The organism is Emticicia sp. CRIBPO, assembly GCF_009905725.1.
Taxonomy (GTDB): domain Bacteria; phylum Bacteroidota; class Bacteroidia; order Cytophagales; family Spirosomataceae; genus Leadbetterella.
The window spans coordinates 57,672-115,274 of the sequence record NZ_JAAAKV010000015.1; the positions used below are offsets into that span (position 1 = coordinate 57,672).

Annotated in this window: 54 protein-coding genes (1 of these 54 cut by a window edge); 30 read left to right on the plus strand and 24 right to left on the minus strand. The window is 42.9% G+C overall.

What is annotated here, in order from left to right; all coding sequences use genetic code 11:
- From GVN16_RS23890 to GVN16_RS23910, 5 genes are all read right to left on the minus strand, one after another.
- Positions 1-921: the beginning of a sialate O-acetylesterase gene (locus GVN16_RS23890; protein ID WP_166566487.1), read on the minus strand. 2,418 nt of this gene lie to the left of the window's left edge; only the first 921 of its 3,339 coding nucleotides appear in the window; the start codon lies at positions 919-921; its stop codon lies beyond the left edge, outside the window.
- Between the two features lie 458 nt (positions 922-1,379).
- Entirely contained in the window at positions 1,380-1,949 is a 570-nt protein-coding gene (locus GVN16_RS23895; protein ID WP_166566488.1) for a Crp/Fnr family transcriptional regulator, read from the minus strand.
- Between the two features lie 315 nt (positions 1,950-2,264).
- Complete coding sequence (locus tag GVN16_RS23900) at positions 2,265-3,287, minus strand: HAMP domain-containing sensor histidine kinase (RefSeq protein WP_166566489.1); 1,023 nt, start codon at positions 3,285-3,287, stop codon at positions 2,265-2,267.
- Between the two features lie 15 nt (positions 3,288-3,302).
- Positions 3,303-3,980, minus strand: a complete 678-nt coding sequence (locus tag GVN16_RS23905; protein WP_166566490.1) for a response regulator transcription factor — start codon at positions 3,978-3,980, stop codon at positions 3,303-3,305.
- Between the two features lie 104 nt (positions 3,981-4,084).
- Positions 4,085-5,104, minus strand: coding sequence for a rod shape-determining protein (locus GVN16_RS23910; protein ID WP_166566491.1), 1,020 nt, complete (start codon positions 5,102-5,104; stop codon positions 4,085-4,087).
- 386 nt (positions 5,105-5,490) lie between these two features.
- On the opposite strand from GVN16_RS23910, the gene GVN16_RS23915 reads away from it, so the two are divergent.
- Entirely contained in the window at positions 5,491-6,444 is a 954-nt protein-coding gene (locus tag GVN16_RS23915) for a threonine/serine dehydratase (protein ID WP_166566492.1), read from the plus strand.
- 48 nt (positions 6,445-6,492) lie between these two features.
- Here the strand turns inward: GVN16_RS23915 and GVN16_RS23920 are convergent, their stop codons facing one another.
- Together GVN16_RS23920 and murB are read right to left on the minus strand one after the other, a co-directional pair.
- The gene (locus GVN16_RS23920) at positions 6,493-7,440 is read right to left on the minus strand and encodes a sugar phosphate isomerase/epimerase (RefSeq protein ID WP_166566493.1); all 948 of its coding nucleotides are present in this window, start codon (positions 7,438-7,440) and stop codon (positions 6,493-6,495) included.
- A 195-nt stretch (positions 7,441-7,635) separates the two neighbouring features.
- Positions 7,636-8,655, minus strand: a complete 1,020-nt coding sequence (gene murB / locus GVN16_RS23925; protein ID WP_166566494.1) for a UDP-N-acetylmuramate dehydrogenase — start codon at positions 8,653-8,655, stop codon at positions 7,636-7,638.
- A gap of 253 nt (positions 8,656-8,908) precedes the next feature.
- Here murB and GVN16_RS23930 point away from each other — a divergent pair, with 253 nt between their 5' ends.
- Positions 8,909-9,364 (plus strand): META domain-containing protein, encoded by a 456-nt coding sequence (locus GVN16_RS23930; RefSeq protein WP_166566495.1) that lies wholly within the window; start codon positions 8,909-8,911, stop codon positions 9,362-9,364.
- Here the strand turns inward: GVN16_RS23930 and GVN16_RS23935 are convergent, their stop codons facing one another.
- On the minus strand, positions 9,365-9,901 hold the full coding sequence (locus GVN16_RS23935) for an NADPH-dependent FMN reductase (protein ID WP_166566496.1): 537 nt from the start codon (positions 9,899-9,901) through the stop codon (positions 9,365-9,367).
- A gap of 244 nt (positions 9,902-10,145) precedes the next feature.
- Between GVN16_RS23935 and fbaA the strand changes: the two genes are divergently transcribed.
- The gene (gene fbaA / locus GVN16_RS23940; RefSeq protein ID WP_166566497.1) at positions 10,146-11,222 is read left to right on the plus strand and encodes a class II fructose-bisphosphate aldolase; all 1,077 of its coding nucleotides are present in this window, start codon (positions 10,146-10,148) and stop codon (positions 11,220-11,222) included.
- 202 nt (positions 11,223-11,424) lie between these two features.
- Here fbaA and GVN16_RS23945 read toward each other — a convergent pair whose 3' ends face one another.
- Positions 11,425-12,375 (minus strand): hypothetical protein, encoded by a 951-nt coding sequence (locus tag GVN16_RS23945; RefSeq protein ID WP_166566498.1) that lies wholly within the window; start codon positions 12,373-12,375, stop codon positions 11,425-11,427.
- A gap of 127 nt (positions 12,376-12,502) precedes the next feature.
- On the opposite strand from GVN16_RS23945, the gene GVN16_RS23950 reads away from it, so the two are divergent.
- Entirely contained in the window at positions 12,503-13,729 is a 1,227-nt protein-coding gene (locus GVN16_RS23950; protein ID WP_166566499.1) for an MFS transporter, read from the plus strand.
- A gap of 5 nt (positions 13,730-13,734) precedes the next feature.
- Positions 13,735-14,757, plus strand: coding sequence for a hypothetical protein (locus tag GVN16_RS23955; protein WP_166566500.1), 1,023 nt, complete (start codon positions 13,735-13,737; stop codon positions 14,755-14,757).
- A 1-nt stretch (position 14,758) separates the two neighbouring features.
- Here the strand turns inward: GVN16_RS23955 and GVN16_RS23960 are convergent, their stop codons facing one another.
- The 3 genes from GVN16_RS23960 to GVN16_RS23970 are packed head-to-tail and all read right to left on the minus strand — an operon-like array spanning position 14,759 to position 17,282.
- Complete coding sequence (locus tag GVN16_RS23960) at positions 14,759-15,550, minus strand: 5'-methylthioadenosine/adenosylhomocysteine nucleosidase (protein WP_166566501.1); 792 nt, start codon at positions 15,548-15,550, stop codon at positions 14,759-14,761.
- A gap of 51 nt (positions 15,551-15,601) precedes the next feature.
- Positions 15,602-16,906: an NCS2 family permease gene (locus tag GVN16_RS23965; RefSeq protein ID WP_166566502.1), complete on the minus strand. Its 1,305-nt coding sequence runs from the start codon at positions 16,904-16,906 to the stop codon at positions 15,602-15,604.
- A gap of 4 nt (positions 16,907-16,910) precedes the next feature.
- Positions 16,911-17,282, minus strand: a complete 372-nt coding sequence (locus GVN16_RS23970) for a DUF423 domain-containing protein (protein WP_166566503.1) — start codon at positions 17,280-17,282, stop codon at positions 16,911-16,913.
- A gap of 240 nt (positions 17,283-17,522) precedes the next feature.
- On the opposite strand from GVN16_RS23970, the gene GVN16_RS23975 reads away from it, so the two are divergent.
- From GVN16_RS23975 to argE, 7 genes are all read left to right on the plus strand, one after another.
- Positions 17,523-18,062, plus strand: a complete 540-nt coding sequence (locus GVN16_RS23975; RefSeq protein WP_166566504.1) for an SPOR domain-containing protein — start codon at positions 17,523-17,525, stop codon at positions 18,060-18,062.
- A 24-nt stretch (positions 18,063-18,086) separates the two neighbouring features.
- The gene (gene gmd, locus GVN16_RS23980) at positions 18,087-19,184 is read left to right on the plus strand and encodes a GDP-mannose 4,6-dehydratase (RefSeq protein ID WP_166566505.1); all 1,098 of its coding nucleotides are present in this window, start codon (positions 18,087-18,089) and stop codon (positions 19,182-19,184) included.
- An 87-nt stretch (positions 19,185-19,271) separates the two neighbouring features.
- A complete protein-coding gene (locus GVN16_RS23985) occupies positions 19,272-19,727 on the plus strand; it encodes a GNAT family N-acetyltransferase (protein WP_166566506.1) in 456 nt (151 codons plus the stop codon).
- Positions 19,728-19,731: 4 nt separating this feature from the next.
- Positions 19,732-20,307, plus strand: coding sequence for a peptide deformylase (def, locus tag GVN16_RS23990; RefSeq protein ID WP_166566507.1), 576 nt, complete (start codon positions 19,732-19,734; stop codon positions 20,305-20,307).
- Between the two features lie 9 nt (positions 20,308-20,316).
- Positions 20,317-21,087: an amidohydrolase gene (locus tag GVN16_RS23995; protein WP_166566508.1), complete on the plus strand. Its 771-nt coding sequence runs from the start codon at positions 20,317-20,319 to the stop codon at positions 21,085-21,087.
- 137 nt (positions 21,088-21,224) lie between these two features.
- Positions 21,225-21,641, plus strand: coding sequence for a hypothetical protein (locus GVN16_RS24000; protein ID WP_166566509.1), 417 nt, complete (start codon positions 21,225-21,227; stop codon positions 21,639-21,641).
- 120 nt (positions 21,642-21,761) lie between these two features.
- The gene (gene argE / locus GVN16_RS24005) at positions 21,762-22,916 is read left to right on the plus strand and encodes an acetylornithine deacetylase (protein ID WP_166566510.1); all 1,155 of its coding nucleotides are present in this window, start codon (positions 21,762-21,764) and stop codon (positions 22,914-22,916) included.
- A gap of 3 nt (positions 22,917-22,919) precedes the next feature.
- Here argE and GVN16_RS24010 read toward each other — a convergent pair whose 3' ends face one another.
- Positions 22,920-23,294 carry a VanZ family protein gene (locus GVN16_RS24010; RefSeq protein WP_166566511.1) on the minus strand — a complete coding sequence of 125 codons (375 nt, stop codon included), beginning with the start codon at positions 23,292-23,294 and terminating at the stop codon, positions 22,920-22,922.
- A gap of 162 nt (positions 23,295-23,456) precedes the next feature.
- Here GVN16_RS24010 and GVN16_RS24015 point away from each other — a divergent pair, with 162 nt between their 5' ends.
- From GVN16_RS24015 to GVN16_RS24025, 3 genes are all read left to right on the plus strand, one after another.
- Positions 23,457-23,915, plus strand: a complete 459-nt coding sequence (locus GVN16_RS24015) for a DUF3299 domain-containing protein (RefSeq protein ID WP_166566512.1) — start codon at positions 23,457-23,459, stop codon at positions 23,913-23,915.
- Positions 23,916-24,187: 272 nt separating this feature from the next.
- Complete coding sequence (locus GVN16_RS24020; protein WP_166566513.1) at positions 24,188-25,858, plus strand: glutamine--tRNA ligase/YqeY domain fusion protein; 1,671 nt, start codon at positions 24,188-24,190, stop codon at positions 25,856-25,858.
- A gap of 167 nt (positions 25,859-26,025) precedes the next feature.
- Positions 26,026-26,745 (plus strand): TIGR00730 family Rossman fold protein, encoded by a 720-nt coding sequence (locus GVN16_RS24025; RefSeq protein WP_166566514.1) that lies wholly within the window; start codon positions 26,026-26,028, stop codon positions 26,743-26,745.
- Between the two features lie 5 nt (positions 26,746-26,750).
- Here GVN16_RS24025 and GVN16_RS24030 read toward each other — a convergent pair whose 3' ends face one another.
- The 5 genes from GVN16_RS24030 to GVN16_RS24050 form a co-directional block, all read right to left on the minus strand.
- Positions 26,751-27,191, minus strand: coding sequence for a DUF6265 family protein (locus GVN16_RS24030; RefSeq protein ID WP_229244338.1), 441 nt, complete (start codon positions 27,189-27,191; stop codon positions 26,751-26,753).
- A 273-nt stretch (positions 27,192-27,464) separates the two neighbouring features.
- Positions 27,465-28,232: a YgcG family protein gene (locus GVN16_RS24035; RefSeq protein WP_166566516.1), complete on the minus strand. Its 768-nt coding sequence runs from the start codon at positions 28,230-28,232 to the stop codon at positions 27,465-27,467.
- A 26-nt stretch (positions 28,233-28,258) separates the two neighbouring features.
- Positions 28,259-28,684, minus strand: a complete 426-nt coding sequence (locus GVN16_RS24040) for a TPM domain-containing protein (protein WP_166566517.1) — start codon at positions 28,682-28,684, stop codon at positions 28,259-28,261.
- 35 nt (positions 28,685-28,719) lie between these two features.
- On the minus strand, positions 28,720-29,313 hold the full coding sequence (locus GVN16_RS24045) for a LemA family protein (RefSeq protein WP_166566518.1): 594 nt from the start codon (positions 29,311-29,313) through the stop codon (positions 28,720-28,722).
- A gap of 115 nt (positions 29,314-29,428) precedes the next feature.
- Complete coding sequence (locus GVN16_RS24050; protein WP_166566519.1) at positions 29,429-30,844, minus strand: DASH family cryptochrome; 1,416 nt, start codon at positions 30,842-30,844, stop codon at positions 29,429-29,431.
- Positions 30,845-31,046: 202 nt separating this feature from the next.
- On the opposite strand from GVN16_RS24050, the gene GVN16_RS24055 reads away from it, so the two are divergent.
- From GVN16_RS24055 to GVN16_RS24070, 4 genes are all read left to right on the plus strand, one after another.
- Entirely contained in the window at positions 31,047-31,766 is a 720-nt protein-coding gene (locus GVN16_RS24055) for a DUF3291 domain-containing protein (protein WP_166566520.1), read from the plus strand.
- Positions 31,767-31,935: 169 nt separating this feature from the next.
- Positions 31,936-35,256, plus strand: a complete 3,321-nt coding sequence (locus GVN16_RS24060) for a carboxypeptidase regulatory-like domain-containing protein (RefSeq protein ID WP_166566521.1) — start codon at positions 31,936-31,938, stop codon at positions 35,254-35,256.
- A gap of 130 nt (positions 35,257-35,386) precedes the next feature.
- Positions 35,387-36,859: a serine protease gene (locus GVN16_RS24065; protein ID WP_166566522.1), complete on the plus strand. Its 1,473-nt coding sequence runs from the start codon at positions 35,387-35,389 to the stop codon at positions 36,857-36,859.
- 113 nt (positions 36,860-36,972) lie between these two features.
- Positions 36,973-37,761, plus strand: coding sequence for an SDR family oxidoreductase (locus GVN16_RS24070; protein ID WP_166566523.1), 789 nt, complete (start codon positions 36,973-36,975; stop codon positions 37,759-37,761).
- Positions 37,762-37,791: 30 nt separating this feature from the next.
- On the opposite strand, the gene GVN16_RS24075 is transcribed toward GVN16_RS24070, so the two are convergent.
- Both GVN16_RS24075 and GVN16_RS24080 read right to left on the minus strand, forming a co-directional pair.
- Entirely contained in the window at positions 37,792-38,937 is a 1,146-nt protein-coding gene (locus tag GVN16_RS24075; protein WP_166566524.1) for a hypothetical protein, read from the minus strand.
- A gap of 99 nt (positions 38,938-39,036) precedes the next feature.
- Complete coding sequence (locus GVN16_RS24080) at positions 39,037-40,272, minus strand: nucleoside recognition domain-containing protein (protein WP_166566525.1); 1,236 nt, start codon at positions 40,270-40,272, stop codon at positions 39,037-39,039.
- 85 nt (positions 40,273-40,357) lie between these two features.
- On the opposite strand from GVN16_RS24080, the gene GVN16_RS24085 reads away from it, so the two are divergent.
- Positions 40,358-41,137, plus strand: a complete 780-nt coding sequence (locus tag GVN16_RS24085; protein ID WP_166566526.1) for a M15 family metallopeptidase — start codon at positions 40,358-40,360, stop codon at positions 41,135-41,137.
- 64 nt (positions 41,138-41,201) lie between these two features.
- On the opposite strand, the gene GVN16_RS24090 is transcribed toward GVN16_RS24085, so the two are convergent.
- Complete coding sequence (locus GVN16_RS24090) at positions 41,202-41,552, minus strand: LytTR family DNA-binding domain-containing protein (RefSeq protein ID WP_166566527.1); 351 nt, start codon at positions 41,550-41,552, stop codon at positions 41,202-41,204.
- A gap of 277 nt (positions 41,553-41,829) precedes the next feature.
- Here GVN16_RS24090 and pheS point away from each other — a divergent pair, with 277 nt between their 5' ends.
- On the plus strand, positions 41,830-42,864 hold the full coding sequence (gene pheS / locus GVN16_RS24095; protein ID WP_166566528.1) for a phenylalanine--tRNA ligase subunit alpha: 1,035 nt from the start codon (positions 41,830-41,832) through the stop codon (positions 42,862-42,864).
- 105 nt (positions 42,865-42,969) lie between these two features.
- Positions 42,970-45,303 (plus strand): sialate O-acetylesterase, encoded by a 2,334-nt coding sequence (locus GVN16_RS24100; RefSeq protein WP_166566529.1) that lies wholly within the window; start codon positions 42,970-42,972, stop codon positions 45,301-45,303.
- Here GVN16_RS24100 and GVN16_RS24105 read toward each other — a convergent pair.
- Both GVN16_RS24105 and GVN16_RS24110 read right to left on the minus strand, forming a co-directional pair.
- Positions 45,282-45,812: an RNA methyltransferase gene (locus GVN16_RS24105; protein WP_166566530.1), complete on the minus strand. Its 531-nt coding sequence runs from the start codon at positions 45,810-45,812 to the stop codon at positions 45,282-45,284. The two genes, GVN16_RS24100 and GVN16_RS24105, sit on opposite strands and share 22 nt — an antisense overlap.
- Positions 45,813-45,821: 9 nt before the next feature.
- Positions 45,822-46,703 (minus strand): family 16 glycosylhydrolase, encoded by an 882-nt coding sequence (locus GVN16_RS24110; RefSeq protein ID WP_166566531.1) that lies wholly within the window; start codon positions 46,701-46,703, stop codon positions 45,822-45,824.
- Positions 46,704-46,807: 104 nt separating this feature from the next.
- Here GVN16_RS24110 and GVN16_RS24115 point away from each other — a divergent pair, with 104 nt between their 5' ends.
- A complete protein-coding gene (locus GVN16_RS24115) occupies positions 46,808-47,665 on the plus strand; it encodes a hydroxypyruvate isomerase family protein (protein ID WP_229244339.1) in 858 nt (285 codons plus the stop codon).
- Here the strand turns inward: GVN16_RS24115 and GVN16_RS24120 are convergent, their stop codons facing one another.
- Positions 47,666-49,057, minus strand: coding sequence for a YfcC family protein (locus GVN16_RS24120; RefSeq protein ID WP_166566533.1), 1,392 nt, complete (start codon positions 49,055-49,057; stop codon positions 47,666-47,668).
- A gap of 147 nt (positions 49,058-49,204) precedes the next feature.
- Here GVN16_RS24120 and GVN16_RS24125 point away from each other — a divergent pair, with 147 nt between their 5' ends.
- The 7 genes from GVN16_RS24125 to GVN16_RS24155 all read left to right on the plus strand — a co-directional run.
- Positions 49,205-51,292: a TonB-dependent receptor gene (locus GVN16_RS24125; RefSeq protein ID WP_166566534.1), complete on the plus strand. Its 2,088-nt coding sequence runs from the start codon at positions 49,205-49,207 to the stop codon at positions 51,290-51,292.
- A gap of 79 nt (positions 51,293-51,371) precedes the next feature.
- Positions 51,372-52,091 carry a pirin family protein gene (locus GVN16_RS24130; RefSeq protein ID WP_205748974.1) on the plus strand — a complete coding sequence of 240 codons (720 nt, stop codon included), beginning with the start codon at positions 51,372-51,374 and terminating at the stop codon, positions 52,089-52,091.
- 19 nt (positions 52,092-52,110) lie between these two features.
- Positions 52,111-52,962, plus strand: a complete 852-nt coding sequence (locus tag GVN16_RS24135) for a pirin family protein (protein ID WP_166566535.1) — start codon at positions 52,111-52,113, stop codon at positions 52,960-52,962.
- 192 nt (positions 52,963-53,154) lie between these two features.
- Positions 53,155-54,597 (plus strand): Asp-tRNA(Asn)/Glu-tRNA(Gln) amidotransferase subunit GatB, encoded by a 1,443-nt coding sequence (gatB, locus tag GVN16_RS24140; RefSeq protein ID WP_166566536.1) that lies wholly within the window; start codon positions 53,155-53,157, stop codon positions 54,595-54,597.
- Between the two features lie 31 nt (positions 54,598-54,628).
- Positions 54,629-55,795 (plus strand): TlpA disulfide reductase family protein, encoded by a 1,167-nt coding sequence (locus tag GVN16_RS24145; protein WP_166566537.1) that lies wholly within the window; start codon positions 54,629-54,631, stop codon positions 55,793-55,795.
- Positions 55,796-55,922: 127 nt separating this feature from the next.
- On the plus strand, positions 55,923-56,723 hold the full coding sequence (gene proC, locus GVN16_RS24150) for a pyrroline-5-carboxylate reductase (RefSeq protein ID WP_166566538.1): 801 nt from the start codon (positions 55,923-55,925) through the stop codon (positions 56,721-56,723).
- Between the two features lie 132 nt (positions 56,724-56,855).
- Positions 56,856-57,603: beta-L-arabinofuranosidase domain-containing protein (locus GVN16_RS24155; RefSeq protein WP_205748975.1), on the plus strand; the 748-nt coding region annotated here is incomplete at its 3' end.

Sequence of the window (57,603 nt, forward strand, 5' to 3'; positions counted from 1 at the left end):
TGTAAGCCATCTCAGGTACGCGGCATATGTATTAGCATTCATACCTCCCTGGGCATCCTTTTCTCCTTGATGCCAGAGAACTCCTCTTAGCCCCACTTGTTTTCTGACTTTAGTAAGAACATTTTTTAAATTATTGTATGGAAATCCATTTGGATAACCTCCAAATGTCTGACTATCTCTACTGCTCCACCACGCCTCTACACTTGTTCCACTAAAAGCGGTTTGGTAAAATGCCACAGGTACTTGCTGGTTTATGGCTAAATCTTCACCTAATTTTCCCCAATAATAAGCAAACGCAAAGTCACTTGTCCCTGAACCAGAAGTTCCCGGATCGTTGCCGTTATCAAATCCTTCCAACTGACTTGTACCGGAAATTAAATTTGTGCTTTTTTCATTTTTAAATTTAACAAATGTGGAGTTATATGACAATGCCTGATTCCCATTTTTAGCATACCCTGCTGCATTCGACTGTCCTGCTATAGCAAGTACCTCACCAACTCCAAAATTGATTTCTGGGCTTTCAGTTGCACCATTAAACTGGGCTTTGACTCTATAATAGTTTCCTTTAACGGTTGCATTAAACAACACCTGGCAGGTACCTGATCCTGAAGTTATCGTATAACTTTTCCAGGAGTTATCGGTATTGCCGGTTTCCGGGTTAACATAGTCTCCCCATTGACTTGTAGAGATATTAAATTTCTGGAATTTAAGAGCTACTGAAGTAATATTCGACGAATGCTTCAGTACAAATTTAATTGTGGTGGTGTTGCTGTTACTTCTCTGGAAGATCATATCATTTTTTGGCCACTCTATAGCCTGACAAAAAGTCTTCCCTCCTGCCAGGGTCAGGAATAAGGGCATAAATAGTAAAAGTTTTACATGTAAATTGATTTTAAAGCGTCTGCTTGTAGATGTTTTCATAAGAATATGGTTTGAATTTTGATTCACTAAAAAAATGGATGTTTGCTGCTGTCATGTAGCGGAGGTGCGTTGGGCATAATGGTAAAATTTAATGTGGGGATCTGTTTCCTGAAAAAACAGCTCCGATTTAGTTTATATATGAAATTTTAAGGTTGTACCATATCCCAAAACCCATTTCTAAGTTACCTTTTAAAAATCAAAAAGCGATTCCCTGACGCTTCAGGACAAAAAGTATAATGTCTTATCGGAGCACAAAAGCCTTCCTGTACCCGGTAAAACGGGCTTTGAAACAGCTTGCCCAGGGCCTGTTAAGAAAAGTAAATCCATAAGCTGTAAAGAATTATCGGGTTGCATTAAACGACCCTGATCTTATTTTTTTTCTGAGTGTAAAATTATTACATATCAGGCTATATGACTGGCCAATTTTGTACAAAAAAATGTCCAAAATTGGACAATTTTCAAGACTTCTTCTTAGCCCTGATCAGATTAAGACACGACCTGGACAGACCGAGGTATGAGGCCAGGTGCTGTGTCTTTGTCCTGGAAGCAATACCCGGGAATCGTTTTTGGAAACGATTGTACCGCTCGGCAGCGGATAGCCTGAGTGAACGAACACGCTCATCGTGAAGCAGAAGATAATTTTCCGATATTTTTAGTGAGATATAGGCCATTTCCGGGAATTTCCGATAACATTCTTCCAATTGGGCATGAGAAAGGCTGAAAACCGTCGAATCTTCCAGTAACTGGATGGTTTCAAAAGAAGGTTTCTGTTGGATAAAACTGTAAGTAGAACAAATAAAATTTTCCTCCGCGACTATCCAGGATGTGATTTCTTCATTTTTCTCAAAATAAAAACACCTCACCAGACCTTCCTGTATATAAAAAATCCTGTCCGAAATCTGCCCTTCCGAAAGCAGGATTGAGCCTTTATGCAATTTCTGTACACTTGTGATTTCCCTGATGTAACCCTCCACTTCGGGTTTAAGCGGTAAGATTCTTTCTAAAGCTCCGATAAATTCAGTCAGCATAACTTTAAGCGAATTTAGACATTATAAAAGTAGATTCAGAAAATCAGGAGCCTATCTTTTAAACTATCAGATTCAGTAGGTATGTATGGATATGTTTCAAAGATGTGTCCGGTTTTCGATTCGAAATTATGGAAAAAATCGGCAAGAAAGAAGAAAGTGACGAAAAATACACGGGGTAATGTTTCAATAAACGAAAAGAGCTCCATCAGAGCAGATTTTTACGCCTCCGGATATGTTTCCGGTGCCAGTAATCAAACGAAAAAAATGGAGAGATCGGATTTCGGGTTAAAATAAAAACTAACCGTTAGAGGAATTTTAATAAGTAGCAATAGGGATTTTGATGATAAAATTGGTCTCTTCGTTTTCTACCGAAACCACTTCAATAAGGCCCTTGTGGTGCTTGACGATCCTGTGGACCAGAGGGAGTCCGATACCGTACCCTTTAAATGCTGCTGTGTTTTCGGCTCTGAAAAAAGGATCAAAAAGGTGCGGGATATCCTTTTCTTTGATACCAAATCCCCTGTTTTTGATAGAGATACAAACATACTTGTTTTCTACACCGCACATGACCATCACCTGGCCGTCATAAGAAAACTTACATCCGTTTTCGATGATGTTTACAAAGGCTGTCCTGAGCAAATGAGCGTTACCGATGATGGTCAGCTGCTCTTCTGTAAACATATCGCCCTGGTAATCAATGATGATTTTGCATCCTTTCTGGCTTTCAATCAGAAATTCACGGGCGTCAAAAAGCAGCTCATCCACTCTGACGGTTGCAGGGATCAGATCTTTTGACTGGTCTCCTACTTTGGCCAGTTCAAGTAAAGTATCAGATAAATGCCCGAGTTCTATGAGGTCCTCAAGCACCGATTTGATTATTTCTTCGTATTCAGCCGGTTTTCTCTCCTTGATAATGACCAGCTCAAGCTGGGAAACCATTTTCATGAGCGGGTTTTTCAACTCATGCGAAAAATTGGAAATAAAGGTTTGCTGAAGCTGAAAGGCCCCTTCTATCCTGTCAAGGAGTTTGTTGAATGACTCAGCCAGTTCTCCCAGTTCGTCTTCCCTGGTAAAAGTAAGCCTTTTCTCCAGGTTTTTAGGATAGATAGACTCCACGTCTTCTGTGATGCGGCCGATGGGACTCAGAAAATAAGTCATCAGCAGATTTCCGGAAATAAAGATGAGGGCAACCGTTAATATATACCCGGTAATGCCCCAGAACAGCAGGTCCGAATTGAGATGTTGTTGAAACAATATAGCAAGAACAATCAGGATGATCAGCAGACCTCCGGCCAGTATGCCCGTAAAAGAAAAATTGATTCTGTCTTTTAATTTCATCTGAAAACCGGGTATTTAATTGATTTTCATGACATAACCCATCCCGTAAATGGTATAAATGAGTTTTTGAGGATAATCCTTATCAATTTTTCTTCTCAGCAAATTCATAAAAACCTCCACCACGTTGGTAGTCACGTCCGAGTCCATGTTCCAGACTTTGTCCAGCAGTTCTTCTTTTGACATTACCCTTCCCTGATTTTTCATCAGGCATTCCAGCAAACCAAACTCTCTTGCGGTTAGAATGATCTGCTTTCCTCCCCGGATGACGGTTTTAGAATCAAGATTAAGCTCAAGATCTTCAAACTGCATTTTTTTGTAAGAAATCTGCACTCCGTTGGTTCTCCTGGTCACGACTTTGATTCTGGCCATCAGCTCCTTCAGCTCAAAGGGTTTCACGAGGTAATCATCGGCCCCGGCATCAAAGCCCCTCAATTTTTCGTCAAGCGAACTGAGGGCAGTCAATAAAATAATCGGGGTGACACTCCCCAGGTTTCTGAGCTCTTTTACAATTTCATAACCGTTTTTGTGAGGCAAAATAATGTCGGAAATGATAACATCATAAACATTTTTCCTGGCCAGTGTGGATCCTAAATCACCATCATACGCTATATCTACTTCAAAACCATTTTCTTCAAGACTCAATTTTAAAGACTGTACGGTTTTAGGTTCATCTTCTATTAATAATATTCTCATCAGATTTTTAAACTTGTCCATTCTATCATTTAGGATGGGGTAAAAGTATTTAACAATTTACTAACTATTCTTCACTTGTCCTTCTGTTGTGAGGATTATAAGCCTTAAGAAATAAAAACGTGCTGAAACGAATCAAAATTATTCAGGCATTTGGTTATTCCCTGCATTACGGACAGCAGCGGGTTCTGCACGAGCTTTACCGGAAGCCTGGTTTTCAGGGAGAGTCTTTTAGCCAATCCCCGGATAAAGGCACCACCACCCGTCAGCATGATGCCATTAGAATAAATATCACCTGAAAGCTCCGGGGGACATTTTTCCAGGGTTTTCAGCACACCTTCTTCGATCTGGGAAATGGTTTTGTCCATCATCAGGAAAATATCGCTGTGGGTCAGGACGATGGAACGGGGAAGGCCGCTGGCCAGATCCCTGCCTACCACCTGCATCGGTGGCGGGGCGTCTTCCAGGTCATAAATGGCAGCTCCAAGGGCCAGTTTGGTCCTTTCAGCCGTTTTTTCGCTGATCATCAGGTTATAATTCCTTCTTACATGATCCACGATGTCCTTATCAAAAGTATTTCCCCCGATTCTTAAAGATTGGTTACAAACTACGGAAGACAAAGACAAAACAGCCACCTCGATAGTACCTCCGCCAATGTCAACCAGCATGTGCCCTTTGGGTTCAAAAATATCCACTCCTGCCCCGATTCCGGCGGCTATGGGTTCGTGGATCATAAAAACTTCCGAAGCTCCGGCTGCCTGGGCTGAATCCCTGACCGCCCTCTTCTCCACCTCAGTGGTATAATACGGAATACAGATCAGGAATTTCTTTGCTCCCAGGCTGTATTTATTATTTCCTGAAATCGACACAAACTCACGAAGCATTTTTTCTGCTGCAGAGTAATCGGCTATTACCCCGTCTTTCAGCGGTTTTATGGTCTTAAGATTGTAATGCGTCTTCTCGTGCATGTCCAGTGCTTTCCTTCCGACCGCAACAATCGACGATGACCTCTTGTCAATCGCAATGATAGAGGGCTCATTCAGGAGAACCCTCTCATGGTTCACTATGATGGTATTGGCAGTTCCCAGATCTACCCCGATTTGCAGCGGATTTATTTTTTTTATCATTATCAAAACGTAACACAAATAATATAAAATCAATTAGTTACGCGAATTACGACTAAGATAATAAAGAACTCATGAAGGAAAAATAAAGAAAAAATAAAATTATAAATTATGTAAATTTCCAATATCCGGCCAATCTTTCACCAAACAAAAGAAAGGGGAATCAAGTGCTTCATTTACGAAATAAAGACGGCCTTTAACTACTTTTATCTTCATTTTTACCCTGACAATTTCTATAAAACAATATTGTACTAAAACCGGAATCCGGCGAATGGTAGCTGAGATATAAATTTCTAAAAATTAAAAGAGGCATCTTTTAATTTCTTTGGGTATCATTGAGCCCGAAATCTGGTTCTATTTATTATTTTTAGCCCATAATTATCAATTGAATGAAAATACAGCAAATTCCTGTTAAAGCAGACATAGAAGAAGTTCACGAGAGAATCAGACCACTGATTCACAAAACACCTGTTTTTAAATCGCAGAGCATCAATGAGCTGGCGGGGTGTGAAGTGTATTTTAAATGCGAGAATTTTCAGAAGATCGGGGCTTTTAAGGCCAGAGGTGGTCTCAATGCTGCCCTTTCTCTTGACGAAAAGAGCCTTGAAAAAGGACTTTGCACTCATTCGTCCGGAAATCATGCCCAGGCCATTGCACTGGCGGCTAAAATGCTGAACACGAAAGCCTATATCGTGATGCCGGACAATGCTCCTGAAATAAAAAAGAAAGGTGTGCTGGCTTTGGGCGGAACGGTCATCGAGTGCGAACCGACTCTGGAAGCCCGTGAAAAAGGGGTACAGGAGGTGATTGAGCAATATGGTGCTACTTTCATACATCCCTTTGATAATTATGACGTCATAGCCGGGCAGGCTACGGCCTCAAAAGAGCTACTGGAAGAAGTTCCCGGCCTCAATTACCTTTTTGCCCCGGTGGGTGGCGGCGGGCTGCTGAGCGGAACTGCCCTTACTGCTCATTATTTCTCTCCCGAAACAGCAGTCATTGCCGGTGAGCCGGAAGGTGCGGCAGATGCGGTACTTTCTTTTCAATCAGGGAATGTTGAAAAAGCTCCGTTTGTAAAAACCATTGCTGACGGCTTACTGACCAACTTAAGCACACGTACGCTGGAAATCATCAGGAAATATGTAAAAGAGATTATCACTGTCAGTGACGAGGAGATTGTGGAGGCCATGCAGCTGATTTATGAGCGTCTCAAAATTGTGATAGAACCTTCAGCGGCTGTACCGTTTGCTGCCTTATTGAAGCAAAAAGACAAATTTAAAGGACAAAAAACAGGTATTATATTCTCGGGAGGTAATGTCGATCTGAAAAAACTTCCTTTCTGAAAAACAAAAGGGTGAACTTCAGTATTTGAAATTCACCCTTCTTATATCTTACCCAAACGCTTTTCTTAAAACTTCCAGGCTTTTCGGAACAGCTGTTTCCGGATCTTCTTTTCCTTCCATTTCCAGCGATACAAAACCTTTGAAACCATGTTTCTTTAATATTCCTGCTATTCTTGGATAATCCAGGTCCAGGGTATACCATTCGCCGCCACCGTAGTAGGTTTTGGCCTGAACGATCGTGGCATAAGGAGCCAGTTGTTCTATCTGGGAATACGGATCCCCCACAAAATTGCCTGTGTCCATATTTAAACCCATCCATGGATTAGAGGCCAATGCTTTGTAAATTTTCAGCAAGCCTTCAACTTTGGTCGTAAGGCCCCAGTGATTTTCAAGTGCTAAAACCACACCCGCACGCTCTGCTTCAACCAGACATTCGCCAATTGAATCAATACACCATTTGATGGCATCGTCTTCTGTATAGCCTTCGATAGGCGGTTCCTGTCCTTTTACTTTCATCAGGTCATCAAAAGAAGGGATGGTCCCCCATCTCCCGGAGTTCAGCCTGATGGCCGGGATACCCATCTGGGCGGCCAGATTAATGCATTTTTTAGTATGGGCTATGTCTTTATCACGGTCTTCTTTGATCTGAGAAACAAAATCCTGGTGAATAGATAACATCGGGAGGCTCAAACCATTGACAAACGCCAGTTTCTTTAGTTTATTAAGATAAGGCACAGTCTCATTGTCCATCTGACGGTGCAATATCTCGACTCCGTCAAATCCCAGTTTTGCAGCATTTTCTATGACCTGCTCAATCGGGTACTTTGGTTTTCTGAAATGCCAGTAAGAATAAGTCGAAACGCTGATCGGAATTTTTGAAGCTGCTGCCGGAGCAGACGAAGCAGCAGTTGAAGCCTGCGTGCCTGCAAGCGTGGCTACACCTGCCAAAGCGGTTTGTTTGATCCAGTTTCTTCTTGATGAGGAGGAGTCTTTCATAATTATAAGATTGAATTAAAAGGTTATTTACAAAAATCAAAATTTAATCTGAAATCTCCTAATGAGTCATCTTATATATGCTACAGTGAGTAAGCTTTAAGCTACAGGCTTTTATGACGGCATAAAAATCACACCTAAATCTCATGTATTACCTCTTCGCCAATATCATGACAAAGCCCGGTATCCGTCTGTTACTCAGATAAAATTGACTTCAGGATGAAGGTGAATGTCATATTTCTCTTCTACCGAATGCTGAATATCATAAGCCAGCTTTTTAATATCGTTGCCGTCGCCTCCTCCGTAATTGACCAACACCAGGGCTTGTTTTTCATGTACCCCGATCTGTCCGAAGCGTTTTCCTTTCCAGCCGGCTTGTTCTATCAGCCAGCCTGCAGGTACCTTGACGGTCTGCTCATCTATCGGATAAGAAGGTATGGCAGGATAAAGACTTTTGAGCTTTTCAAAATGGTTTTTTGATATCTCAGGGTTTTTGAAAAAGCTTCCGGAGTTTCCGATCTTTTTCGGGTCCGGTAATTTACTCTGACGAATGTGAATAACGGCATCGCTCACTGCCTTTATGCTCATTTCTGTCACACCCATTTGTTCAAGGGTTTCCTTAATTGCACCGTAAGTCGTATGAAAAACAGGGTGTTTTGAAAGCCGGAAAGTTACATTCAGAATGACATATTTACCTTTCGCTTCATGCTTGAAAACGCTTTCCCTGTAACCAAATTTACATTGATCAAGATCAAAGGTTTCTGTTTCAAATGTTTGGAGATTCAAAGCTTCCAGTGAAACAAACACGTCTTTGATCTCTACGCCATAGGCCCCGATGTTCTGCATAGGAGCCGCACCCACTGTTCCCGGAATCAAGGACAGGTTTTCGATGCCTCCGAGTTGATTATCAACACAATACATCACCAGGTCATGCCACACCTCACCAGCTCCCGACTTTATGATGACCTGATCTTCATCCTCACTGACGACACTGATGCCTTTCAGATTGATTTTAACCACCAGCCCCCTGAAGTCTCCGGTAAGGAGAATGTTGCTTCCCCCACCCAAAAAGAGCTTCGGAACAGCTGCATAAGCCGGATCAGATAATATCTCTTTGAGCTCTTCTACAGATTGTACCTCCGTGAAGAAATCAGCGTTGGCCTCGAGACCAAAAGTATTGTAAGGTTGTAATGAGATGTTTTCCCGGATAACTGGCATTTAAATCAATCTGTTTATTCTTTAAAAACTGCTTTTAGATTAAGGCTGCAATTTACGAATAAAGAATTCAGGCCACTTATTTTATATAAGATTTCCGTCGTATTTCCACCCGGTTAAATTTCTCCGCCGGTTTCCGGAAGCAGTTTTTGTTTTAACAACTGATTGTTTATACTGACCCTGATACAAAGAAATCCTTCCCAACCTTTTCAGCTGATTAAGAGTCTTATAGAAAACCTGTTACCTGTTTATTGTTATGAAAAACCTGTTTCTTTCTTTGATCATCTTAACAACGGTTCTCTCTTGTAATAAAGCAGAGGTTTCACCTGATCAGAACAAAATGACGCTGGCCCAGATCAACAACCTGGCGGGAGAGTATATTTTTGAAGGATATGCCGTCAGTAAAACCCCCGGGTCTTCGAAAATGACGTTAACTATCAAGAAGAATTCGGACGAAGAATGGAATTTCAGCGGACAGAGCTATGTCAATGAGTATGGGGGAACTTACAGGTTTGATCAGGCGGCAGGCTCTATCGTTTTTAAAGAATTAACCACAACACTGATCGCCGCTGTAGACAATTCACGAAACCTGGCAGAGCAGGAGTATTACGGAAATTTTCGTAAGATAAAGAAATTTAAACTGGAAGGCTCCACTCTTAAACTCTTCGATTCTGAGCCGGCTTCGGAAATTATGATATTCAGGAAAAAATAATCAAAACTCGATCAGCAGTTTTGCCTGCCTTTCCATGAAGTTTCTGTAGATATCGCTCGTAAATTCACCATCTGCAAAATGTTGTTTCACTATCCCTAACTTGACCCTTAACCCTAATACATTAGCATTAAAGTAATTAAGCACGTCTGTCAGATGTGACAATCCCACGGCGTTTCCTAAAACACCGGCCGAAAGTCCGACTAAAGCGATCTTCTTGCCCACCAGGCTGTCTGGATGTCTCAATCCGTCCAGAAAAGTCTTTAACACCCCCGGAAATGAGCTATTGTATTCCGGCACTACAAAAACAAACTTATTGCACTGGTCCATCTGGTCCTGGAAGATATTGAACTGATCGTTTTTCCCATGATTATGGTAAAGGGCAGAAAACGCGAAGTCTTCAGGAAGCAACGAAAGGTCGATGATTATAGAAGGCTGGTCAAATTTCAAAAGTATCTTCTGATAGTACTGAGCTATTACTTTGGTGAAAGAATTATGTCTGTTGGTACCTACTATAATGCCTATGGGAGTCGCTGTCATTTTATGTTTTAATTAAAACCGTTCCAGATAAAAACAAAAAATAAATGATTCGGTTTCAAAATGCCTGAAATCTCTCTTTTAAAAAGCATAGAGGCTGCTGCAGGGAAGTTTGATTTATTCATTTTTAAAGAATCTTTATTTCAGATTGCCTTAATTTTTGATAGCTTTGTCAGAATATTAAAATTACCTTCATTTTTCAGGCTATAATAAAAGTTTTTCTTTTTTTAATTCTAAAAAATAGTTTATGAGCCAATCTCTGATCAAACCAGGTGTAGTAACAGGCGAAGCTTTGAATCAATTATTTCGTCACGCTAACGAAAATAACTATGCCCTTCCTGCAGTAAATGTTGTAGGAACCAATTCTATTAATGCGGTATTAGAAACGGCTAAAGCCGTAAATTCTCCGGTTATCATTCAGTTTTCGAATGGCGGAGGTATATTTTATGCAGGGAAAAGCCTGTCTAATGAAGATCAGAAAGCAGCTATTGCCGGATCGATTTCAGGAGCCATGCACGTTCACCAGATGGCCGAGGCTTACGGTGTGCCTGTAGTTTTACATACTGACCACTGTGCTAAAAAACTTCTTCCATGGATCGACGGTTTGCTTGATGCAGGTGAGAAATTCTTCGCTCAGCACGGTAAGCCATTGTTCAGCTCTCACATGCTTGATTTGTCTGAAGAGCCAATCGAGGAAAACATCGAAATCTGTTCTAAATATTTCGAAAGAATGGCCAAAATGGGCATGACCATCGAAATTGAACTAGGTGTGACAGGTGGTGAAGAAGACGGCGTTGACAACTCTGACGTTGACAGCTCAAAACTTTACACTCAGCCTTCAGAAGTAGCTTTTGCTTACGAAGAACTATTGAAAATATCTCCGAACTTTACAATTGCTGCGGCTTTCGGTAATGTTCACGGGGTTTACAAACCAGGTAACGTTTCTCTTCAGCCGATCATTCTGAAAAACTCTCAGGATTATATCAAAGAGAAATTCAAAACCGGTGACTTGCCTGTTAACTTCGTATTCCACGGCGGATCAGGTTCATCACGTCAGGAAATCCGTGAGGCCATCGATTACGGTGCGATCAAGATGAACATTGACACAGATATGCAATGGTCTACCTGGGAAGGTATCCTTAAATACTACAAATCAAAAGAAGGTTATCTTCAGTCTCAGCTGGGTAATCCTGAAGGACCGGATTCTCCTAACAAAAAATATTACGATCCACGTGTCTGGTTGCGTAAAGGTGAAGAATCAATGGTTGCCAGATTGAAAGAAGCTTTCGAAGATCTGAACTGTATCAATAAGCTTGATGCTTAATTGATTTCAAGATATATTTTAAGGCCTCCTGATAACTTCAGGGGGCTTTTTTTTGAGGGAAAAGGAGGAAGGAAGAATAGAATGCGTGACAAAGCACACTTTGCAGCTATTAACTTAAGGAAATTATAAGAGTATAAAATTAAGTAACAAAAAGAGCGGCCGGGGCCGCTCTTTTTGTTATAAGACTATTCTGCAATATTGATTATTTTACAGTGAAGTTGGTTTGTCCTACTCTGAAACCGTCAGCATACAATTCGATTTTGTAAACTCCCTTTTCATAAGCAGCACCACGGTCATAAATGAAGTCAACTGTCTGACCGGTGTTGGTATAGTTTACATTTTGTTTGGCAGTGTAAACGGTTTCTTTACCGCCAAAACTAAATGCACCAGATCCTGTAGCCATATCAGAAATAACAGAGCCCTTAGGATCCAGCATTCTCATATAGATGGTTTTGGTTTCTTTTTGAGTAAGCGGGTTTTCAGCCAGTTTAAAACTTACTTTAACTTTGTCTACTCTACGGGCTTTAAACTCTTCGCCGTCTCTTTCACGGCCTCTCGAGTTGATAGCCGAAACGGTGTAGTTCAATGGTCTCAAAGCAGCAGCAAGGGTTACCTTCTCAGTCAGCTCCTTGTTTTTTACACTGTAGTTGTACACGGTATCCGATAACGCATCCTTAGCTGTTTTCAGCTCGGTGTTGGTAGTCTTAAGACCGGTGTTTTCGGTATTAAGTACCTCGTTTTGCAGGTTAAGCTGAGCATTTTGCTCTTTCAACTGTGCAATTTCAGCATCTTTTTCAGTCAAAGTAGTTTCATAACTCTTGATTTTGTTCTGGAATTCTTTGATACTGACATTTTTGGATGTTAGAAGTTTTTTCTTGTCCAGTTCCAACTGGGCTTTCAATGCCTCCAATTCCCCAACCTGTCCACCTAAAGCAGTAATTTCGGCGATTTTGTCGTCTAATTGAGCAGAAATGGAATCAAGTTTGGAATTTGTTCTGAGGAGTTCCTGGGTTTTTTCAGATACGTCAACATTTCTCTGACTTACTTCCTGTTTTGCGTTGAAGTACAAATACCCGAATATTGCGGCAATGGCAATAGCCAAAATCAAGCCGGCTTTCACGACTGTGCTGTTGTTTTTCTCAGATTGTTCCATAGTTATATTTATATTAGCGATTATTTTAGTTAGACATAAAACGGTAAAAAATTGTAATTATTTGTAAGGTCTAAAAAAAATATCAAAAAAGAAACCCTTAACCCTTCTAAAAAAGATTTTTGAAATAATGGCAGATAACACCGCAATTAACAAAAAATATTTAATTGTTTTGGTAGCCGCACTGGGCTATTTTGTAGATGCATATGACCTGATCTTATTTGTCGTGATCCGTAAATCAAGTCTTCTGGACTTAAACGTTCCCCTGGAATCCCTTTCTTCGACAGGTCTCAACCTATTCAATATTCAAATGATCGGCACCTTGCTAGGGGGTATTTTCTTCGGCATTCTCGGGGATAAAAAAGGCCGCCTTTATGTCCTTTTCGGATCCATCATGGTTTATTCCCTGGCCAACCTGGCCAATGGTTTTGTTGAAAACATCTGGCAATATTCCATTTTAAGATTTATCGCCGGATTCGGGCTTGCCGGTGAGCTGGGTGCCGGCGTAACGCTCGTTTCTGAAATCATGCCCAAAGAAAAACGGGGATATGCCACAGCCCTGGTAGCAGCCATAGGAGCTGCCGGTGCTTTCACTGCGGGAATCGTCGGGGATCTTACCCCGTGGCGGTACTCCTTTATAATAGGAGGCGGCATGGGACTTCTTTTGCTTTTCCTCAGGGTAGGCACTTTTGAATCCGGCCTGTTCCTTAAGTCTGAGAAAGAGAATGTAAGCAGAGGGAATTTCCTTCAGCTGTTTACACATAAAGACAAACTGAAACGCTACCTGTCCTGCATGCTGATCAGCCTTCCGATATTTTTTGTCATCACTATATTGATGCAGCTGGCTCCTGAGATCGCTGCCAAGCTCAACATTGAAGGCGAAGTAACCGCCGGGAAAGCCGTGATGTTTGTGTACATCGGCCTCACCATCGGCGATCTTACTTCCGGACTGCTAAGCCAATGGCTCCGGAACCGGAAGAAAGCCATCATTCTGTTTCTCATTTTCAGTATGGTTTGTTGCCTGCTGCACCTCAACAGTTTCTCCATTTCATTGAATTTACTCTTTATCTCTTATATTGTATTAGGTTTCAGTGCTGGATACTGGATTTCGCTCATTACCCTTGCGGCTGAACAGTTCGGCACCAACATCAGGGCAACCGTAGCCACTACCATTCCCAATTTTGCCAGAGGGGCGGTAGTACCGATTACTTTTATTTACCAGGGTTTAATGAGTTTGAATGATAACGATATTCTGAAATCTGCCCTGATGGTAGGCATTCTCTGTTTTATACTGGCTTTTGCCGGAACATTTTTTATTAAAGATACTTTTTCACGCGATCTGGATTTTACCGAATAAACACCATGGCACTTATTTCAAAAAAGAAGGTCCCTTATAAAATCTCCCCACAACTCCGGGACTACCTTGTCAAATACGGCAGGGAGAAAGAACTCCCCATCAAATACTCAGACCTGCACCGGTTTGACAACAGGATCACCTTGTATGATAAAAAAGGGAATGACACACTGTGGGAAACCGTCTTCTATCAGCAGTCGGACCTGCTCGAGATTTATGAAAACCTCAAAAGGATTTATGCTGATCTGAAGACCGACGGTGACGAATCGGTCATCAAACACCTGATCGTAGACCGGGTTGATATCTGTACTTATGCCAACACCTCCCCTTTCCGGATCAGGATCAGTAACAAGGTCAATGACAATTACGATTACTTCTATATTAAGAATGCCGACGCTTCCCGTGTTTACGGCCTGGAGCTGGAGCATATTCTTTCTCCCAACGTCATTTCTTATGTAACCAACAAAGAAACCCTGGTCGAAGAACACATCGCAGGAATAACCGGGGACCTGTTTATTCAGAATCACCTTACGGATGTCAACCTTAATCCCATCAGGCTATCAAAAGAGTTTATCAAATTTAATGAGCGGTGTTTTGTCCGCTTATTGGGAGATATGCACTCTTCTAATTTTGTGATCATCGTCACCCCCGACTTTGAGGATTTTCATTACCGGATCAGGGCCATAGATTTTGACCAGCAATCGTACGAAGCCTCCAAATCGGTTTATATGCCCCAGTATTTTAAGCAGAACAATGCGATCATTGAAGTAGGCATGAAGTACATGACCCCGGAATCAGTCAAACAATATCAGATAGAAGAGAGGTCTTTGATATCCAACCGCATGCTGGCAGAAAAAACCAGGCTGCAGGAGCTGATTGAGTCGATGAAAAACGACCGGATATTTCTCCCTCAGAACCTGGTTCAACTCAAGGAAGAATTATCCCTGCATTACAAAAACAAGGATTTCTTAAAATGCAAAAACATGGGTGATGTAGTGGAACTCAGTTTAAACCTGGTCAATATGCACTGATTTATTCCAGGATTCGGAGCAGCAATAATGCAGAGTTCTGCGAAGCAATCACTTTGAAGGTATTGAAATCAACGGTGGCTTCATTGTTAGCGTTGTCGCTCAGGCTTCTGATGACCAGGAAAGGAATATCCAGCTGATAACACAATTGCCCGACCACAGCCCCTTCCATTTCGGCGGCAGAAGAACCTGTTCCATTAAACAACCACTCCGCTTTCTTTTTATCACTGACGAAAACATCACCGGTGGCTATTTTACCGGTATAAATGCCCGGAGTTCTTTTTTCAACTTTTTGAAGCACCAAACCAATACCCGCCCGGGTAGCTTTGGCGATCAAAACCGAATCACATTTAAAATCCAGGGGATTCTGGACTTTATTCAGTACGTTTCTCGTTTTCCTGAGCACCAGTCCTTCCGGCAAAATTTGTCCGTAATCATGATGAAAAACAGACGTGCCGATCACGATGTCTCCGGGAAAATGCTTTGGATTGAGTCCGCCCGCCACGCCGGTAAATATGACCTGAGAAATGTCAAAGAAACTCAGCAGCAAAGTAGTAGAAAAAGCAGCATTGGCTTTGCCCACACCTGATTCGACCACCACTACTTCTTTATTTTTCAGTTTACCGGAATAAAAAACCTGTCCTTTGATCAGCGTATCCTTACGTTCCTTCAATGAATCCAGCACCAGCTTGATTTCCTCAGGCATGGCCCCTATAATACCGATTTTCTTTTTTTGAGAAAAGGCAGGGATTGTAAAAATCTGAAAACAAAACAATAGTAAAATCAGGCTTCTCATATGGTCGGTTTTTCAGCAAAATAAATTCAAAATAACCGGAAGGCATTGCGGTTAATGGCCATAGATCAAAAAAATCAAAGAAAAGAGGCATATAATCCAAAGAGCCGTGGATATTTCTCTATGTTTGGCAAAAATGACCTTCATCAGAACCCAGAAAATGAACCCGAGGATAATTCCCTGTGTGATGGAATAAGAAAAAGGGATTAAAACAAAAGCCAGGAAACACGGTACGGCTTCTTCGAGATTACCCCAGTCGATTTTAGCAATGGGTTTAATCATAAATACACCCACGATGATCAGTGCCGGAGCGGTAGCAATGGAAGGGATCAGCGAAATAAGCGGACCCAGAAACATGAATGGTAAAAATAACAACCCTGCGACAATAGCCGTAAGTCCTGTTCTTCCACCCTGTTCAATACCCACCGCCGATTCGATATAGGCTGTTCCGGGGCTTGTGCCTATAATGCCTGAAAAAAGAGTCGAAAATGCGTCTGTAACGAGTGACTTCTTCACATTCCGGGGTTCACCGCTTTCGTCGTATAAACCGGCCGCTTCGGCCAGTCCGAGAAAAGTGGAGAGACTGTCAAACATGTCTGTAAAGGCAAAAGCAAAAATGACAGGAATAAAAGAGAACTTCAGTGAACCCAGGATATCAAGGCTGCCGATCAGGCTGAAATCTGGCTGTGAAAAGAATCCCGTAAAATTGATGAGGGTTTTGCTCCCGAAATTAACAGCAGAGGCATCACCCCAAAGCCTCCCGATAGGAAAAGCCATGAGGCTGATCAGTAAAATACCGATGATGATCCCACCTTTCCATTGTTTGACCACCAGGGTGGTCATGATCACCAATCCAATCCAGAAGGTTATTCCGATGGGATCGCGGAAAGAACTCATCCCCACCAGTGTAGCCGGATTGTCTATGATGACATGGGCATTCTGAAACCCTATAAAAGCAATAAAAAGACCGATCCCTGCAGAGATGGCATATCTCAAAGACTGTGGGATGGCTTTTGAAATCTGGGACCTGATATTAAAAACAGACAAGACCAGGAAAAACACTCCCGCCCAGAAAACCGCCCCCAAGGCTGTCTGATAGGTCATGCCCATCCCTTTAACGGCGGTGAAAGTAAAAAAGGCATTCATGCCCATTCCGGGTGCAACCACAATGGGGTTTTTAGCATAAATACCCATCATCAGACTGCTGAAAAATGAAAGCAAAACTGTGGACGTCAGTACAGCATTATAAGACATCCCTGCCTGGCTCAGTATCGCGGGATTGACGACAATGATATACATTGTAGCCAAAAAAGTACTTATTCCTGCCAATACTTCGGTTTTGATGCTGCTCTGTTCCATTTTATCAGGATTTGAAAATCGTGATAAACAGCAATGCCCAGCCTGCCAGAAGCAGCGTACCGCCTATCGGGGCCACCGCACCGAAAGCCTTGATCCCGGTAAAGCATATAATGTATAAACTGCCGGAGAAAATAATCACACCAGCCAAGGTAGTGTACCCGCTATATTTTAAGGTCGAAGCCGTAAAGTCCTTACTGAGCAATCCGATCAGAATCAGGAACAAGGCGTGGTAAAACTGGTATTTAACCGCAGTTTCGTAAGTCTCCAGCCGGTTTGAAGCCTCCAGCATCGATTTAAGGGCATGGGCACCAAACGCCCCCAGGCCAACCCCCAGAAAACCCAGCACCGCACCGGATAGCAGAAATAACTTATTCATGATATATCGTTAATTATTAAATGTAGCCCTCTGAAAATCTGAAACATGCGTTTTGATCTTCAAAATAGTAACGGTAAAACTACAACAGAATCGCGAAACTTGATAAAGAATTATCCCTCATAAATGAAATAATCTGACAAAATATCAGGTCTTTTGGCTTTATAATCTGCCATCATATAAGGTCCGATTTTATAATCACGTTTTTTTGGCATAAATTTGCAGCATGATCAACGTTATCTCATGAAAAATTTATTTGTTATTTTTCTTGTTTGGATCGTCGCCAGCGGGTGTGCGAATACATTTAACAAAAAAAAGACTAAGATTGTTGATGGTAAAATAAGCTCATACAACGAAGATTTGTCTGTTTTCCGTCCGAAATTTGATAAGCAGGAGGAAGTCGCAGAACAAAAACAAGAGCAAGCCACCGAAGTCTCAGATCCTGGTAAAGATCCGAAAAGTGTAAACACGGAAGTGAATGCCATCCTGGATCGTGTTGCCGAAAGGAATAAAAACGCTTCAGAAGCCCAGGGGTACCGTATACAACTTTGGGCAGGCAACAGTAAGGCCGAGTTTGAAGGGGCCAAGGGATACATCCTGCAGTTTTTTCCTGAACTGGAAATTTATGCTTCCTACAGCCAGCCTACTTACCGTATTAAAGTAGGTGACTTTTTAAGTAAAATGAGTACTGAAAAATATTTTTCGTCCATAAAATCCAGATTCAGCTCTGCCAGGATCATTGCCGACAAAATTGACCTGAAAAAAAGTTTAGATTTAAAATAATTTACAAAGACAGATCATTATCAGATGAAGAAAGCACTAATTACAGGAGTTACCGGGCAGGATGGTGCCTACCTGGCAGAATTCCTGCTCAATAAAGGATATGAAGTTCATGGTATCAAAAGAAGAGCTTCGTTGTTTAATACAGACAGAATTGACCATTTATATGAAGATCTTCATCATGATGATGTAAAATTCGTTTTGCATTACGGTGATTTAAGTGATTCCACCAACATCATACGCATTATCCAGGAAGTGCAGCCTGACGAAATTTATAACCTCGGGGCCATGTCTCATGTTAAAGTAAGTTTCGACGAACCGGAATATACCGCCAATGTTGATGGTATCGGAACATTGAGAATCCTTGAGGCGGTTCGTCTGCTTGGATTGATCGAAAAAACCAGGATTTACCAGGCATCCACTTCTGAGCTTTATGGTCTTGTACAGGAAGTTCCCCAGTCTGAAACGACGCCTTTCTACCCGAGATCTCCTTATGCCGTCGCTAAACTTTATGGTTACTGGATCACGGTCAACTACAGAGAAGCTTATAATATGTATGCCTGTAACGGTATACTTTTCAACCACGAGTCCCCTTTACGTGGTGAGACTTTCGTAACCCGTAAGATCACGAGAAGCGTTGCTCAGATTGCCCTGGGCCTTGATTCTTGTCTTTATCTTGGTAATCTTGATGCCAAAAGAGACTGGGGACATGCCAAGGACTATATTGAGGCCATGTGGCTGATCCTTCAGCAGGATACCGCTGAAGATTTTGTCATTGCTACCGGAATCACTACTACGGTAAGAGATTTCGTTAAAATGGCCTTCGCTGAAATCGGCGTTGAAGTAGAATTCAAAGGACAGGACGAAAAAGAAGAAGGTTTTGTGGTAAGTTGCTCAAATCCCGAGTACCAGATCCCTGCCGGAACGAGAGTCGTGGCTGTTGATCCAAAATATTATCGCCCGACAGAGGTTGAGTTATTGATCGGAGATCCGACCAAATCCAAAACCAAATTAGGATGGGAGCCTAAATATGACCTTCCGGCACTTGTGCAGGAAATGGTTCAGGCTGACCTCTACTTGTTCAAAAACCAGCCTAAAGTCAATAAAGCAGGAAGACCTGTCTAAAATATTCTGATTTACCATAAAAATCCGCTTCAATTATCCTGGGGCGGATTTTTTGATTCATAATAAGATACCAAAAGCTGATCAGTAATGGACAATTCTCGAGACAGGATCATTATCCGGCAGGGCAGTATAAAAGATTGCCTGGAAGTAAGCTCCCGTATCCCGGAGTTTTCTGACCATCAGTACAATGAGGCCGTTTACCATGAGCGTCTGGATAACAAACCGCATTTGATACTGGTCGCTTTCCGGGGTGGTATTCCCGTGGGATTTAAGGCCGGTTACGAAAGGGATGCCGACGGAAGTTTTTACAGCTGGATGGGAGGAATAGTTCCGGAATTCAGACAACTGAAAATTGCCCGGCAACTGGCAGAAGAGCAGGAATTATGGGCAAAAAAACAAGGATATAGCTCAATCATCTTCAAAACCAGAAATTATCTGAAAAGCATGCTTATCTTTGCATTAAAAAATGGCTTTCATATTATTGACATCCTGAAAAAGGAACAGGAAGAAAACCATAGAATAATACTAAAAAAAATACTCTGAAAAAATGATTTATCCGATTGTCGCCTACGGGGACCCTGTGTTGAGAAAAGAAGCAAAAGACATAAAACAGGGAGAAATTGATGTGAAAAAGTTGTCTGAAGACATGTTTGAGACCATGTACTCAGCTTCCGGTGTAGGGTTGGCGGCTCCACAGATCGGGCTGAATATTCGCATGTTTGTAGTAGACGGAACGCCCATCAACCAGAATGCGGAAGAGGGTGAAGAAATTGATCATTCACTTACAGGTTTCAAAAAAGTGTTTATCAACGCCGAAATCCTGGAAGAAAGCGGTGAAGAATGGGCGTATGAAGAAGGTTGTCTGAGTATTCCGGGCATCAGGGCCGACGTTTATCGTCCTGAAACCGTTAAAATAAAATATCTCGATACGGATTGGGTAGAACATACCGAAGAATACAGCGGCATTGCAGCCAGGATCATTCAGCACGAATACGATCATATTGATGGTATTTTGTTTACCGACCACCTGACCCCTCTCAAAAAACAAATGCTCAAGAAAAAACTCAACAATATCCAGAAAGGGATTGTTGACGCCGAATATAAAATGAAATTCTACAAATAAGCCCGTTTTATGGAAAGCCTCAGAGTCACCCTGGTTCAGTCTGATTTGTATTGGGAAAACCCCACAGCCAACCTGGCCATGTTTGAGGAAAAAATATCCGGACTGGTGGACCAGACCGACCTGATCGTTCTCCCTGAGATGTTCAACACCGGTTTTTCTACCAACTACTCAGAACCCATGAACCTGACCACCCACAAGTGGATGAAACAAATGGCTACTCAGACGGGAGCCATTGTAACAGGCAGCATGGGAGTCAAAGAAAAATCAGGAAATTACAACCGCCTGCTGTGGGTTCACCCATCCGGGGCAACGGATTATTACGATAAAAAGCACCTTTTTAAATATGGTGGTGAGCACGAAAAATTTTCTCCGGGACAATCCAAGCTCATAAAACCCGCCAAAGATTTTAACATCAGCACCCTGATCTGTTATGACCTGAGGTTTCCGGTATGGAGCAGAAACATCAGCAACGGCTTTGATGTTTTGATCTATGTGGCGTCATGGCCTGAGCCCAGAATTGAAGCCTGGAGTACTTTACTCAAGGCAAGGGCCATTGAAAACCAGTGTTATGTCATTGGGGTAAACCGCCTCGGCTCAGACGGGAACGGGCTGAAATACAACGGCCAATCAGCCATCATAGATTACAAAGGTCAGGTAATTGAGCAGCTGGGAGACCGGGAAATTGTGAAGACTTTTGAAATCAGTAAAGAGCCCCTGCTGGATTACAGGAACCAATTCCCCTTCTATAAGGATGCAGACGCCTTCGAAATACTGCATTGATTTCAAGCATTATAAATGTCTCAGGAAGTAGTTCCCGGTTGATTAAATTCAATTAATGTCAGATTATTATGCAACCTTGCATCAATTGCTGTCATCTTTAAGTTTGTAAATCTATTTCCAATCTAAATTATCATTCCATGAAGTATTTGCTTTCATTATCCGCCATTCTGTTATTTTCAACATTCACTTTTGCCAATCCTGATGTTGAAGTATTTTCACAGCCATCTTACGAATTTGAACAATTAGACCAGATCGAATCATTTATCGATAAAAATCAGGGTATTTCACTGAATGAGTTAAAAAACAACCACGCCGACGTATTAGCAGACGTGACCTTGATTGAAGATACCGGAGCTACTTTAAACATCACCAAAGAAATGCCTCTGCTTGGCGGATTCTGGTGGGGATGCTGTCTGGGAATTATCGGCTTAGCCCTGGTTTATTTCATTACCGACAATGACAAACTTGAGGTAAAAAATGCTTTGATAGGATGTATCATTTCAACCCTTGTCGTAGGAGTCGGTGGCATCCTGGATCCTTTCAACTGGTTCTGATCCCCTCATTGATTTCTGATTTTATACCTGAAAAGGGCGTCTGCAGACGCCCTTTTTGGTTTTATAGGCATTAATTATGTATCTTTCGAGCCGTAAAACTTTCTCCTTTTTAACAAACTTATGCGTTTAGAAAAAACTATTCAGTTGCTGTCTGACCTTGTTGCATTCCCGGTTCTGGGAGGCGAAAGCAACCTCACCATCGTTGATTACATCGGAAAATATCTGGAAGAAAATAATGTTGAATACCAGCTGGTTAAAAATCCCGAAGGTACGAAGGCCTCTATGCATTGCAGGATAGGGCCTGCAGTAGACGGGGGTTTGATTTTATCCGGTCATACGGATGTGGTGCCTGTAGCCGGACAAGCCTGGGATACAGATCCGTTTGTACTCACCGAAAAAGACGGAAAATTATATGCCCGCGGTTCTGCCGACATGAAAGGTTTTCTGGCTTCTTGCCTTTCCAGCATTCCTGCGATGCAGGCTGCCAGTCTCAAAAAACCTATTTATCTTGCTTTTTCCTATGATGAAGAAATAGGTTGCCTGGCAGCCCCTGAACTGGTAGAAGCCATCAACCGGTTTTATGAAGAAAAACCACAATTTGCCCTTATCGGAGAGCCTTCTGTATTGAAACCTATCGTAGGTCAGAAAGGCATCTGTGTGCTGGAAACCATCGTTCACGGCTCTGCAGGGCACAGCAGCCGGATAAAACAGGAGGTAAGTGCCATTCATGTGGCGGCCAGGTTAATTACATGGCTGGAAGATAAAATGGAAGACATCAGCCGGAACAATACCGACGAAAGGTTTCATCCCAATCACACCTCATTGCATGCAGGCATTATCCACGGCGGGATTGCCCCGAACGTGATTTCAGACCGCTGCAGTTTTCATTGGGACATCAGGAATATTCCGGGTGACAACCTGCACAAAATCATCGAAGATTTTGCGGCTTATTCCAAATCCCTGGAACAGGAACTTCAGAAGAGATTTGCAAGAGCCAGAATCGAAACCATAGAACACCACCCCCCTGTTCCGCCACTGGATACTCCGGAACATTTACCGATTGTCAATCTGATCCGGAAAATCAGCCGGACTGAAGAACTGGATACGGTAGCCTATGCCGCAGAAGCGGGTCAGTTTGCCCAGGGAGGATTTGAAGCTGTTATTTGCGGACCGGGAGACATTGCACAAGCACACAGGGCCAACGAGTTCATCGAAATCAGTCAGCTGGAAAAAGGCCTTGCCATGATTGACAGGCTAATAGAAGAATTCAGCTGAACATCAATCCCAGCCGAAATAGTCAACAATCAAAAGGTAGATTTTGTAACAACCAAAACCGATAACAATACCGATGACGTCAGCCAGGATATCATAATAATCAAATGACCTGTTAAATCCTGCCGGGAGAAGCTTCTGGACAATCTCTACCAGGTAAGCAAAAAGAGAAAGGCAGATAAAAACAAACCAGTATGAAGGGATAAAACCAAGCCAGGAAAATCCAAGAGCGGCAAAGGCTAAAAAATGTACTGTCTTATCAAAAAAAGGCAAATCAGTTTCCGGAACAGTATCCGAGGGTATAAAGCAGATTGTAGCTACAAACAGGGTAAGTAAAATAGCTAAATATGGCTTTTTTAAGAAGTTAACAATCCAGTTCATTTAACTGTACACTTTTAATTGTGTTTTTTGAATATGACTGCAAACTAAGGTTTAAAAAATCATTCGAGCAAATATATTTTCTGACAATATACAGCACAACATGCAACATTGTTGCATGTTGTGCTGTTTTAGTTTATATTTATGCTCTAAACCTTATATATCATGCGTATATTCAGTTATATTACTTGCCTACTCATTCTTTTTAATACAGCCAACAGCTTCTCTCAGGCAAATTCTCCTGTCAAAATAAGCTGGGGTGACCTGACAGACGTTAAGTTTAATCGCAAATATCACAAGGAGCTGGAAGAGTTTTTCCTTTTCCCGACATTCGGGCCCAAAGTCAGGAGTCTCGAGGGCAAAACCATTGAGATTAAGGGCTATATGATCCCCGTCAGCCTGGAAGAAAACCTCCTGGTGATTTCCTCAAAACCCATGGCCTCCTGCTTTTTTTGCGGAGCTGCGGGGCCGGAGTCCATCATCCAGGTGAAAATGTCCAGAAAAACCGCCTTCAAAACAGACCAGGTGGCTACTATTCAGGGGAAACTGAAACTCAATCCGGACGACATCAATGAGCTCAATTATATCCTGTTGGACTCTTCCGTTTCACCGCCATCCAAGTGATTTACCGGCTGGTAATTTATCAATATCACAAGCCCTCATACAACAAGTTTTTTGTTGTCAAAACCAATTTATTACACCCTTCGTAAGTTATTCATAATAAGAGCTTAGCTAAAACAAAAGGAAGCCTTGCCGGTCAGCCTTTTCAAACAGTACATTATCACTTAAAAATTGTACTTTACATGGGTTTATTGACAAAACTGCACAGGTTGTTTTAACAAAAACCTATTAATGTGTTATTTTCGCTATTTAGTACAACAATCTTAATATAAAAGATGTCAGAAGAGGGTAAAATAAGGAACTTGAATTTTATTGAAGAAATCGTTGAAGCGGATCTTGAAGCGGGCAAAAATGACGGGCGGTTACTTACGCGTTTCCCTCCGGAGCCTAACGGATATCTGCACATTGGCCACGCAAAATCTATATGCCTGAACTTTGGTCTGGCCATAAAATATGGAGGAGGTACCAACCTCAGATTTGACGACACCAACCCGGTTACTGAAGACACTGAATATGTAGATTCCATCAAAAATGATGTAAAGTGGCTAGGTTTTGAATGGGAGAATGAATTGTATGCTTCCGATTATTTCGACCAGCTTTTTGAGTTTGCCAAAGTACTTATCAGAAAAGGCTTTGCTTATGTAGACGACAGTTCTTCTGAAGAAATGGCCACATTGAAAGGAGTTCCTTCTATGCCCGGCACAGACAGTCCATACAGAAGCAGGTCGATAGAAGAAAACATGGCCTTGTTTGAAGGCATGGCTAATGGCGATTTTGAAGAGGGAACGAGAGTACTCCGTGCCAAAGCCGACATGTCTTCCAGCAATATGCTGATGAGAGACCCTATCATTTACAGGATCAAATTTGCCCATCATCACCGTACCGGCGACAAGTGGTGCATTTACCCGATGTATGATTTTGCTCACGGGCAATCGGATTCCATAGAAGGTATCACCCACTCGATCTGTACCCTTGAATTTGTTTCTCACAGGGAATTGTACGACTGGTTTATCGAAAAACTGGAGATTTTCCCGTCCAAACAATATGAATTTGCCAGACTTAATCTGAGTTATACCATTACCAGTAAAAGAAAACTACTTCAACTGGTCAATGAAAAATATGTTTCCGGCTGGGATGACCCAAGAATGCCGACGATTTCAGCGTTCCGTCGGAGAGGGTACACACCAAAAGCAATCCGTGATTTCTGTGACAGAATCGGAGTAGCCAAACGCGACAACCTGATCGATGTCAGTCTGCTTGATTTCTTTGTAAGGGAAGACCTGAACAAACTGGCTACCAGGGTTATGGCTGTTTCTGATCCGGTTAAGGTGGTCATCACTAACTTTGAAGAAGGTCTGACAGAAACCTGTGAGCTTGAAAACAACCCTGAAGATCCTGAATCGGGCGTTCGTGAAGTGCCGTTTACCAGGGAAATTTATATAGAAAAGGAAGATTTCATGGAAAATCCTCCGAAAAAATATTTCCGTCTTGCTCCCGGCCAAATGGTCAGACTCAAAGGGGCCTACATCATCCAGTGTGACGAAGTCATCAAGAATGAATCGGGTGAACTGATAGAACTGAGATGTTCACTGGTCAAAAACAGCAAAAGCGGGCAGGATGAATCAGGCCTGAAGGTCAAAGGGACCATTCACTGGGTTTCGATCCCCCACGCCATCAAGGCCGAAGCCAGGATTTATGACCGCCTGTTTAAGGTAGAAGATCCCGGCAGTGAAGAAGGAGATTTTAAAGATTACATCAACGAAAACTCTCTTGAGATCAAGGAGCTTTATGTAGAACCTTATCTTGCCAATGCTACGACAGACGCTAAATATCAGTTTATCAGAAACGGATATTATGTTTTAGACCCGGATTCGAGAGATGGGAAACTGATCTTTAACAAGACAGTCGGCCTGAAAGATTCTTTCAAAATAGAAACGGCGAAATAAAAAATACAAGAGAGGTTTTCCTCTCTTTTTTTATGCCCGTTATCATAGGCTTTTAAATCATATTCGCTTACTTTTGGTCATTCTACGTATTCAGAGCAGTTATAATAAGAAAGATGTCCTTCAAACGACACTCTCCTATGGACTGGCTGCAGCATTATTAAAATAGTATGACAAACAAAAAAGAAATCCAGTTTTTAGAAGGTCCGAGATCCAGGTTTGAAGAATTTTTCTTTGCTTTTGACGTCCTTAAAGAATTCATCAAAGGCTTCAGGTCACTGCACTTTGTAGGCCCGTGTGTAACGATCTTCGGTTCTGCCCGGTTTGACGAATTCAATCCTCACTACATTCAGGCCCGGGAACTGTCAGCTAAAATAGCAAGTGCCGGCTTTACAATCATGACAGGCGGAGGTCCCGGCATTATGGAAGCAGCCAACAGAGGTGCTAAAGATGTTGGCGGTAAATCAGTGGGTTGTAACATCGTATTGCCTCATGAGCAGCACCAAAACCCATATCTGGACAAATGGGTCAATATCAAGTATTTCTTTGTCAGGAAGACTTTGCTGATCAAGTATTCTTACGCTTTTGTTATTTGTCCCGGTGGCTTCGGCACGATGGATGAGTTTTTTGAAGCCCTTACCCTTGTCCAGACCAACAAGATCAAAAGATTCCCCATTGTGATTCTGGGCAAGGACTTTCATCAGCACCTGATCAGGCACATAGAAATGCTGATCAATGAGAAGACCATTTCAGCAGAGGATAACAAACTCTTTCTAGTCACCGATTCAGTGGACGAAGCGGCAGAATTCATTGCCAGTAACACTATTACCCAATTTGGCCTGAAATATAAACCTAAAGCTATTTTAAGAGAGAAATGGTTTGGGAGATAAAACCACTATTTAGAAATGTAACGCTTATAATTAAACTTCAATTCTTCTGAAGGCTTATCCTTATGCTCCATCAGGACATACATATTGATTTCATTTTCAGAGATTTTCTCAAAAGTAAATCCGTCAAAAAAAACCTTGCCGGGAGTTACTTTGATTAACCTGAATTCTTCCCGCTCATCTTTTTCTTCCCATCCTTTCAGGTCTGCATTGAAATGTTTTAATCTGAGCACCAGCGTGCCGTTTTCCTGGCTCATGGCTCCGAATTCATAGAAAATCACTTCTTCTTTGATGGCCATTTTAAAGGAAAACATTTTCGATCCGGCCATCGTGGGCGACCAGATTTCTTCGGTTACACCTCCCATCGCCTCTCCCCGCCAATGTCCGGTAAGCCAGTCTATCACCTGCAAATCAGCCGCAGGTGAGATAGTCCCTTCCTTCCAGAACATTGTATGCTGGCCGGATTGAGAAAAGCAGGAAAAAACCGGAAATAGTAAAAGGATAATGAGATGCTTCATGGTATTCATTCAAAAACACACAGATTATATATTTGATAGACGCTTCAAGCCAGTTTACCTGTTCGGCAGCCAAAAAAGAAGTTCGTTTTTAACCGGTAGATACTCACAGCCGTGCGTGTCTGCCGGGTCAAATCAGGTATTCATTAGTCAGAACGTATCCGGAAAATCTTTCAAATATTTAACGGAAGGGAATCACAGTTAAGATCAGTAGTCTCCGCCTGCACCGCCGCCACCGAAGCTTCCGCCGCCAAATCCACCGAAGCCACCACCGCCTCCTCCTCCACCGGACCAGCCGCCGCCGCCCCAGCTTCCGGATTGCCTACCCCAACCTGTATAGGTAGTGTATGGAAAACCCGCATCGAAGAGTCCTCTTCCACCACCACCGCCACCTCCACGGTTTTTGCGGATAATGATGAAGATGATGATCAGAACAATAATAATGAATATAAATCCGCCGATCCCGCCATCATCGTCTTTGGGTTCAGCTTTGTATTCACCTGAAGCGTATTTAATAATTTCGTCTGTGGCTTTGTCAAGTCCCTCATAATACCGTAATTCCTTAAAGTTGGGAGCTATAAAATTAGTGATGATCTTCTTGGCATAAATATCCGGCAAAACACCTTCCATGCCGTATCCGGTAGCGATAAACACTTTCCTGGTGCCGGGAGCCCAAAGGAGCACAATACCGTTATTAAAATCTTTCTGTCCAACACCCCACTCACGGCCCAGCTTGAAAGCATATTCCGAAGTCTCATAGGGCTCTGTAGTTCTCACAATTACCACCACGATCTGGGTACCTGTAGAATCATTATAGGCGACCAGTTTCTTCTCCAGGGCGTTTACCTGGTCTGTACTCAAAAGCCCACCCACAAAATCATTGACCAGCCGCGGAGGGTTTGGTTTCGGGGGAATATCCTGAGCAAAAACACCAAATGTAAGGATTGAAAAAAGTAACAGCAGCTTCGTTGACATATTTATCTTGTTTTCCGGGATCTTAATCACCCAAAACTAATTTCGTCTGATAATTCGTTAACATCTCCGGATTGATAAGGAAAGTATTTTTTAAGCTGCAATCCGGCTTCATAAATTCCATTGGAAAAACCTTCTACAAACTCTCCGTTTTTAAAATGAAAAGCAAGGAGCTTGCTGGTTGAGTCCCAGAAATCCTGCCCTACCTTATCATTGATCCCTTTATCGCCCAAAACAGCAAATTTGTGATCGTCATAGGCGAGATAAAAAAGCACACCGTTTCGCAGGGCTGTCTTATGAAGAGACAGGAACTCGAATATCTCCCTGGCACGGGCCATCGGATTATTACCCGGGCACTCTTTTTCAATATGCACCTTGATCTCACCGGAAGTCATCCTTTCGGCTTCCATAATGGCTTGTGTAATACTTTTCTGGTCGGATTCGCTGAGTAACATAAAAGGTAACCCCGCCGAAGCGGGGATTAGTTTATTTATTTCTTGAAATCAAAGTTAACATCAGGGGCATTTTGTGCACCGGCTGTGGCTTCGAAGAAAGCTTTGGCTGAGAATCCGAAAATTCCGGCCATAATATTGTTCGGGAATGAACGAACAGAAAGATTATATTCACCCACACCTGCGTTAAAGTCTTTTCTTGACACGGCAATCCTGTTTTCAGTACCTTCCAGCTGAGCCTGAAGGTTCAGGAAGTTCTCATTTGCTTTCAATGTAGGATACTGCTCAACAGAAACAAGCAATCTGCTCAAAGAACCACTCAACTGATCTTGTGCCGCCTGGTATTTCTGCATGTTTTCAGGGGTAAGGTCGTTGGCATCCAGTTTGATCTGCGTAGCCGCAGCCCTTGCCTGAATTACTTCTGTCAATGTAGATTTTTCGAAATCTGCAGCTCCCTGCACGGTTTTAACAAGATTTCCGATCAAATCCGCACGACGCTGATACTGCGTTTGAACATCTGCCCACAGATTTTGAACTTTGGTATCTTTTTGTACCAGACCATTGTATGAATTGCAACCTATTACACCGAATATAAGGACGATGGCTGCGATAATTAAATAACCTTTTTTCATTGCAAGTATTATTTTGGTTTTAGAAAATTTGTTCAAATATATAAAAAGCTCTTATATCCGTAATATTTATTTTTACAGAAGGATAAAAACCATTTTTAAGTGTCGTTTTTGATATTCAGGACATCCATCTTTTAGATTTGATGATCGGAACTTTGGGATAATCACCGGCACTGGCAGAAATCTGGTGACCCGTTTCAACATTCATAAAATGATGAAGATGATCAGAAGACACTTCTTTGAGTTCGGGCAACCAGAGTTTGATAAACTGACACTCCGTATCATATTTCTTGGACTGTATCACCGGATTAAAATACCGGTCCTCACGCGGGTCTGTCCCGATACCCGCAATATAGTTCCAGTTACCCCAGTTGCTGCACACATCATAATCTATGAGCTGGCTTTCAAAATAGAGGGCTCCCCACCACCATTCCACTCCCAGATCTTTGGTGAAAAAGCTCGAAACAATCTGCCGGCCCCGGTTAGACATATAGCCGGTATATTTTAATTCCCGCATACAGGCATCCACAATCGGCACACCGGTCATGCCATTGACCCACTTATTGAAAAAGTCTTTATTTTTCTTCCATCTCTTAACGAGGTCATGCTTAATCCCGCTTCTTTTGAAAAGCCTTATACCGAATTTTAAAGCGATAAAGTGGAAATAATCCCTCCAGAGCAATTCAAAAATCAGCCAGTAAGTCGATTCATTGGCGGCCACTTCCTGTTCATACCGGTTTACTTCCCAATAGATTTGTCTTGGCGATAAACATCCCATACTCAGCCAGGCAGAAAATTTGGTTGAGTAATCCGACCCTACCATTTCATTGCGGGTACCCTTATAGTTCTGAATAAGGTTTTTGTCCCACAAGTAATAATTAAGCCGTTTTAAGCCTTCCGTTTCACCACCTTTAAAAGGATGGGCAGCCCGCTCATCATGCGGTTTAACTTTAAAACCCAGGTCTTCCATCGAGGGAATTTCAGGAATTTCAATATCAATGATGGTCTCCAGTTGCCCGACCGTTTCAAAACACGGCCTAACCTTAGCGGTATTAGCTATTTTTTTTCTGAAATCCGTAAAAACATCAGGAATATAATGAATCTGAAAAGGCAGGTCGCGGGCATGATAGAGTGTCGAACCCCAGATCAGGTCTATATCAATATTTAAGGGCTTCAGTTTTTGTGACAGGGCCGACTCCACGCTGGTTTCTTCCTGGGTTACTTCTTTTGAAGCAAACACATGGCTGACCTTCAGATCATCCGCAATCCTGGAAATGATTTCTTCGGGCTTTCCTGTTAAAACGATCAGGTCTGACCCTTTGGCCTGGAGACTTTGCTTAAGGTCTCTGAGCGATTCGAGCAGAAACTGGGTGCGAAAATATCCCGTACGAACAAATCCAAGTGAGTTTTTCTCCAGCTGACGCTCGTCAATAACATAAACAGGCACCACCCGGCCTTTTTGCGAAGCCAGCAGAAAAGCTTCATTATCGTGTAGTCTGAGGTCGTTTCTAAACCAAAAAAGAATATTTTCCATCAAAACAAAAAAAATTAAATCCGTAACAACACGTTACCGGTAAATGTCTGTAAATATAGCCTAAATTAGTGCTTCTGTACTAATTATTCTTTGCAAAACAGGTATTAATAAAGCCGTTTTGTCATAACAAGTGCCTGATAATTCTAAACAAGTGCGTACCAAATCAAGTTTAAAAGAGAAATTAAACATCTGCTGAACACCCATGTATGTATCATTGACCATTGCTAAATACTCAGGCATCAGAAGTCCGATGGGATTTCTTTCGATGGCTCTGTTCAGGTTGTTTTTATATCCCGATTCACGCGTTCTGTTCTATAAACTTTTAGGCACCGGCAAAAACGGCACTTTTGACATGAAGCCTGATTTCTTCAGTTGGGGACTGCTGGCTACCTGGAAAAATAAAGAAGATTTTGACGACTTTTTACGGACATCGTTTATTGGTAAGTACTGGAAGTTATTCTCAAGTGAAAACTGGACTATTCTTTGTCAGCCGCTGCAATCCCACGGACAGTGGGACGGCAAAAAACCGTTTCATTCAACATCTGAACAGGTAAGCTGTGAGGGCCCTGTGGCAGTGTTGACGAGGGCTACCATAAGGGTGTCTAAACTCAGAGCTTTCTGGTCAAACGTGGGGGCGGTGGCAGAAGAGATGAAAAGGGCCGAAGGCTTCATATCGTCAGTGGGCATCGGAGAAGTCCCGTTTTTAAAACAGGCCACATTTTCAATCTGGGAAAATCAGGAATCAATTGACGCATTTGCCTATAAAAAGCATGCCCACAGGCAGGTCATAAAGAGAACAAGAGCCGGTCAATGGTACAGTGAAGAGTTATTCGCCAGATTCGTTCCTGTGGCCACTTACGGCACATTTCCGGGGTCAAAATTATCGTTCCAATTTTCTAATAATGAAGTACTTAACAATTAATTAATTTCATTTTGTTGATATTTTAATGTAGAATTTCAAGAAAGGAAGTTGGTTTGATAATTGTACTTTTTTGATTTTAAAAAAACACTTACTTTTGTCTGTATTAAAATACTTTACTAAGACAATAAAATTTTTCTTCTGGACAAATTAACCCCAAATTTCAATTTTTATGAATCAAAAATTTACCTTTTTGCGAAAGGCAGGAATGTTGCTTTCAATGCTTCTTCTTGCATTTTCAGGATTTGCTCAGGTAACTACCTCTGCCATTTCCGGGATTGTTAAAGACGACAAAGGTGAGGGCCTTCCGGGTGCAACAGTAGTAGCTCTGCACGTACCGTCAGGTTCAAAGTATGGTACTGTTACTGACGTGAGCGGAAGATACATCATCCCTTCTGTCAGAGTCGGCGGACCTTACAAAGTTTCAGTTTCTTTCGTTGGTTTTGAAGATCAGTCTGTGGATGGGGTAATTGCCAACCTTGGTACTGCTGCTAACGTCAACTTCAAACTTTCTGAAGCAGGTAAAACGCTTGAGGAGGTAGTTGTCCGTTCAACTAAAAGTGATATCTTCAGTTCTGACCGTACAGGAGCTGCGACCACTATCGGAAAAGAGGCTATGTCTGCTCTTCCTACCATCGGTCGTACCATCAATGACTTTACCAGATTAACTCCTCAGGCGAGTGGTTCTTCTTTTGGTGGTCAGGATAACCGTCTTAACAACATCACTATTGACGGTGCGGTATTTAACAGTAGCTTCGGTTTGGGTAGCAACCCGGGTGCCCGTACGAGTGTGGCTCCGATTTCACTGGATGCTATCGAAGAGGTTCAGGTAAACGTTGCTCCTTTTGACGTTCGTCAGACTGGCTTTACAGGTGCCGGCTTAAACGCGGTAACTAAAAGTGGTACCAACGAATTCCAGGGATCAGTTTTCACTTTGTGGAGAAACGAAGGTTCTACTTACCTTGGCAGAAAAGCAAAAGATCAGGAAATTTCTATCAGCAAATTCAATAAAAGCATTTATGGTTTCCGTTTAGGCGGTCCGATCATTAAAAACAAGCTTTTTTTCTTTATCAACGCAGAGCTTGAAAAACGCGTGGATCCGGGTACTACCTGGCTGGCTAAAAACTCAAGCCGTACAGGTTCGAATGTTACCCGTGTTGAAGAAGCTGACCTTCAGGCTGTTTCAGCCCTTATGCAAAGCAAATTCGGATATGAAACCGGTGCTTACGAATCATTCAACCTTAATACTATCGGTAATAAGTTTTTGGGTCGTTTAGACTGGAACATTAACAATAATCACAAATTCAACATTCGTGTATCTTACCTGAATGGTGATGCTGAGAACCTTATTTCTAACAGTAACTCTATCGGTTATGGTAACAGACGTACGCTTCAGACTGCGATGTCTTACAAGAACTCAGGTTATATCCTTAATGAAGACGTCACTTCAGCAGTAGCTGAATTGAACTCAAGCCTTCTTTCGGGTAAAGCGTCTAACAACCTTATCGTAGGTTATACTTACAATAATGAGGACAGGTCTTATATGGCCCCGTTGTTCCCATCTATTGATATCCTGAACGGATCAAGTAACTATATCTCTGTAGGAACGGATCCATTCACGCCATATAACTTACTTAACTACGGTACATTCCAGTTGAGCGATAACTTCTCTTACTATGCCGGAAAGCATACGCTTACTGCTGGTATCAGTCTTGAGCGTTTCCACTCAAATAACTCGTTCTACTCTGCAGCAATGGGAGCTTACGTGTTCAACTCACTGGATGATTTCAAAACAGCGATGAATGCATACGATCCGAGTGCAACGATCACTCCGGGTACAACACAGTCACTGGTTCCTTTGAGATTCCAATACAGATATTCATTGCAGGGAGATGAGCTTCCGCTTCAGCAGTTGAAAGTTACTTACCCTGGTATTTATATCCAGGATGAGTTCCAGGTTTTACCTAACTTCAAACTAACTTACGGTCTGCGTGCTGATATTCCTTTCTTCCAGAACACAGGATTTGAAAACGCTGCCATTGCCGCTATGACATTTGTTGACGAAACAGGTAAAAACGTTAAATACAGCACTTCTAAACTTCCTGATGCCCGTCCTTTGTGGTCTCCACGTCTAGGATTTAACTGGGATGTTAAGAGCGACGGAAAAACTCAGCTTCGTGGTGGTACAGGTATCTTCACAGGTCGTCCTCCGTTTGTATGGATCTCTAACCAGATCGGTAACAATGGTGTTCTTTCAGGCTTTATTGATACAGGTAACTCAAACAACTCTAAGGCTTATCCGTTTACCATGAACCCTGGTATTTATAAGCCAACCTCTCAGTCAGGAACAGTTACTTACGATATCAACGTAACCGACCCGTCTTACAGATTCCCTCAGGTATGGAAAACCAACCTTGCTTTGGATCAGAAACTTCCGTTCGGAACCATCTTTACTTTGGAAGGTATCTACAGCAAAGCGGTTAATGCCACTTACTACATCGATGCCAATAAAAAAGCACCTACAGGTACTTTCACCGGTCCTGACAGCCGTCCTCGTTATGCGGGTTCAGGTGGATCAGCCAACAACAACCGTATCAATGCTAACGTAGTAAACACCCTTGTTTTGAAAAATACAAACCAGGGATATGCTTACTCACTTACTGCGAAACTTGAGAAACCATTCACTAAAGGTTTCTACGGTATGGCTGCTTACAACTTCGGTGAAACAAAAGACTTCGCCAGCCCGGGATCAACGGCTGCCACTTCTTACTCTAACCTGATTTCCGACAGAGGTAGTAACTATGTTGATCTTACTTATTCTGATAACGATCAGCGTCACCGTGCTATCGCGGCCTTGTCTTACAAAATCAACTATGGTAAAAGCATCGGAGGATCTACCCAGATCTCCCTTTTCTACGAAGCTCGCAACCAGGGTCGTTACTCGTTCATCTACTCTAATGATATGAACGGTGACGGTTTGACCAACGACGTTATTTATATCCCTAAGTCTGCAAGCGAACTTAGCTGGGCTCCTCTGACTATCGGTTCAGGTGCTACTGCGGTTACTTACTCAGCTGATCAGCAGATTGCTTTGTTTGATAAATTTATCGAGCAGGATAAATACATGAGCCAGCACAGAGGAGAGTACGTTCACCGTAACTCTGGTGTGTTCCCTTGGGTAAAACGTGCTGACTTAAGTATCGTACAGGAATTCATGGTGAAATCAGGTAACGTTCGTAACGTCCTTCAGATCCGTGCTGATATCCTGAACGTTGGAAACTTGCTTAACAACAACTGGGGCGTAGGATTTACCCAGGTAAACAGCCGTCCGCTTACGTTGGCTTCTGTTAGTGCTGCAGGTCTTCCTACTTACCGTATGGCTACCCAGACTAAAGGTGGCAAGACTATCCCTATCGAGGATACTTACATCAATTCAGCAGGTACCAGTGATGTATGGCAGGCTCAGTTGGGCTTACGTTATATCTTTAACTAAGAATACCTCATTCTATATAAAAAGCCGGCTCAAACGAGCCGGCTTTTTTGTTTTTATCAGTCAGGCTTTCCAACCAGAAAAGGGTAATAAGAGTCCTCATTTTTTATTCTTATTAATCCAATTCTTTATTATGTTAAAAAAGTTAAGTTTCGCTGTCTGCATTTTGTACCTCTCTTTAAGCTGTTCCGATCCTGAAAAATTCATCTATCCCAATGATGGCCTTGTCATCGATAAAACACTGACCGAACTGAAAGCCGTAGGCCAGTATTCAGGGGCATCTACCTGTACTGCGGTATTTGTCAGATTCTCTGAAAACCTTCAGAGTCCGGCTTATGTCCTGACCAACGGTCACTGCGTTCAGGGCTGGTCACAAAACGAAGTTAATTTTAATGTTCCTGCTACAGATCATTATGTCACTTTCAATATGTTTAAGGACAGCACCTCAGCCAATAAAGTAAAAATACAGGCCAAAAAGATCGCTTATTCTACCATGAAAGGCACCGATCTGGGCATTGTGGAATTAAATGCCACAGTAGGCGAACTGGCCCAGAAAGGCATTAAGCCTTTTAACATAGCCGGAGGCATCCCGAAGTCTGGAACCGCTATTAAATCCTATGGTATTCCGGTTACCGGCATACCCCAGGAAAGCCAGTTTCTTCGTCAGTCATCTTCTGTGGTAATGGGTAAAACCGACCTGATCGAGTTTTCGTGGAGCTGGTGGGATATGTATGCCACCATGATGCCGGATATCAAGGGCGGAAGCTCGGGCTCGCCGGTTTTTGCCGACCTGAGAGACGGTGTGATCGGCCTGATCAATACCACGACTATTGACGCCGAAAGCCCCTGTTACCTTGGAGCTCCCTGCGAAAGTGTTGCCTCAGGCATCAGATTCTCTCAAAATACCAGCTATTTCCTGTCTGTAACCGAGCTTAAAGGATGTTTTAATACAGAAGGGGTATTTAATCCTGACGCTCCGGGGTGTAAGCTGGATAAAGGAAAACAAGCCAATATAGAAGGAAGTCCTATCGGAGCAATTAACCCGACAATAAACCTGGCAGGAAGTAATACCCCTGCTCAAAAAAACTGGAATTACACCATCCTGGACCAACCGTATTATCGTTATAAAATCGGAAAAATGGGTACCTCAAACCCAAGAGACATCAACGGTTACGGACAGGCCATCCAAACCTCGGTGAAACCTAAAATAGAAGATCTTTTGCCGGTTGAAGAAGGTCATTATTACCTGGCTGTCATTGGTGGTCCAAGCCCTGTTTTCGATCAGACCTGGCAGCAGCCGGCGTTTGCCACACTGGCCAGAATTGAAGTTGATAAAAAAGCTCCTACCAAAGAGCCTTCTATCTCAGTCAATGACTTTGATGACGCTTACAGGGTTTCACTTAACTTTTCTCCGCCTGAGCTCGGCAATTATCTTTATAAAATCGGTGACCTTAACGCTGATCCCAATGACATGAAAGGCTATGTTACTTACCGGAGAATTCCATTAACCATCAGCAAAAAAGACTTACCGGTCAAGATCTGTGTAATCGGTTACGACATGGCCGGCAACCCTACCAAGCCAGCCACCAGGTCTATTTTCAAATAATCTTCTTTCCGTATTTCCGGCCTGTTCCGGAAGTACGGAAATCTTCAAAATGATTTGGAAGAGGGTTTGTGTTTTTGAGAATTTAGCCTCAATTTTAGGAAAAATAATCATTCATGAATCTAAATCTTTCTGACAAAACAGCCCTGGTATGCGGCAGCACCCAAGGCATCGGCTGGGCCTCCGCCTTTGAACTGGCCCTGATGGGAGCAAACGTGACCCTCATGGCCAGAAATGAAGCATCCCTTCAAAAGAAGCTGGCCGAACTTCCAAAAAATGAAACGCAAACGCATCGATATATCGTGGCTGATTTCAGCCATCCCGACAGTGTTTCTGCTACGATAAAATCATATCTGACTGAGTATCCCGAAGTTCATATCCTGGTCAACAACTCAGGCGGGCCTGCAGGCGGGGCCATTATAGATGAATTACCTGAAAAATTCGTCAGGATTTTCGAACAACACCTGGTGTGTAACCAGATACTGGTCCAGGCCTGTGTCCCTTCTATGATCAGTTCCGGGTTCGGCAGAATTGTCAACATCATTTCAGTATCTGTCAAACAGCCCATTTTAGGCCTGGGAGTCTCGAATACCGTCCGGTGGGCGGTGGCTTCGTGGTCAAAAACCCTTTCAAAAGAAATTGCGAAACATGGCATTACAGTCAACAATGTCTTGCCAGGTTACACTTTAACCGCCCGGCTCGACCAGGTCAACGACATGCGGGCCAGTAACGACGGCGTATCAAAAGCGGAAGTAGAGAAAGCATTAACAGATACCATTCCTACAAAAAGATTTGCTACAGCTGAGGAAGTAGCCGCAGCAGTGGCTTTTCTGTGCAGTCCGGCAGCAGCCAGCATCAATGGCATCAATGTCCCTGTAGACGGAGGTCTTGCAGCTTCACTCTGAAAAATAAAGGGAGCCGGAGCTCCCTTTATTTTAATATTTATCATAAAATCTTTTTACCCTGCTGGTAAACTGATCATAGATGGGCTTACAAAACTCTATGAACAGTTGCTGAGGAGCCGGGGGCAATTCCTCCCGTCTTTGCGTCAGCATAAGCTCTTCCTTATTCAGGGCTCTTTCGTCGCCATTGTAAGAAGCCCACTCATTGACCCAGGTAAATTCTCCGGGAAGTTCTTCTTTTAATAATGTCTTGTTGCTTCTGAAATCATAAATTTCAAGCAACATCACCCCTCTTGACCTCACGACCTTGCGGCTTTTGGTGATCCTGGCTTTCACTTTACCATAAACATCCTGGTTTTTACCGTTCACTTTTGTTGTTCCTACTTTCACGCTATCCTTGCTGGTCACTTCATACCTGTCAGTCTGCACGTTGGTTTCGCCGACTACAAAGTCCAGAAACTCCAGCCTGACCACGTGATCCGGCTTCAGCTTCACTTGTTTGGCTTCAGCAGGGTCATAGAACCTGATAAATTTATTAAGCCTCTTATTCGTCCTTAAAAACTCGTCAATCCTGCTCTGGAAGTATTCATGACTGTAATTAAACAGCCGGGAGTTGAGTTTAGGTTGCTCTACCACCACATGAAACGACCCCGCATTGAGAGCTTCCTCTATCCTGATATTTACATCTTTATAGTTTGGGGCATAAGATTGCAGAAATTCATAATTATTATAGGCTTCTCTGGCTGCAGGTATAGTTCCTTTCCTAAGCAATTCCTCCGCAGCATCATACCTTTCCCCGGCCGCAATGTCTTTTGACTGTTGAGCTTCGGCAAAATAAGATTGTGGCGTTACCAGTCTCCGGCAAGGCACACACTGTTCTATCATATCGTGCAGAGCATTAAGCCTCTGATAACTTTCCACCACTCTTTCATAGCGAAACTGCTGATTGGCTGACTTGGCCCTGGAGATGTTATTCAGGAGGTCTTCACTGGCATACTTATAGGCCGTCGGAAGTACGGCAGCGGCTTTATCATTATCCGTGTCTTTTCTTAATTTTTCGACAGACTGGACCACAGCATTGTAATAGTCGCCTTTCTCAAGGGCTTTCGTTCCGGACTTCCGGCAGGCTTGTCCTGCGACCAGAACAGCCAGGATCAAGGTTAATTTAAAGGGTTTCATGGCGTGCTTTAGTTATATTATTTCCTTTTTTTCAGAAATTAAACAGAAAGGTTTTTATTTTCATTATTCATTAAAGTGGTTAACAAATCTTTAGCATTTTTAATGAAAGAAGATGTAAGAGACAATAATGGCCGTTACCACCCCCGCGAGATCAGCCAATAAGCCGGCCGCCAGGGTATACCTGGTATTCTTGATGTTTACCGAGCCGAAATAAAGAGCAAGGATATATAAGATGGTATCAGACGAAGCCTGGAACACACAGGACAATCTTCCTATAAAAGAGTCAGCACCATGTGTTTTCATCGCGTCAATCATCATGGCCCTTGAGCCACTGGCACTTAAAGGGTGCATCAGTGCCGTGGGTAAAGCTTCTGTAAAATCGGTGTTCAGCCCGGTTAGCGAAAACAGGAATTTCAAAGCATCAACGACATAATCAAGTGCCCCGCAATTTCTTAAAGCACCGATAGCCACCAACAAACCTACCAGGTATGGTATGACTTTAATCGAAGTCTCAAAACCACTTTTGGCCCCGTCAATAAATGCGGCGAAAACATCCACTTTTTTATATACTCCCCCGCCGATAAATCCGACAATAAAAATGAGCAGTACCAGGTTGCTGACTACTTTTGAAGTGGTTTCGATTTCTTCTTTAGGCAAATTTCCAAAATACCAGATAACAAACCCGATAAAGGCCGTCAGCCCGACAAGCCAGCTCATCAGGGTTTTGTCAAAAAAGTTTAGCTTCTGACGAATACCCACGAAAAGCAATCCCGTGAGCGTGGCCACATAAACCGAAATAAGGGCCGGGATAAAAATATCCGAGGGATCAGCCGCGTTGTAGATCGCCCGCTGTGCAATAATGCTGACGGGAATCAGTACAGGACCCGCACTGTGCAGCACCATAAACATGATCTGGGCATTGGAAGCCGTATCTTTGCTCGGATTAAGCTCCTGTAAACTCTGCATGGCTTTTAAGCCGAACGGCGTGGCCGCGTTGTCCAGCCCCAGCATATTGGCCGAAAAGTTCATGATCATCTGACCGTTCGCCGGGTGATCTTTAGGCACTTCAGGGAATAATTTACTGAAAAACGGTGCAATCACCTTAGCCAGCTTTCTGATTGCCCCGGCCTCTTCACCTACCTTTAATATCCCCAGGAAGAAGGTCATGACACCAATCAACGGCAAAGCAATGTCCATGACTGCCACCCTGGAAGAATTGAACATGCCTTCCACAATGATTTTAAAAATTTCAGTATCTCCGCTGATGAAGAATTTAAGTAAGGCGACTACAAAAGCCACCAGGAAAAATGCTACCCAAATATAATTTAATGCCATATATGCTACGCCGGGTTTATTTGTTTACTAAATTGTGAGGCAAATTAACTTTTTATCTCAATTTTAAGAAACTTTTTGCTGAGTTATGTATTTACCGGATCGCAACATCCCTTTTTATACTAAGACCTTAAAGCATTGCCTGCTTCTTAATATCCTGTCCTTTACATTTTCATGTACTTCAGCCCCGGAGCAGAAGGCAGAGGTGACTAAAGAAGTTTTTGTGGAACCAACTGCCCCGGCCAGTACCGTAGGAAATTTCGAACAATCGCTCATTGATCAGGGCCTGGTGAATATACAGGATGTCGATCCCAATATTAAAGTAGAGCTTAAATACAGTACCGAAGATAACTTTTTTGGCGAGGATGTTTACGAAGACCTGACAAAAGCGTACCTGCAATTAAAACCTGCACAGGCCCTGGCTGCCGCTAATGAAGAGCTGATGAACATCGATCCTAATCTCAGACTGCTTGTTTATGACGGCGTCAGACCCCTGAGTGTACAAAAGATACTGTGGGATAAACTCGATACGATTCCCCCTCCGCTGCGGTCAAATTATGTGGCCAATCCCGAAATGGGCTCGATTCATAATTATGGCTGTGCGGTAGACCTCACCATTTTTGATGTGGCCAGAGATTCCGTTCTGGACATGGGCACAAAATATGATTATTTCGGGGAACTGGCCTATCCGAGAATGGAAGATCAGATGGTCGGAGAGGGTAAATTAACGAAAGACCACATCATCCACAGAAAACTACTGAGAAGTGTAATGGAAAAGTATAATTTTATGCCTATTACGAGCGAATGGTGGCATTTTAACTATCATTCACGCGAAACAGCCAAAAAAATCTACACCATTATAAAATAAAAAAAACAACTGCTCAAATGAATAGTTGTTTTAAAATCACCTAACCACTAAAGTATTACAAAGTTCAAAAATTGTCCCGCACGGATTTCAACCTCCTCCTGGAAATTTCAATCTGACTGCCGCAAACCATTCTAATTTCGGATGATTTAACGCCCTCGATAAAATCTTTTACAAAGGCCTTATTAACAATGTGTTTCTTGTGTGTTCTGATAAACTGGCTGCTATCCAGTATGGATTCGAAATGCTTGAGCGTCATTGAACTGAGGTATTTTTTACCTCTGCTGTAGATATAAGTATAATTTTGATATCCTTCCAACCTAACGATTTCCTTCTTGAGAAGCGAAACATTAGATCCAGAAAAAGCAAATCTGAAGACATTGCTTTCTGAGAGTTGATTGTTTTCAGCAACTTCCATGTAATTCTTTAGGGTCAATTTTATAATACTTATGTCAAAAGTAAAAAGACGCAGGTATAATTTCAAGACAGGTAAAAACCACTGAAAAATTAATTCACTAACAATCAATAACTTACGAAACACAAGGTCTTAAAAAAGGGTGTTTATACCCGCTCGATTACGTAGAAATACCTAATGCCTTAAGAGGGTTAAACCTTCATTTTCAACCCATAGGCTCAAAATTGGATTTTATTTATGATAATGACTATATTTGCAACCTAATTTTAAAAAGTGAGCTGTGTTAGAAAAAATCAGGGACATTATTACGCATATCAATTCATTTCAGGCTGAGTCGTCAGAAGAAGTTGAAAATTTCAGGCTGAAGTTTCTCAGCAGGAAAGGAGAGCTTAACCTGCTCTTTGATGAATTTAAATTGGTAGCCAATGATCAGAAAAGGGTCGTTGGGCAGGAATTAAATGCATTGAAGAACCTGATAGAAGAGAAATTTAAGGAATTATCCGAAAAGGTGAATGAAGGGGCCGGTAATAATACCCGGCTGGACCTGGACCTCAGCCTTCCGTCCACCCCGAATTCTTTAGGCAGCCTTCACCCGCTTTCTATCGTAAGAAAGAGGATTGTTGAGATTTTCTCAAGAATGGGCTTTAATTCGGAAGACGGTCCTGAGATAGAATCTGACTGGTACAATTTTTCTGCGTTGAATTTTGCAGAAAACCACCCGGCCAGAGAGATGCAGGATACCTTTTTCATCGAAAAAGCCGCTGTTCAGAAGGACGATATTTTGTTGAGGACCCATACTTCCAACGTTCAGATCAGGTTAATGGAGTATAAAAAGCCTCCTCTGAGATCGATCATGGCCGGAAGGGTGTACAGAAACGAAGCCATTTCTGCCAGGGCCCACTGCCAGTTTCACCAGGTAGAGGGTTTGTATGTTGACAAAAATGTAAGTTTTAAAGACCTGAAGGATACTTTGCTGCATTTCGCAAAAGAAATGTTCGGAAAAGATACCAAAATAAGACTGAGACCGAGTTATTTCCCTTTTACAGAACCTAGTGCGGAAATTGACGTGACCTGTTTTATCTGTCATGGCAAAGGCTGTAATATCTGTAAGCATTCAGGATGGGTTGAAATTGCCGGATCAGGCATGGTTGATCCTGATGTGCTGAAAAACTGTAACATAGATCCTGAAGAATACACGGGATTTGCTTTTGGCATGGGTATTGAAAGGATAACCATGCTTAAATATGGGATCAATGACCTGCGTCTGTTTTTTGAAAACGATGTCAGGTTCCTGAGACAATTTAAAGGGGCCTGAGTTAAAATAGGCACCAGACAACTTTCGTATAATATGATTTACACCCGCTATGCTATTCCTCAAAATAGCCAGACAATATTGAGAAACAGATATTTATATTTTGAAATGTGCAAATTTAAAAATACTAAAATTATTTCTTGCCTGATCCTTTTCCTGGGATTGAGCAGTTTCTTAAAACTAACCGCACAATTAAGCGTCGTTTATCCCGCTGAAAGATCAGTATTTCAAAGGGACAACTCCAACAGAGGCATTATTTCTATTTCAGGCAACCTTGTCAACAACGCCGACAAAGTTGAAGCCAGGCTTATTCCGGTGGTCTTTGGCCAGGGAACGGGCACCGACTGGATCACCATCGACTCCCAGATTGAAGGATTCTCTTTTACAGGAAAAATTGAAAGCACCGGTGGCTGGTACACTTTAGAAATCCGTAGTTTCAAAGGCATCCAGGTCGTTGATATCGGCACAGTGCAAAAAGTGGGTATCGGCGAAGTATTTGTCATAGCCGGCCAGTCCAACGCACAGGGGTTCGGTAACAACATCAATGCTGTAGGAGCCAGCGACGACCGTGTGAACGGTTATAATTACTATAACAATCAGTTTTTGAATGAGTCTGTTCCGATGGACAAATTCACTAAAATACAGGCCAATGATTTCATCGGACCCAGAGGTTTAACGGCCTGGTGCTGGGGGGAATTGGGCGACAAACTCGTGAAGCGTCTGAATGTCCCGGTCATGTTCTATAACGCGGCCACAGAAGGCTCCAGTCTGGAAAACTGGGTTTCGAGTGCTGCCGGCAGGCCTACCGTCCATCCTTATACAGGGCAACAGTTTCAGGGAGGAACACCTTATTCCAACCTCAGAATCGTTCTGCAGAATCTTTCGTCACTTTATGGTGTAAGAGCCGTGCTGTGGCACCAGGGAGAAGCCGATTCTTTCACAAGCGAAAGCTCGTATTTTGACGGTTTGAAGACACTCATCGCCGAAACCCGGAAAAACACAGGAAAGAACATCAACTGGGTCGTAGCCAAGGCCTCGCTGAATGCCAACCAGGTTTTCGCTCATATCATTAAAGCACAGAATGCCGTGATCAATACCACGCAGCTGGTTTTTGACGGACCAGCCACTGACGGCATACAGTTTCCAAGACCTGATGGTGTCCACTTCAGCAACAGCGGCTCAGTAAACGGACTCTCCATACTTGCTGACTCGTGGGATCAGTCTTTAAATACTTTTTTCTTTACCAATTCCACACCTTTCAAAGGGACGGAGTTAAACGAAATAAAGTTTAAGTGTGATGTCAACAATCTTGCCGTGCTGAGGCTCGACAAAAGCTTCGCTTCCATCAGATGGGACGGAAATAACGGCAGCACCAGTGCAAGTACGATACAAGTGAATCAGGGCGACTATTCTGCCGTTGCAAGGGATGCCGCCGGTAATTATATTTTCTCCAATGTCATGAAGGTGAGAGATGCCTATCCGAGGTTTGCACCGACCATCACCCCGGCGATTTCCATCACGGCGTGCATAGGAAAAACCGTCGAGCTGAAAGCCAATACAGTAGCTGATCTTTCATTGGTATGGAATACAGGCGAAACCAGTACCTCCATCAATTCAGGAGAAAGCAAAGCATTTTATGCCAATTTCAAAAATACATTTGATTGTTTGTCCCCTAACTCAAACCAGCTCACACCGCAGTTTGTCAACCCTCCGTCTAAACCCAACCTGGAGTTTGTCAATAATAAAAATGCAGATTGTGAAGGCGGAAAAGTAGAGGTCAGGGTAAACAATCCATTCAATTTTGGTGTGCAGTGGAATACAGGAGAAACCACCAATACGGTTGCCTACACTTCTACCCCTCCGGCAGGCTCATTCGTAACCTTATACAGTAATTTTGATTGTCCGTCACCGGTTTCAAACACCGTTAAGCCGTTGATACAGATACTTCCGGCGACACCTACGCTGGTTCAGTCCGGTCCGTATTCAATGGAAGCCATTTCAAATGATGATCCTAACCAGTTTGAATGGTATCTTGAGAACAAGTTTCTGAAAGTGGAACAAAAAGACCTGATGGTGACCCAAAACGGTTATTACAAAGTCAATTCCGTTAAGAATTTCACCACACCTACCGGAGGAACGCTGACCTGTAAGTCTAAATTCTCTTCTATTGTTTCTTATACTAAAAACAGTGCTATTTCAGGCTTATCGGTTTATCCGAACCCGGTCGTTGACGGCACGTTCAAGCTTACTTCAGATACAGAGATCAAGAATGTCAACATACAACTGTATACTTCCGATGGTCAGCTGGTGCTTACTTCTTCTGTAGGAACACTCCTTGCCCCGGTACCCATTCATCTGAATGAACACAGAACGGGCGGGAAATTTATCCTCTCAGTGGGATACGGCAATACTAAAAAGACCTATAATTTGATTTTCGAATAAAAGTCCCAGGCGAGAATACCGGCTGAAACCGCCACATTAAGCGAGTGTTTGGTGCCGAACTGAGGAATTTCAATGACATAGTCAGCCTGGCTGATGATTTCGTCATTTACCCCGAATACCTCATTTCCCAGTATACAGGCATATTTTAGGTTCTTTTCAGGCTTGAAATCAGAAAGAAAGACACTGTTTTCGGCCTGTTCCAAAGCGAGGATAACCCAGCCTTCCTCTTTCAGTTGCTTCACAAGTTCCTGACCCGATTCGTGATAAAGCCAGTCTACAGATTCTGTAGCCCCTAGTGCCGTTTTTTCAATGTCACGGTGTGGTGGTCTTCCTGTGATCCCGCATAAATATATTTTCTCAATCAGGAAAGCATCTGAGGTCCTGAAAACAGATCCTACATTATTCATGCTCCTGATATCATCCAGCACGAAACATAAGGGCGTTTTATCCTCTTTCTTAAAATCTTCAACACTGATCCTGTTGAGCTCGTCCATCGACAATTTTCTCATCTTACACGCCTATTTGTTTTCTTCTTTTATTCCATAAAACCTGACATAGTCTACTTCCATTTTCTGGGGAAAAACGGCAGGGTCCACGCCTTTTTGCCCTCCCCAGTTGCCCCCCACAGCAATATTGAGCAGGATATGAAACTTCCTGTCAAAAGGCCACTGTGTCCAGTTATATGAAGTGTTATTTTCAAATTTGAAATACCTCTTACCGTTAACTTCAAAAGAAATGCTGTCGGGATACCAGTTGCAGGCATAAACATTGAAGTCCTGTGAAGCGTTCGCAACATTTATGTGGTCCCCTTTATTGGTGCCGATTGAGTGATTAAAAGCCTTGGTATGAATGTTGGCATGCACTACCCCCTGATCGAACCCCACGTGTTCCATGATGTCGATTTCTCCGTTATCAGGCCAGGACAGGTTGCCATAACTGGCAAAAGTCGGCAGCATCCAGATGGCCGGCCATGTTCCCGTGCCGGAGGGCAGCTTTGCTTTCACCTCTATTCTTCCGTATAATATATCTCCCTTGCTTTTTGAAACCAGCCTTGCAGAAGTGTATTGATTTGAACCCAGGATTTCCTTGATGGCTGTAATCGTCAGCAAACCATTTTTAACAGAGGCGTTCTTTACGGTGTTGGTATAATTCTGAAGCTCATTGTTTCCCCAACCGTTTCCACCGGTATCGTAGCTCCATTTAGCCGGGTCAGGACTGCCTTCATAATCGAATTCATCGGCCCATACCGTTTTGCTCATATCGAGGCTATAGACTTTTTTTGTGGTACCGGTTTCATCTGTTTCTTCAGCCTCATCCTTCTTCACAGAATCATCCTTTGAGCATGAGCAGAATAAAAATCCGGCAAGAAGCAGGGGGTAAGCCAGGCTTAAATTTCTCATATTTTTTTGTTACGGAAATTTTAAATATTTTTAAATTTGAATCCGTTTTTAATGGCAAATTAAGAATAACAAGGATGCAAAACAAATCAAACAGAAGAGAGATTATGAAAAAGCTGATAGGCACAGCCGCTGCCATCACCCTTACCGACGGGCTTTCTGCTCACGCCTTTGATGAAGCCCCGCTGGCCCTGAAAGGAAATATTAATCACTCTGTCTGCAGATGGTGTTACGACACTATTCCCCTTGAAGACCTGGCCAAAGCCGCCAAGGAAATGGGAATACAATCCGTGGAATTACTGAATGTCAACGAGTTTGATATCGTCAAAAAACATGGCCTTACCTGTGCCATGGTATCGTCTATTAACAAAGACTGGGGCATAGAAAAAGGCTGGAATAAAAAAGAACATCATAAAGGTCACATAGAGTGGTATAAATACCTGATTGATGAAACCTCCAAAGCAGGCCTGAAAAACCTGATCTGTTTCTCAGGTAATCGTGAGGAGGACCTCAGTGACGAAGAGGGGCTCGAAAACTGTGCTGAAGGCCTGAGTCAGATCATTCCCTATGCAGAAAAGAAAAAAGTTACCCTTGTGATGGAATTGCTCAACAGCAAAATAGATCATCACAATTATATGTGCGATATGACTGACTGGGGTACGGAACTGTGCCGTATGCTGGATTCAGAAAACCTCAAGCTTCTTTTCGACATCTACCATATGCAGATCATGGAAGGAGACATCATCAGGACCATCAAAGACAACCATAATTATTTTGCTCATTATCACACGGGTGGTGTACCGGACAGGGCGGAAATTGACGATACCCAGGAACTGTTTTATCCGGCCATTATGAAAACCATTGCAGCTACCGGCTACAAAGGTTTTGTGGGACAGGAATTTATTCCCAAAAAAGCGGACAAGCTGGCCTCTCTGAAACAGGGCGTCCTGATCTGTGACGTCTGATCAGAACGGTCCGTAATGGGTAAGAACTGCGAAGACCATCGTCAGTGAAGTAACCAGCAACAGTACGAGCACCAGGGGAAAAATAAATCTCAGCCATTTATCAAAAGGTACCCGGCACATCGCAATCATCGCTATGAGCCCGCCCGCAGCAGGATTGATCAGATTCGTCAGGCCGTCGCCTACCTGAAAAGCAAGCACGGTCGTCTGCCTGGTTAACCCCAGCACTTCACCTACCGGAATCAGTACCGGAAGCGTTGCCAGAGCCTGACCGCTTCCTGACGGAATAAGGAAGTTCATGACCGACTGGACAAACATCATCCCGATGCCGGACAAATAAGCAGGAAGCCCGGTCAGCAGGCCTGACAGATTATAGGCAATGGTATCATTGATATGACCGGTTTCAAGCACTACTTTAATGGCTGACGCAAAACCAACCATAAAAGCTCCCGGGGCTACAACAGAGACAGACTTAAGGGTTATTTCTCCAAATTCATCACTTGATTTACGGCTGATCAATCCGAAAATCACCGAAAGGATACAGAAAATAGCAGACAACTCATTGATTTCCCAGTGATGGATAAACACGCCGTATAACATGACCATCAGGCCCAGCACAAATACACCCAGAATCAGTTGATCCTTCGCTCCCAGTTTATACTTTTCAAGCGACCTGGAAAGCTTAAATCCTTCGGTATCCAGGCCAAGTGCCAGGCTTTTTGAAGGATCTTTCACTATTTTACTGAAGTACATGGCATTGTAAGCCGCTAATAAGGCTACACCCGCAAGACAAAGAAAAGCCCTGAGCCAAACCCCTGAAAACATAGGAAGCTGGGCGATCTTCTGACCCGTGCCTAAGGTGTAAGGGTTAAAGGGAGAAAGTCCGAAGCCAATCGTAATGGCCCCAACAGAAATGCCGGCAGCCAGCACCAGGTCACCCCCTATCGCAAGGCTGATTAAAGCGGCAATCGGCACCATCGCAATGTTATTTTCATAGCCTACAAAGACTCCGAGCAAAGAATAGACAAAAGTCATTAATACAATGATGAGGTATTTACTGCTTTCTCCCATTTTCCTGACCATGGTTCCCACCGCATTTTCGATCGCACCCGACTCCTGGAGAAAGCCGAACATGATACCGCTGGCCAGTACAATGAAAACTATTTTAACAGCCGTCTGAAATCCCAGGGGAAGGGCTATGAACATCTGGAAAAAACTGACGGGGGTTTGTTCTGTTAAATGATATGACCCGGGCACCACCCTCTCCCTTCCTTCCACCAGTTCTCTCTGATATTCTCCCGAAGGAATGAGATAGGTCAGTAAGGTGGCAAAAACCAGGATCATAAAAAGCATGACGGCCGGGTGTGGAATAAAATCGTACCATTTTTTCTTCATTACAGCTTAGGGGTTTCTTTGGTTTTCTACATTTAGGGTAGTTCAAAACTCAAATTAGCAGTTTATGTCTACAGATTAAATAAATATTTTAACAGATGGGCCTGATTCCTGTTCTGATCCACTAATTTAGTATTTTAAAAGCCTTAAATGAAACACTTTTTATATTTATTCCTTTTCCTCCTCAGTTTTCAAAACTTTGCCCAGGAAGCCCGTCAAGACACTACGCTTCTACTAAATGAAGCGATCGTAAAAGGCCTTGAATCTTTCAGAACCAACCTGAATACCTCAGTAGCGGTCAGCCAGATCAAATCAAGAGATATTGAGCGGTTTGACAACACTTCGCTGGTTTCTGCTTTTAATATTAATCCCGGAGTAAGAATGGAGGAACGCTCACCGGGAAGTTACCGGATCGCCATCAGAGGTAGCTCTATCCGCTCGCCTTTCGGAGTCCGGAATGTCAAGGTTTACTGGAATGACATCCCGCTGACGGATGCTAACGGGATTACCTATTTCAATTTAATGGACATGAATACCCTGGGTTCTATTGAAGTCATCAAAGGTCCTTCCGCCAGTATCTACGGGGCCGGGATTGGTGGCGTGATCTTACTCCAGTCTAAAAATGCCAGGACCGCAGAAACCGATAACAGCCGCCGGGCCGTCAGCACCAATTGGCTGTTGGGCAGCTATGGCACACAAAACAGGAGCCTGAGCTACTCTACGGCTACTGAAAAAGTGAATGCTGTGATCAGTTATGCTCACTCACAGACAGACGGGTACCGTGATAATTCTGCCATGGTGCGGGATGTTTTCAACTACAGATCGTCTTTCTTTATTTCAGATAAAAACACGCTGAACGTTAATGCTTTTTATTCAGACCATAATTACCAGACCCCGGGAGGCCTGACCAAAGAACAAATGGAAGCCAACCCGAGGGGCTCAAGACCCAAAACACCGGCAACTCCCAGTGCCATTGATCAGAAAGCCAGGATATTCCAGAAATTATTTAACCTCGGGCTTTCTCAACAATACCAATGGAACAAAAACTGGTCGAATACGACGTCTTTATTCTCCAGCTTTTCCATCCTGAAAAACCCGTTCATTACCAACTACGAAGTGCGTAATGAACAATCTTTGGGAGGTCGGAATATCACTTCCTATTCTTTTGCAGGAACATCATTATCCGGCAACCTGAAAATCGGGGCGGAAGCTATCAGAACCACATCGAAGTTTGACAATTATGACAACAACCAGGGAGTACCCGGAAAAAGACAGACCGAAGAAGAAATCAACTCTGTACAGGCTTCGCTTTTTTCGCAGCTGGAGCTGGTTTTACCTCATGATATTATTTTTACCCTTGGGGGCAGTTTTAACTCTCAATCTATCAACTATCTGAACCTGACCAAGGCCCCTGATCTTGTTAAAATCAATGATAATCCTGCAGTTCCTTTTTCGCCGAGAATAGCGGTTTTGAAAAATTTCAACAATCAGTTTACTTTATTCGGAAGTTATAGCCTGGGCTTCTCCTCTCCTACCGTACAAGAGTTTTCAGCGACTTACCAATACTCTCCGGGCTTAAAAGTACTGGCTGCTGAAAAAGGAAGGAATCTAGAATTCGGGATAAAAACAGAACTTGCCGACAAGAGAATCAAAGCTGAAATCAGTGCCTACGCATTGCAATTGTCCAATACCATTGTCAGAAGGCTAAATGACGGTGGGCTGGAATATTTCGTCAATGCAGGCAATACGGCTCAGAACGGACTGGAATTCAGCAGTGAATTTGCCATCATTAAGCCTCAATCCAATCTTTTTATCAAAGAAATCAACCTCAGGGCCGCTTATACCCTGAATGATTATACCTACAAAAATTATACACAAACGGCCACCGACTTATCCGGGAAATTATTACCCGGCATAGCGAAGCATTCTGCGGCATTTGTACTGGATGTTATCCAAAAACACGGGTTTTTCCTTCACCTGATGAGTAATTTATCAGGTAAAATCGCCCTGAATGATGCCAATACTTTCTATGCAGACCCTTATCAGCTTATCAACGGCAGAATAGGTTTTCATAAAAAGATCAAACATGTGGAAGGTAAGATATTTGCTGGATTTGACAATTTGCTTGACCAGACTTACAGCCTCGGCAATGACACCAACGCCTTTGGCAACCGCTTCTACAATATCGCTCCTGACAGAACTTTCAATTCAGGGGTGAGTCTTTCTTATCACTTCTAGGTCCTCCTGAGGGTTAACCTGAGTATGAACTTATTTATCATTAAATATGTATATACATTAATTACAATTACATATTAAAATGATAAAGACAGTAGTTCATAAATCAGAGACCAGGGGCCATGCCAATCACGGATGGCTAAACAGTTTTCAAACCTTCAGTTTTTCGGGTTATCATGATCCGGCCAGGATACACTTCGGGGCTTTGAGGGTTCTTAATGATGACACCGTTTCAGGCGGTATGGGTTTTGGCAAGCACCCTCATGACAACATGGAAATCATTTCCATTCCCCTGGAAGGTGACCTTGAGCACCAGGACAGCATGGGGAATTCAGCAGTAATCAAAAAAGGAGAGGTACAAATCATGTCTGCCGGAACGGGGATATACCACTCTGAGAAAAATAAAAACCCAAAAGAAGCTGTCAAATTTCTTCAGATCTGGGTATTCCCGGACAAGAAAAACATAGAGCCACGTTATGACCAGCAGGCTTTTGATGAAAAAGGCCGTGAAAATACTTTTCAGACCGTGGTATCACCATTGGAAACTGAAGGTGGTGGAGTAAAAATCAACCAGGATGCCTGGTTTTCTTTAATCAAACTGTCCGAAACCACAGAAAGGGCTTATACTTTAAAGGCTGAAAATCATGGTGTTTATGTGTTTGTCATCAGTGGTTCAGTGGAAATCAACGGAGAAATACTCAAAGAAAGAGACGGAATGGGCGTTTCAGAAACCGGCAACTTTATCCTGAAATCGGTCAAAGATGCAGAAGTTTTGCTGATAGACGTTCCGATGCATTTCTAAACCTTAAATTAAAACGATCATGTTACGTAAAATAAATAAACTTTTAGGTGCTTCATCACACCGGGCGGGCGAACATATGATGTATCAGCCTTTGCCAAATCCTTCATTTGACCAGATTGATCCGTTTTTACTGGTTCATCACCACGGCCCTCATGAGTTTGAACCTTATAACCAGGGTTTACCTTTCGGGCCGCATCCTCACAGAGGTTTTGAAACGCTCACCTTTATCTACGAAGGCAGCATTGAACATGCGGACAGCCAGGGTTTCAAAAGTGTGATCAATCCGGGCGGCGTTCAGTGGATGACCGCCGGAAGGGGCATTGTACACTCTGAAAATGTTTCAAAAGAAATGAGAGAAGAGGGTGGAAAAATGGAAATCATCCAATTATGGATGAATCTTCCGGCCAAACTAAAAATGACACCTCCCCAGTACCAGGGTCTTCAGCAAGAGGATATCCCGGTAGTAAAATCTGAAGACGGGAAAGTGGCGACACAGGTCATTTCAGGGGAATTCAAAGGTCAGGCAGGAAAAGCTAAATCGATCACTGATCTTCAGATCTTTAATGTTAAAGCTGAAAAAGGAGGACAGGAAACATTCCAGGTAGAAACTGAGAGAAATATTCTGCTGTATGTACTCAACGGAGAACTCGTTGTCAACGAAAAACTGGTAACCGGCCACCAGATGGTCCATTTCAGTCATGAAGGCACGGACATCACGATCATGGCTCAGACCAACAGTCGCTTTATCCTTTGTACCGGGGTACCTTATAACGAACCTCTGGTAGCCCAGGGACCTTTCGTCATGAACACCACCACCGAGATCCTGCAAGCCATGCGTGACTATCAGCAAGGCAAAATGGGTATCATGTAAAACAAAGGTTCATCCGGCCGGAATTTCCGGATTCCGGCCGGATGAATTCTCTTTCATAAAACCACCTGCTTCTCCGTTTCTTTCTCCCGGAAAACTCATCCTTAAAAGTCTCTGCAGCGTAAGTCTAATTAAATTACCTGTTTATCGTGGCAAAAACTGATATAAAAGGTTATTTTTGCAAAAATTTTTTGAATGGAATACGACGTTGTCATAGGATTAGAGGTTCATTGCCAGTTATCAACAGAAAGCAAAATATTTGCCTCTGATGCCAATCATTTTGGAAGCGAACCTAACACCAATATCAGTGTAATTACATTGGCTCACCCTGGTGTGTTGCCAAAGTTAAATAAAAAGGCGGTCGAAAGTGCGGTTAAAATAGGGCTGGCTTGTGGATGTGAGATCAACCGCTTCAACTACTTTGACCGAAAAAATTACTTTTACCCTGATCTTCCAAAGGGTTATCAGGTCTCTCAGGATAAATACCCTATCTGTGTGGGAGGAGGCGTGACCGTAAGATTGAAAGACGGCAAGGGCTTCAAAGAAAAGACGCTGGCCCTTCACCATATTCATATGGAAGAAGATGCCGGGAAGTCTGTGCATGATGGTTCTGATCATTATACCCTGCTGGATTACAACAGGGCTGGAACGCCCTTGGTTGAGATTGTCTCTGAACCCTGTATGCAAAGTGCGGAAGAAGCGGGGGCTTACCTGACTGAAATCCGTAAGATCGTGCGTTTTTTAGGCATCAGTGACGGCAACATGGAGGAAGGTTCACTCAGAGCCGATCTTAACGTTTCGCTGAAGCTGAAAGGAGCTGAAAAACTCGGCACAAAAGTTGAGATCAAAAACATGAACTCTATCCGAAATCTTCAGAGGGCTGCAGAATATGAAATTGAAAGGCAGAAGGCCATGCTGGACGAAGGACAGGTTATTATCCAGGAAACCAGGATGTTTGATCCGGATTCAGGTAAAACTTTTGGCATGAGGGTAAAAGAAACCATGAACGATTATCGTTATTTCCCGGAGCCTGATCTTGCCCCTATTGTGATTACTGAAGAAAAGCTGGAAGAGATCAGATCGCAAATGCCTGTTTTACCGCGTGAGTTGTTTCAGAAGTTTACACAGAAATCAGGAATACTGGAAGAACACGCCATTATCCTGACAGAAGACAAGACTTATGCAGACTATTTTTCGGAAGTTTGTGAACACACCGGCAATCATAAAGCAGCCTCAAACTGGATTGTTTCAACACTCAGAGGTTATGCGAATGACAAAGGAACTGATCTGAATGAACTCGGTCTTTCACCGGCCAAATTAGCTGAGATCATCAGTTTGGTAGATGACGGTAAGATCAGCCACTCGGCAGCCCAGTCGATGATTCCGATGATCATTGAAAACCCCGGAGCAAGTGTCCTGAGTATTGCGGAATCAAACAACCTGATTCAGCAGCAGGATTCGGGAGCCATTCAGCATCTGATCGACGAAGTGCTGGCTGCAAACTCTGAAAAGGTAGAACAATATAAAAAAGGCAAAAAAGGTTTATTAGGTCTGTTTGTAGGTGAGGTCATGAAAAAGTCCAAAGGCTCGGCAGATCCGAAAATAGTAAATGAAATTTTGATAAAAGCACTTAGTTAATCCTTAAGAACACCATCTTAAAATTAAAAACATGAAAAAAAATCTCTTACTGGTATTCTTTGTAAGTCTTTGCCTGGCGTGTAATTCGCAAAGCCAGAAAAACGACACCAAAGCGTCCGGATTATCTTTGAATATTACAGGTAAACTGAACAATGCCGTCGCAGGCAAAGTATACCTGGAAAAAATGAATGAAAGAAACATTGCTACTAAAATAGATAGTTCTGCCACTTCATCCAATGCTTTCAGCTTCAAAACCACTATTCCTGAGCCGGGAATCTATCAGCTCAATGTCGCTGATCAGCAGATCATCGGGTTAATACTGGACGGTGGCGAAAACCTGACCGTTACGGCAGACGGAGTAGCTACTCCTGAAAAAGCGGCGACTTTCAAAGTAGAAGGTTCCAAAACTATGGACAAATTCAATGAAATCATGGCCCAGATGCAGCAATTCGGTCAGGCCAGGTCTGTATTGGAAGGTAAGTTTCAGGCAGCAAAGACTGAAAAAGACCGTGAAGCCATCAGAAAAGAATACCAGGCGGCTGAATTGTCCAGAGGACAGGCTGTTTTGCCGAAAATAAAAGAACTGGGTACTTCAATGGCCGGCATTATCGCCGCCAACAATTTCCTGAATCCTGAAACTGACGGGGCATACATGATGGAGCTGGTGCAAAAACTGAAAGATGAAGGTAAAAACCACTTCTATGCCAACATTTTCATCCAGGAAGTGAACCGTAAAAGTATCGGAACGATCGGAACTCCGGCTCCTGATTTCGAACTGGTAGACCTTAACGGCAAAAAAGTGAAGCTATCGGATCAAAAAGGGAAAACCGTTATCATTGATTTCTGGGCTACCTGGTGCGGACCTTGTATTTCATCGTTTCCGGGTATGAAAATGGCTATCGATAAATACAAAGACAATCCGAAAGTAGTGTTCCTGTTTGTTAACACTTTTGAGCGAGTGCCCCAGGACAACTGGAAAGATCATGTCAACAAGTTCGTAACACAAAGAGGATATGCTTATCTCAACCCGATACTGGATTTCAACAATCAGACGGCGATCAGCTACGGAGTAGAGGGTATTCCTGCCAAATTCTGTATTGATAAAGACGGGAAATTCAAAAATAAGAGTGCCGGCTACCTCGGTAGCTCTCAGGCTGTCTATGATGAGATGGTTAAATGGGTGGAAGAAGGAGAATAATTTCAAAGAAAGATATTTCAAAGCCCTTGTCTGCATTTAAAAGACAAGGGCTTTTTTATGTGCCTGATTTTATGACATTCCTATAGGTTTCATGTATATTTGCCGGTCAAAAACTACAATATAACGAATGAAAATTGCGATAATAGGCTGTGGTAATATGGGGATGGCTTTTGCCCGTTCTTTTATTCAATATGACCTGGTAAAAAAAGATAACCTTCTTCTGATTGAAAAAAACGAGGAGCGTTCAGAGGCTCTGCAAAGTGCCCGCGAAGGGGTGGTCGTCAGCACCATCAACTCACAGATCGGCGACTACGACCTGGTAATTTTATCCGTAAAGCCCCAGGATTTTAGTTCTATCTCTGTTGAATTAAAAAAAGTACTCAAACATGACCAGGTAGTATTATCTATCATGGCCGGTATTACCATCGAACGCATCCAGAATGAGCTTAATCATCAGCTGGTGGTAAGAGCCATGCCGAATACTCCTGCCATGCTGGGAATGGGCATCACAGGTTTTACCGCTGCCGAAGGAATCAGCTTCTCCAAGCTGCTTAAAATAGAAAACCTGATCAATGCCACCGGCCGCTCGGTTTTTATTGAAGAAGAAAGCATGATTGACGCCGTAACTGCCCTGAGTGGCAGCGGCCCCGCATATTTTTACTATATCGTCAAACATATGGTGGATGCCGGCAAGAAAATGGGCTTTGACGAAGGTATGGCACAGTTGTTAGTCAAACAAACCATGCTGGGTGCTTATCACCTGATCAACAATGCCGAAAAAGACCTGGACGACCTCATAAAAGCCGTGGCCTCCAAAGGTGGGACCACCGAAGCTGCCCTGAAGGTATTTGAAGAAAGTAAACTCTCTGAAGGACTTATCGGCGGAATACTGGCGGCTGAAAAAAGAGCTAAAGAACTTTCAAAATAACTGTATTTCTTTCTTTCAAAAAAGCACTGTCCCCATTCCGGCGGCAGTGCTTTTTTGTTGTACCTCTGATTCCTTGCACTTATACCTGCTTTTATTTAATATTACTCTATGAATATCAAATATATCAACCTTATGAAACGCTCTTCCGGTAAACTTCTTCTGGCCATTTTTTTATTCCTCAGTTACTTTTTTTTAAATGCACAGAACCCTTATTATTCCTATAACAAAGCCCCACTGGTTCCACAAAAATATGTAGCCGTTCCGTTGGGAAAAATAAAGCCCGAAGGCTGGCTGAAAACCCAGCTGGAGCAGATGAAAAAAGGCTCAACCGGTCACCTGGATGAATACTACCCAAAAGTAAAAAATGAGAACGGCTGGCTGGGAGGTAAAGGTGACGGCTGGGAAGAAACCCCTTACTGGCTTGACGGTGCTGTGCCCCTGGCCTATCTGCTGGACGATAAAGAACTCAAAGATAAAGTGCTAAAATACATCAACTGGACCATTCAAAATCAAAGGCCCAACGGATATTTCGGTCCGGTAACCAAATCCGAAAGGGAAGGAAAACCATTTGAAAATTGCCAGCAGGGAGAAGACTGGTGGCCGAAAATGGTCATGCTCAAGGTAATGCAGCAATATTATTCTGCCACCAATGACCAGAAAGTGATCAGTTTCATGAGCAAATACTTTCAATATCAATATAATAATCTCAAAGCCTGCCCCCTCGGCAAATGGACAGAATGGAGCCAGGCCAGGGGACAGGATAATATTTTAACCATCTACTGGCTGTATAACCATACCGGGGATAAATATCTGCTGGAGCTGGCAGATATGGTCAATCACCAAAGTACTCCATGGACAAAGTTGCTGGGCGGGCGGGACT

Bases quoted from the DNA above. Each gene is read 5' to 3' on its own strand.
- GVN16_RS23895 (WP_166566488.1), bottom strand. From the start codon at position 1,949: ATGCTGACTGAATTTATCGGAGCTTTAGAAAGAATCTTACCGCTTAAA.
- GVN16_RS23900 (WP_166566489.1), bottom strand. From the start codon at position 3,287: ATGAAATTAAAAGACAGAATCAATTTTTCTTTTACGGGCATACTGGCC.
- GVN16_RS23905 (WP_166566490.1), bottom strand. From the start codon at position 3,980: ATGAGAATATTATTAATAGAAGATGAACCTAAAACCGTACAGTCTTTA.
- GVN16_RS23910 (WP_166566491.1), bottom strand. From the start codon at position 5,104: ATGATAAAAAAAATAAATCCGCTGCAAATCGGGGTAGATCTGGGAACT.
- GVN16_RS23915 (WP_166566492.1), top strand. From the start codon at position 5,491: ATGAAAATACAGCAAATTCCTGTTAAAGCAGACATAGAAGAAGTTCAC.
- GVN16_RS23920 (WP_166566493.1), bottom strand. From the start codon at position 7,440: ATGAAAGACTCCTCCTCATCAAGAAGAAACTGGATCAAACAAACCGCT.
- murB (WP_166566494.1), bottom strand. From the start codon at position 8,655: ATGCCAGTTATCCGGGAAAACATCTCATTACAACCTTACAATACTTTT.
- GVN16_RS23930 (WP_166566495.1), top strand. From the start codon at position 8,909: ATGAAAAACCTGTTTCTTTCTTTGATCATCTTAACAACGGTTCTCTCT.
- GVN16_RS23935 (WP_166566496.1), bottom strand. From the start codon at position 9,901: ATGACAGCGACTCCCATAGGCATTATAGTAGGTACCAACAGACATAAT.
- fbaA (WP_166566497.1), top strand. From the start codon at position 10,146: ATGAGCCAATCTCTGATCAAACCAGGTGTAGTAACAGGCGAAGCTTTG.
- GVN16_RS23945 (WP_166566498.1), bottom strand. From the start codon at position 12,375: ATGGAACAATCTGAGAAAAACAACAGCACAGTCGTGAAAGCCGGCTTG.
- GVN16_RS23950 (WP_166566499.1), top strand. From the start codon at position 12,503: ATGGCAGATAACACCGCAATTAACAAAAAATATTTAATTGTTTTGGTA.
- GVN16_RS23955 (WP_166566500.1), top strand. From the start codon at position 13,735: ATGGCACTTATTTCAAAAAAGAAGGTCCCTTATAAAATCTCCCCACAA.
- GVN16_RS23960 (WP_166566501.1), bottom strand. From the start codon at position 15,550: ATGAGAAGCCTGATTTTACTATTGTTTTGTTTTCAGATTTTTACAATC.
- GVN16_RS23965 (WP_166566502.1), bottom strand. From the start codon at position 16,906: ATGGAACAGAGCAGCATCAAAACCGAAGTATTGGCAGGAATAAGTACT.
- GVN16_RS23970 (WP_166566503.1), bottom strand. From the start codon at position 17,282: ATGAATAAGTTATTTCTGCTATCCGGTGCGGTGCTGGGTTTTCTGGGG.
- GVN16_RS23975 (WP_166566504.1), top strand. From the start codon at position 17,523: ATGAAAAATTTATTTGTTATTTTTCTTGTTTGGATCGTCGCCAGCGGG.
- gmd (WP_166566505.1), top strand. From the start codon at position 18,087: ATGAAGAAAGCACTAATTACAGGAGTTACCGGGCAGGATGGTGCCTAC.
- GVN16_RS23985 (WP_166566506.1), top strand. From the start codon at position 19,272: ATGGACAATTCTCGAGACAGGATCATTATCCGGCAGGGCAGTATAAAA.
- def (WP_166566507.1), top strand. From the start codon at position 19,732: ATGATTTATCCGATTGTCGCCTACGGGGACCCTGTGTTGAGAAAAGAA.
- GVN16_RS23995 (WP_166566508.1), top strand. From the start codon at position 20,317: ATGGAAAGCCTCAGAGTCACCCTGGTTCAGTCTGATTTGTATTGGGAA.
- GVN16_RS24000 (WP_166566509.1), top strand. From the start codon at position 21,225: ATGAAGTATTTGCTTTCATTATCCGCCATTCTGTTATTTTCAACATTC.
- argE (WP_166566510.1), top strand. From the start codon at position 21,762: ATGCGTTTAGAAAAAACTATTCAGTTGCTGTCTGACCTTGTTGCATTC.
- GVN16_RS24010 (WP_166566511.1), bottom strand. From the start codon at position 23,294: ATGAACTGGATTGTTAACTTCTTAAAAAAGCCATATTTAGCTATTTTA.
- GVN16_RS24015 (WP_166566512.1), top strand. From the start codon at position 23,457: ATGCGTATATTCAGTTATATTACTTGCCTACTCATTCTTTTTAATACA.
- GVN16_RS24020 (WP_166566513.1), top strand. From the start codon at position 24,188: ATGTCAGAAGAGGGTAAAATAAGGAACTTGAATTTTATTGAAGAAATC.
- GVN16_RS24025 (WP_166566514.1), top strand. From the start codon at position 26,026: ATGACAAACAAAAAAGAAATCCAGTTTTTAGAAGGTCCGAGATCCAGG.
- GVN16_RS24030 (WP_229244338.1), bottom strand. From the start codon at position 27,191: ATGTTCTGGAAGGAAGGGACTATCTCACCTGCGGCTGATTTGCAGGTG.
- GVN16_RS24035 (WP_166566516.1), bottom strand. From the start codon at position 28,232: ATGTCAACGAAGCTGCTGTTACTTTTTTCAATCCTTACATTTGGTGTT.
- GVN16_RS24040 (WP_166566517.1), bottom strand. From the start codon at position 28,684: ATGTTACTCAGCGAATCCGACCAGAAAAGTATTACACAAGCCATTATG.
- GVN16_RS24045 (WP_166566518.1), bottom strand. From the start codon at position 29,313: ATGAAAAAAGGTTATTTAATTATCGCAGCCATCGTCCTTATATTCGGT.
- GVN16_RS24050 (WP_166566519.1), bottom strand. From the start codon at position 30,844: ATGGAAAATATTCTTTTTTGGTTTAGAAACGACCTCAGACTACACGAT.
- GVN16_RS24055 (WP_166566520.1), top strand. From the start codon at position 31,047: ATGTATGTATCATTGACCATTGCTAAATACTCAGGCATCAGAAGTCCG.
- GVN16_RS24060 (WP_166566521.1), top strand. From the start codon at position 31,936: ATGAATCAAAAATTTACCTTTTTGCGAAAGGCAGGAATGTTGCTTTCA.
- GVN16_RS24065 (WP_166566522.1), top strand. From the start codon at position 35,387: ATGTTAAAAAAGTTAAGTTTCGCTGTCTGCATTTTGTACCTCTCTTTA.
- GVN16_RS24070 (WP_166566523.1), top strand. From the start codon at position 36,973: ATGAATCTAAATCTTTCTGACAAAACAGCCCTGGTATGCGGCAGCACC.
- GVN16_RS24075 (WP_166566524.1), bottom strand. From the start codon at position 38,937: ATGAAACCCTTTAAATTAACCTTGATCCTGGCTGTTCTGGTCGCAGGA.
- GVN16_RS24080 (WP_166566525.1), bottom strand. From the start codon at position 40,272: ATGGCATTAAATTATATTTGGGTAGCATTTTTCCTGGTGGCTTTTGTA.
- GVN16_RS24085 (WP_166566526.1), top strand. From the start codon at position 40,358: ATGTATTTACCGGATCGCAACATCCCTTTTTATACTAAGACCTTAAAG.
- GVN16_RS24090 (WP_166566527.1), bottom strand. From the start codon at position 41,552: ATGGAAGTTGCTGAAAACAATCAACTCTCAGAAAGCAATGTCTTCAGA.
- GVN16_RS24100 (WP_166566529.1), top strand. From the start codon at position 42,970: ATGTGCAAATTTAAAAATACTAAAATTATTTCTTGCCTGATCCTTTTC.
- GVN16_RS24105 (WP_166566530.1), bottom strand. From the start codon at position 45,812: ATGAGAAAATTGTCGATGGACGAGCTCAACAGGATCAGTGTTGAAGAT.
- GVN16_RS24110 (WP_166566531.1), bottom strand. From the start codon at position 46,703: ATGAGAAATTTAAGCCTGGCTTACCCCCTGCTTCTTGCCGGATTTTTA.
- GVN16_RS24115 (WP_229244339.1), top strand. From the start codon at position 46,808: ATGAAAAAGCTGATAGGCACAGCCGCTGCCATCACCCTTACCGACGGG.
- GVN16_RS24120 (WP_166566533.1), bottom strand. From the start codon at position 49,057: ATGAAGAAAAAATGGTACGATTTTATTCCACACCCGGCCGTCATGCTT.
- GVN16_RS24125 (WP_166566534.1), top strand. From the start codon at position 49,205: ATGAAACACTTTTTATATTTATTCCTTTTCCTCCTCAGTTTTCAAAAC.
- GVN16_RS24130 (WP_205748974.1), top strand. From the start codon at position 51,372: ATGATAAAGACAGTAGTTCATAAATCAGAGACCAGGGGCCATGCCAAT.
- GVN16_RS24135 (WP_166566535.1), top strand. From the start codon at position 52,111: ATGTTACGTAAAATAAATAAACTTTTAGGTGCTTCATCACACCGGGCG.
- gatB (WP_166566536.1), top strand. From the start codon at position 53,155: ATGGAATACGACGTTGTCATAGGATTAGAGGTTCATTGCCAGTTATCA.
- GVN16_RS24145 (WP_166566537.1), top strand. From the start codon at position 54,629: ATGAAAAAAAATCTCTTACTGGTATTCTTTGTAAGTCTTTGCCTGGCG.
- proC (WP_166566538.1), top strand. From the start codon at position 55,923: ATGAAAATTGCGATAATAGGCTGTGGTAATATGGGGATGGCTTTTGCC.